The sequence below is a fragment of the Legionella steigerwaltii genome, from assembly GCF_001468065.1.
Taxonomy (GTDB): domain Bacteria; phylum Pseudomonadota; class Gammaproteobacteria; order Legionellales; family Legionellaceae; genus Legionella; species Legionella steigerwaltii.
In genome coordinates this window covers 106,368-164,038 of record NZ_LNYZ01000038.1, presented here as the reverse complement: position 1 = coordinate 164,038, position 57,671 = coordinate 106,368, and the positions used below count along the sequence as shown (strand labels likewise).

The window sequence follows — 57,671 nt, the reverse complement described above, 5'->3', positions numbered from 1 at the left end:
AATTATTTAAAGAGCCGAGTTTCAGAGCCTAACGAACCCTTATTTATAAATAGGGCAGGGAATCGTATTAATACACGGAATATTTTTCGAATATGTCAGCGTGTTTTAAAACAAGTGCTTGCACTTTTACCCGAAAATGAGCGATTTGAATTTACACCCCATAAACTTCGACATACTTTTTTAAAGAAAGTGACCGACAAGCATGGAGTGCATTTTGCGCAAGAGTTGAGTGGGAACGTTTCTATTAAAGAAATTTTTCGATACGCCAAGCCCAGCCAAGAAGAAATGCAGTCAACAATTGAAGATCTTTTTGCATAAAGTGAATGCCCTACTAAAAATTCACTTTACATAATTATGAAATATGACGAATTTTATCGCCATATTTCAGCTAAGTTAACATCTTCACTATCTGGTTGATGCTGTCTTTCCAATTTGTCTACTTGGACTACGAGTGGCAGATTAAAAGATGTACCTGTTATTATACAGCAGCCTTTTGCTAAGTTTGGGATCATACCTTTTGATAATGTATCTAACGTGCTTATAGTATTATCTAGTAAAAATAAATCTTTATCATTTACGAGGCGATGTATAAAAAAATTATGAATCTGAGACATTATTGTTGCGGAAATATCGGCGGGTCGTTGGCTTGATAATGTCAAAAAAACACCAAATTTACGTCCTTCTTTAATTATTTCTTCAAATAATTCCAAACGATAATCTTTCCAGCTTTCTTGTTCACGTGTTGACTGCAGAGATAAGACATTATGGGCTTCATCAATGATTAAATGTAAAGTCTTTTCCGGTGGGCTGTTAACAGTTTTTTTATGAGATTCATAATAGTATTTAGCTAAAAGTAGAGGAATAATTTTTTTAATATCTTGATTGCATTTTCTTAATGATATGATTTTCAAAAAGTGAGTATTATGCTTTTTCGAAGAAACAGATAAAGTTTTTTCCAAGTCTTTTACTGTAGATTCTATTCTTTTTAATAATGGTTGTATGTGCTCAAATTGAAAATGACTTGAAGTTAAATCATTAGTTAACTGTAAATGAACACGAATAATTAGCTCTTTAAAAAAATCAATATTTTCAATCGTTATTTTATCAACATTGGCCTTCATTATTAGTTTATAAGACTCTTCACTACCATTGAAGTGTTGGTTACTATCAGTAATAAAATGTTCCTGAGTAGAGTGCCACGATATTTTATTTAGAAACTCTTCCATATCCTTATTATTAATATTTACCATTGCAGTGAGAAGTAAATCTTTAACTTCCTTTTTTTGGGATGATGCGGAAAATGATTTTTTAAAGGTGTATTTTATATAGGCGAGAAGATTACTATTAGTGTCTTCGTCATAATATTTTTTCCAAGAATTAACTAATCTATCTAGGAAAGGCTTTTGCGTATTTGAGGTTGCTTTAAATAATAAGCCTAATACTTCTGAATCCAATAAATTCTCTGGACTAATGGGAAATTTATTTTTTTCCCTTCCAGTTCCTCGAGTATTTAAATGGTAAACGGTTTTGTCTTTTTCTTGGACCAGCTGATCATTCGTATATTCACCATTGAAATCGATTAATATGAATTGGCTTTTATTTTTAATTTCATTTAATTTTGAATTAAATAAAGTTGTATATAACTTTGCTAAAGTATTCGACTTACCACTTCCGGTATTTCCAAATATACCAATATGTGTGTTGAACAGTTTTTCCCATTGAAGATAGACAGGTATATTTTCTTTTAACATTTTGCCAATAACAAGATCATGATTTGCCATGTCATTATGATAGATTTTAGATATTTCTTCTTCAGAAATAAGAAACACCGGATCTTTAATCATGGGTAAAAATTTAATTCCTTCGGTAAAAATATCTTTTTTAAAGTAACCAATAGGTTTAACTTCTACCTTTCTTATATATGTGATTTTGTTGCTCTCTGCCTCAAATCTAGATTCGTCAAGAAATTCCCCTTCAACAATACAGGCAATATTTATAAACCCCCTTTGAATAATTAAATGTTCTCGAATAGATACACCTTTAAACTTATTCCCTTTATAAAATATAGTATCTTTACTTGATTCATCGAAAATTTTTAAAATTATTTTTATACCGTGCACCGCTATAACCTCACCTACTAAAATGGTCATTATTGTCTCTCTGGGTTATTGGGTTCCAAAGTGAAAACATTGGTATTAAATATTTCAAAATTTAAATTTTCCTTGCAGGAAATAAATTGTATGTTCTTATATCCAAGAAACTTTTTTTCCAGATTCTTTTTTTCTTGATCATTAAAACAGCAAACGAATAACTGCAGTAGATGATTTGATAAAGAACGTTTAATCAAATTAAGTATATGTTCATCAGCAAAAGAAAAACCAAATGAGATAAGTATGGTATGATCCTTTTCAAGTTCATAACTTAAAGCCCTGAGCATTTGATAATAATGTTCCTCAAATACCGTTTCATGAAACTTCCACTTTTCAGGATTAACAATAGGTATTTTTTTGTATTCCTGCCAGAACTGTTGTTCCAAATCATAACTTAAATCATCTAAGCGCATAGAGTTTAAAGATGAAAATTCTGATTTATCAGAAGAAATTATGTCTGTGAATTGATCTAATAGAGGACTCATTTGAGTAACAATTTGGCCTATTTCTGAAAATTTACCTGATGATTGATAATCGACAATTATGCGATCATCTTCTTTCTGCCAATAAGCCGAACCATGTAGATGAATTAGATTTATTTGAGGTACATCGATATAATTTTTCTCAAAAATTCCTGTCTGGCATAAAAATGTATTAAAGTTTTTGGCTTGTAAATATTTTTTTCTAAACCCTCTTGTTCCATCATTTAAGATAAAATCGCGTTGCCCTTGTTTTAATATTTCTTCCGATGAAAGAGCTATACATCCATCATAGTTTGTTGTAAAAATATTACATCTTCGTTTAGGCGATGTGCGTTTATATAAAATACTTAAAATCGTATGGATAAAATTACTATATTGCAGTATTACATTTTGTTTGGAAGTCTCTAAATTATGTATACAAAATTCTAAAACAGGTTTTATACATGATTTAAAATAATACATAAATAGTAAAGTTTTTAGTTTAGGTTGATTTTGGCTTTCAAATTTTTCCGCTAAAGTTTCGATAGTGAATCGGTTACCATTCTCGCCTTCTAACATTAATTCCAAGGTTGGGAATAAGCCATAAGAGGCTCCCGCACCAAGGAGTATATTTATATTTTTATCATAAATATATTCAATGTTTATTTGGCTTTCCATTGTATATCCTTTCACAATTAATTCAGTTGATTATAGCAGGAGATATGGCTAGTTTTAATTATTCAATTAACATTCAATATACTTATATAAACATGTCATGGTTAGTCTCTAATTAATAAGCATATACTTTCAGGAACAACCCCATTAGGGTTGACAAATAACCCCTTTGGGGTCATAATGTCATTATGAAAATAATAAAAAAATTACAAGTTGTGGTTGAAACGGCTGAATATTTAAAGCAAGCAGAATCTTGTATGGATAAGAAAAGCAGAGAGGACTTTGTAAGTCATATTGCTCAAAATCCTACGGAAGGAGATCTCATCCCCGGCACTGGTGGGGCAAGGAAGATTCGTTGGACAACTGATAGTAATCAGGGTAAGAGTGGTGGTGCTCGAGTTATATACTATTATCATAACCAAAAAATACCCATTTTTTTATTTACTGCCTACGGAAAGAGCAAGAAGGAAAATATTTCCGAAAGCGAGAAGAGCATATTAAAAACCATTATTAAATCTATTGTTAAGGTTTATGGGGAGGTTGAACATGAGTGATTTAGGTGAAAGTTTAATTCGCGGCGCCCAAGAAGCTCTTGAGTATGCCAAAGGTAATCAGGAAGGCGCAGTTACACATGAAGTGCTGGTTCCTACTCAAGTAGATGTTATGGCTATTAGAAAGAAAATGCATATGAGCCGACAAAAATTTTGTGAAGAATTCGGGTTCAGTGTTCGAACATTAGAAAAATGGGAGCGGGGTGAACGAACGCCGGAATCATCTGCAAGAGCTTATTTAACTGTTATTGCAAGCAACCCTACCGCTGTTATTAACGCGTTACATAAAACAAGTTGCGACAGAGGATAGGGCATAAGAAGCCGCCACCTATTGATCTATTATAAACCCGATCTTGACTTGGTAATGCATTTGCATTGCGATATATTATATGAGGTATTTAGGAGAGAAATTGTGGCCAACCTATTACACATTGAATCTACTTTAACAGATAGATATCAAATTATTATTCCTGATACTGTTCAGCCTGATGGGCATGTATTCCTTTCGAAAATGGAAGAAAATCAAGATGCCTACTATAGATAATTTTCTGGATTCTATAGCTGAAGATATAAGAAATAACCCCCAGCATTTAACTTCAATAAATAAAACATTATTCAATCGAATTGAATCATTTCTGAATGGTGTTGAATTTGATTTGAATGAAATGTTATTAGATGAGGAAGAAAAAGAATAACCAAAGATTGAGGATAAAACCTTTGGAAAGCCTCTATGAATAATCCACTCATCATTAGTGATTGGATTATACTGGCACATCCTCTTTTTATAAATCAAATTGCTTCTCTGGTAGAAGAAGTAAGGGAGTTAAAGTCAAAAGATCCATAAATTATCGTTCAAAATCAGCAACCAAAAAATTAGCCGCTATTTTCATTTGATCAGGACTTACGAAAAACTCATTAAAACAGAAGGATTTTTTAGTTCATTGATAAGATAATTTTTTAAGAGGTTTTTTTTTATTTGATAGACAGTTTGTGCCGTTTGGTAAGCAATTTTTTTCAAATTAACCCAGACATAAATAGCGCAGGCGATGTGATTTCGTTGTATGCGTTGCTTGCGGCACTGACATTTATCAATACCAGTAAGCTGCTTCACTTCGCGATGAAATTGTTCCACATACCATCGTATGGCACAAATTTTCTTCGTGTCATTAGCGCAAGTTTGTGACGTATCATTAGTAGCAATAAGATCTGTTCTATTAGAAGAAATAGCAACAGAAAACAACTTCATCTGTAAATGCTCAGGCATCCCTTTAAGCCTAATGAGCTTGCCGTGTCTTAATTCATCTTCGCTCCATTCAAAGCTACGCAATGGCTGGTAGGTTTCATCAGACCCCTTGAGTTTAGCTAATCGATTTTTTCTCATGGGGCAATAGAATATTTTGTTATGATCATTGATAAACAACATCAGCGTGCTGGTAGCATACCAGGTATCCATTAACACCGTTTTAAACGGTAATTTCTTGTGGTAAACAATATTATTAAGCATGTCTTTCACATGGTCTGCTTTACCTTTCCCGTCTTTTTCCGGGTCAAAAATTCTAAAATCGATAACCCAAAATTGCTCGGTCTGTGGGTTAACGTAGATGCAGTTAACCAGTCCTATTCCGCGAATAACGCCATGGGCATTACCACTGTACTGCCAACGTACTGATTCGATATGGCGGGAATGGCTTTTATCTAGAACCGTATCATCGAATACAATAAATCCTTCCTCACTTGCCACAAGCTCAGCCTTAACTTGTAACCAAACGTCACTGGCTGTTAATCGCTCTCTTTCTAGGTACAATTTTACCAAATCATGGCTTACATCAGATACATGCTCCGCATAATTGGTGAGCGTATAATTGACTTGGCTACTTAGCAAATATTGGCAATATTCTAATCGGCCAAATGACTTTCTTGGGCGGGCTATGGCTGCGCTCTGTCGGAAAAAATATACGCCATCTTAGATAAATAAAACTACATTGCAAATGATCTTTTCGACATCCTCTCCTTGAGAATTCTCTTGTTTTTCTTTGATCTATTGGCCTAATAGGTGGGGTTTTTCGTAAGTCCTGTTGATGCTTAAGTGGCACTGAAGTTTTAAAAAAATCAATAACGTAACCACTTGATTAATATATAAATTATCTGATTATCCTGATAATCAGACCTAAGGATATTTCCGTCCAACGTGTACAACGTCGAAATTATGTCTTATTTTTAGATAACGTTGGAACATATATATGAAAGTACAAAAAATTAAACTGAATTCTTATGATGTCACATGGATCGTTGATAATAATCATTTACCAATCAAAACAATTATGTGAGTTCTTGCTAATGTTAGACGTAATTACCGTATAATTAATATGGTGTCAGTTAAGGGGTAAAAATGAATGAAGAACAGCGAAACTGTGTATTAATGGATGAGCATTGGCTTATGTTTGATGCGTTACATAGTTATGAAGGCTACAAAGAACTGCGAATTGAAGCGGATAAATTAGGTGTTTCAATAAAAACAGCCATTATAGACAGGCTGGGAACAGAGAAAAACCAGACTGTATTACTTGTTGAGTAATAAATAATCTGCCCGATCCATAGCAATGATAATGAATCCGCTATATCTTAATGGGCTTGTGCTCCTGTCGGCTGTGGTTCCTTTTGAAAAGTCCAAATCAAGCCTAGTAGAATAATCCCCATCCAAGTTATTGATTTGATCCATGAGGCATAATAATAAAGCTGTATGAATTGTTGAGGCTGATTTAGATGGGGAATTACATTAGGGGCTGAAAATAAACTGATATTGTTACTTATAATAACTGGTGCTGTAAAAAGGAAAAACCCTTTTAAAATAAACTCATAATTCTTCATTTTAACAGAAGTAAAAATAATCAAAACAAGAGCAGGCGCTAGAAGCAAAGCAAACCTTGGCCAGTAAAAAATATGGGTTATTGGGGTAAATAAATCGCTATAAGAGGAAAATACCCCTGATTTTAAAGCGGTTTCAAAAGAAAGCGACAAATAAGACAAAACCAACAGTAAAAACGATAAGTAGTATATTGGTGTTTTTAGATTTATGCGCATTATAACAGTTCCCTTTTTTGATCATGGTGTGAGTGCTTTAGCTCATCGTTTATTCTTTAGGGTATAGTGTTCTTCCAGAAATGGTCGCTATTGCTTCTATAGGAATCGCATGTTCCTCATCATTAGAACAATTTAAGCTGATAATTTTAGCCATAGCAGTTGCTGTATCGTAATCAGGTCTAATATGTGTATCTGACGATGCGATACATGTTGTGTTTCCAATAAATAATTTAAAACGTCTTTGGCTTTGTTTTTCTGAAGCGTAAAACGGTTTTAGAGTAACTCCTGATAACACTGTCCCAGATAAAACTGTTTTTTCCTTATGAGCCGTATCAGATGGAAGCTTAAATTGTTTTGTTACTATAATATGCGCCGTTTTACCTGCTTCAACATAAATTCTATTGGGTTTTACTGATGAAATAGAATGGGTATTTTTTTCTTTGTTTTTTATTAAAAGGAGTTCAGGAGGCATTGGGCCGATAATTTTTAGTTCTGGTGAAGCCCAATAGATGGCTTTATTATTGTCCAAAAGTTTGTAAGGCAAAAACACCACATCATGTTCCCCCATATTCCAAAAAACACCACAAAATAGATGCTTATCACCTACTGTAGAGCGGTTTAATAAATTACCTTTGCTGTCTGTAAAGCGATCGCAATAATGGTTATTTTGGTTCTTTGGCACTTTTAATGGTGAATACGCTAATTGAATTTCACCATTGGCACCCATAAGAAACAATTGACGCGAAGCAGTCGCATAAAAATCATAACTTAATTTAGCGATGAATGGAGATAGGAACAATACCAAGATCCCTAGCTTTATACCCAAACGCTGCGATGATTTTTCATTGAAAATAGAAAATAGAATGCACCACGTAAGCACAAGGCCTAGCAAAATGATAAAGACGTTTGTAAATGTTAAGAACACTATCAATACCTCTCTTGTAAAAATTATCTATGCAAATGGTTACTATTTTATCATATTGATTTTTTATAGCATTTAATCTTATTAATTAACTCATTTTTATTGAGCGTATCTATTTTATGCATGATGCTCTCAGGACTATGCTCTTGATCGAGCAATTGTTTAGCCCATAGCATAAACACATCATCCTCGGTGAGAATCTTAAAAAGCATATCGTTTTTTTCATCGAGCAATACTTCAACAGCACAAGCTACTAGCCATTTTGATGGCGTTGTTTCTCCACCAGCCATGCCTTTAATAGCCATAGGAGAATAGCTTTTATCCTTATCAAATAAAGTCTTCGCTTTGTGGTGCAATTTTTCAGAACGATTAACAACGGCTTGTAATTCTGAAAAAATAGATTTTATTTGATTGCTAAAATCCTGCTTTTTATATTCGGCAAGATTTACCCGATTCAGTAACGTTAACGCTTGTTCTTTGCTGGAACCTGAAAGCTTCCCTACTACAACTTTAATTTGCTGTATCATACTACTAACCATGGGTTCAAAGATGTTTAACTCCACTTTTTGTTCGTCACAAATAATTTCAATCTGCTCCAAAACATCGATAAATTCATAAGGCAATCGAAAGCGCAAATCGAGCAACGTGCTTGTTGGTGAAGGATGCAAGTGCTGATGAATGGCCTTAAGATTCTGCATGAACTGTTTTAACTCAATCGTTTGATTAATTGAAAGATTATCCCAACCATCAAATAAATCCGGCTCATTCATATGAAAAGAACCATAAATGTTCTTCCCATCCGTTGATTTGACGTAAACCCTTGAGGGTCTACGCAAATTTTGTTTCACTTCGAATCGCAATAATTTTTTCATTAATAAGCCTCTAATAAAATAAGTGATGAACTGTTGCAGTATTGAAATGCACAATCTTTTGCATCATTTAGTCGCGTGTACGTTTTGTTTGTTGCCAAATCGATGTAATATTTTTTACCAGCTTGTTTGTAATCGTATTTAGAACGAAACGCAAACACGGATGTATTGATGAATCCTCCCAACAAATAAGTTCTCATTGTTGGGGTTATTGCTGTTGTATCCTGTTTTGTCGCATCAAAATAGTGACTTAATAAATGGTGTTCATTTAATTCATGAAGGTTTTTTAGTTTTTGTAATCGGTGGCCATGATAATGCATGAAATAAGGAACACCGGAAATATTTATTTTTCTGGCACGTGTAGTGTACTGGTTATAGTAATTTGTTCTTCGCAAATAATAATAAGGTTTAAAAGCACGCAATACAGGCACTGTTGTATTTTGTCCGTACAGGTAAACGAGCTTATTGAATTGAGCATCAAGAGTGGCTTTTTGAGTTCGTGCACCCAATAATTTATTTTTTATTGTCTCTAAAGAATAGATCATCGACTCAATACCCTGCTGATTCATCTCAGGAATATCCCCCAGAGAAAGTTCTACCTGATAATCTAAACGCTCCAACCGCCTTAGTGCATTGCACAGCTGGGGGTAATGAACAAGAGTATTTAATTCCAAATAAGTGCCGATGGCTTCTTTAATGGACAACCTATTCCAGTAAGAATAAGAAATATCCTGATTTCTGGTAGATGAAGATGTAAGCATTAACGCTCTCAATAAATCGTTTAAAGAAAAGGCCAGCTCAAGTGGTGCATTGGTTTGATTTAGATGAATCATAATTACCTCGTTTTCTTTTATTGTCCTAATGACACTACTTAGTTTATTTACAAGAACCAAATTTGTCAACAAATAAAATCCATAAAATAGATAAATTAAAAACATCTATTATATTGACTGTTTTGTTATGGTCTGCCATACTATAGATGTTCACTTAGGAACATAATAGATAAAATAAGGAATAAATCATGATTAAACACCCTCTTCAAATCGGTTCCATTCTCTATGCTTCTTGGGGTTACGAGCAAACTAACATTGACTTTTATCAGGTCATTGAGCTAATTGGAACTTCCACTGTGGTACTCAGAGAAATTGCTCAAGAAAAAGTCACTGACAGCAACGATGCTTTTTGCGGAAAAACAAAAGCCAAACCTAATTGTTTTATTGATGAACCATTTCGAAAAAGAGCAAACGCGCAAGGCATAGTACGCATGAACTCCTTCTCGCATGCAAGTCTTTGGGATGGCGCCCCTCTTTATTATTCTTCTTATCATTAGACTTCGAAAATGCTCCCTGCATAAGCAGGGAGTTACCACTAATTAACTGTTTAATAAAAAATTGGAGATTTTGATGAGCAATATATCAACAGCCGGAACAAATAGTTTAATACAAGAAATCAGCATCGTTTGGTCTATAGATGATGTGTTGGATGTGAGGCCACTACTCAGCAAAGAGCAAGCAAGTATCGTATTACAACACCTTAAAAAAAATCATGATGCCACAATAGGCATTAATTGGGATGTCATAGAAATCGTTTCAGACGATTTATTCTTAAAGCCGATTAGAGTGATTAAAACACTTCGTTATAAAGAACACGAAATAGAAATTAGTTATCAAGAATCCGATGAACGCTATATAGCGGATATTCGCATCGATGATTGTGATGGCCATACCGTCCAAGGATTTTGTGGTTTAAAAACTGAATCAGAGGCCGTTTCTGTAGCTCAAGCCTTTATTGATGGGTTGCACTATACCGAAGAAGAGGAATTCAATTAAGTAGGCTAGATTTTTTCTAGCCTACTCGCTATTAGGAGGGAACACAATGGATTATTTAAATTTATGGCACCAATTAGTGGATGTACCAATAAACGATGATGATGAAATTTAAGAAGATTTCCTTCATTTTGAAAAAGGAACGAATAAATTCGAACTCTGGAAATGGTTTGATAAAAAATTACCTAAAGGAATCGCACATGAGTTATTTAAGAAGTTATAACTATTTAATTGCTATAAATAGGCTTTTTGCCCTCACCCTATTCATGGGGGCTTCTTTATCCTTTCCTGCTCATTCAGGGCCTTCTAAATCATTTAGAGTAGCTCATACCCATGGGAAGACGAAACCGCAGCGAATATCGCCCACGGTAAAACATTCTAAATTTTTAACTGGGTTAGCTGCAGGCTCTATTTTATTTTCGCAGAAGGGACATCCGTTCTCTTACAATAAGCCGGATTTTGAGTCACCTGATGGCGAGCTGTATAGTGAATACGAGCGCAATAATCAATTATTGACTCAAGGTGGCTTGCCTCAGGATAAGCGATTAACACTAGAGCGCAGAAATCAACAGATAAAAAACAGATTAATTGCGTTAGCTGAAAAAAGATACATGAGCGCATTCACTCTTCAATTGGTTCCACTCAAAGAAAAGGTAATTGAATCAAAAATTGAAAAATCGTATAACCCTAACGAAAAACCGGATATTCAAGTAAAACGCAAACAGCTCCTTTATGAGCTCAGGTTTTCAGATGAAAGCCCAAAACCAATAAGTGATTTTGATGTGGTGAATATTAATGAAATGAAACCCAATAACACACATCCCTATCAATTTACCTATTCAGAAACGTGGGGAGATAACGCCATTAAAGTAAATTTGAGAGATAAAAAGGATAAAAAGCTCGTATTAGAATTATCCCACGCCTACTACGTTCCAAATGCAGCAAGAAAAGACATTTTTGAATCCATGCGAGAAAAATTTGTCAGTTATTTCTTATATGTATGGCCGTTTCTATTCCTGCCGTTACTGCTGAATTTTTTTTTTAAAACTAAATAATAAATTATAACTATAAGGAGTTATATAAATGATGATCGAACTATTAATTGGTATCGCTGTTATCTTGTTAATTTTTATTTTGACAGGTCTGTTTATTGTCAAACAGCAAGAAGTTGCACTTATTGAACGCTTAGGGAAATATCACTCTATTGCACATGCGGGGCTTAATTTTAAAATACCCTTTATTGACTGGATTGCCGGTAAGTTATCGTTACGAATTCAACAATTAGATGTCAAAGTCGAAACCAAGACAAAAGATAACGTGATTGTCCAAATTCAAGTTTCCGTGCAATATCGCATCAAAGATGGCGGAGTTTATGATGCTTACTATAAATTGGAAGATCCTACGCAACAAATTACAGCCTATGTCCTTGATCTAGTTCGTTCTGAAACGCCAACAATGATCTTGGATGATATTTTTGAAAAAAAAGACAGCATTGCTAATGCCGTTAAAAGCCACTTAACCGACACAATGCAAGACTTTGGATTTGAAATTATCAAAGCATTAGTAACGAACATAGAGTTAGAAGCCAAAGTAAAAAATGCAATGAATGAAATTAACGAACAACAACGATTGCAAGTTGCCGCTCAAGCCAAGGGAGAAGCAGAAAAAATATTGATGGTCAAAAAGGCAGAGGCAGAAGCAGAAAGCAAGCGATTACAAGGTGAAGGAACAGCCAATCAACGAAAAGCAATTATCAATGGGCTAAGCCATTCTGTAGAAGATTTCCAAAAGTCCGTACCGGGGGTATCGTCTGCAGAGATAATGAACTTGGTATTGATTACTCAATATTTTGATACATTAAAAGAAATAGGGTCACATAACAAATCCAGTACGATCTTATTGCCGCAGTTACCGAATGATATCGCATCGCAATTGCAGCAAAGTATTATAACTGGCAATGTAGCTAGCGCAGACATAAAAAATTAATAACGGAGTTATTGGGGTTGTGCTCTATAACCCCAATAACAAAAGGTATTAGGTGTTCCCATCAAGTGTTATCGAATTGGTTTATTGAGATTATCTATTCCAACAACCATAAACCATCTTGTTCCCAATACTCAGAAAATCCCATTTTTGAAAAGGGTATAGAAGGATGATTTTGCATAAGATGAAACAATTGTTTGCGCCAATGATTGCCTGGCGAGCTGTTTTTTAATAATGCATGAATAATATAAGCTTGAAGATAGAAAGGGCTTTCGTTATGTTCAAAAGATATTGTTATTTCTGAAACCTTGGGTTTATTGACGAAAAACCGATTCCATAAGCGAGAATGGTGAGCACATAAATTTCTGGTATAAGTCAGTGAGCGCATCCATGATTTGATGATCTCACTATATTGTCCAAGAGTATCACCAATTTCTTTTCTTACAGTACGATCTTTAATATTGGCATAGAGCTTGGACACTGTACCAAAAGAAATGCATTCCATGACCATCCAGTTTGGTGGGTGTTCTGGATGATTATATTTAGCATAATACGTTTTAATAAAGTCTTCGTGTGAACGTTTCAGATGTGATTTAACCTCCTCCAAAAACATTTGATGTTGCTCAGCCGAAGAAAATAAATCCATGCTTAGATACCAATGTGCGCCATATTTCAAACTCATGGCATTTGATATAGCGGTACGAAAAGAAACCTCTATTCGCTCTAGGGCATCGATAACTAATAAGCGCAGCTCCCTATCAAATGCATACAAATTTAAAAGATCCGAAAATCGCGTGTTGGGTTTAAATTGGTGAGAGCTTGTCGCAGAGCTAATGAGAAAAGGTTTAAAATAAATCATCAAACGATAGTAACCAATGGTCGTCAAATACTGACTAGCTTCTTGTTCATTATCCAGCAACAGCCCTTTTTGCCGTAAGTGATGTATTTGTTCTGGTATGGAAAGAGGTGGTTTATTAAAAACCATTTTTGAATGCATAAAATAAATAACCCGCCCTGGTCCGCATTGTTAAGAGGCGTGGCGGGTATGGTTAATTATATTATAACCCGATTGCACTCAAAATCAAATAAGATTGATTGTCATTAATGTAATTTTAACAGAATGTGCAACGTAACTGAATCACCGTACACGCCAATTACCCATAAGAATGTTATAATTAACCGATCGTTAAAAGTCCTCATTTAAAGATTTTTGATTTAGGAATTATGGAGTAAGCAATGGATGTGAGTGTAAAAGAGTTTTTGATAACGCTATATATAGTAGGTGGATTAATTACCCTAAGTTATTCTATCCACAGCTTTCTCAATTTTCAACGCTTAAAATTATATTACAATAATAATTTGCTGCTAAAAAGGCCTGATATTAAACGCTATTTGATTCTTAAACCCCTCCTTTGACCATATTTTTTTGTTATCGAAAAAAGCCCCTTAGAGCGATTTTCCGAACTATTTTTTAAACATTATGGTGACGAGAGGCATACTTATTTTAGAAGCCAGGGGCTTAAAAATTTTTTAAATGACCTATTCAAAGGAAAAAATCATTATAAAAACGATCAAATACACACACCTTGCTGGCCAATTGACAAAAACTCTCAAGATTGGATTGAGCATGAGCGATTTTTTAAAGGCAATAATTTTCTATGCGCATATTATCTATATAAAAATACAGGATGAATACCTTGTGCGAGTCACTTGGGAACAAGAAAGCCCCCTCACCCTGTTGCATCTATAAGCAGGTTTGAGCTAGATCAAGGTCAAAGGCTTAGCGCGTCTGAATTTATAACAAGAACGCAACAAATCAATTCCGATGAAGCTAATAAATTACATCGTGGAATGAAATAGCATCGTCATATAATAACAAAAAGCGTCAATTTAAAAGATGTATTTTGTTGACAAAATTACTGGTTTTTGCCATAATGTATTTGTTCACTTAGGAACATAATAGAAAACATTAAGGATCAAAAATGACAACAATCATTACTTCAAAACTAGTTAGCGATCAGCAACGCCTTTCTTTTTTGCCTAAACATTTTGGCACCATGATGATAAGGGCAGAACAAGCAATCTACAACACATTAAAAGTGATATGCTCTTCTTACGAAGGCGGCTATTGGCATTTTTACGAATTGAGCAATCGTGGTTTTTATTTAGCTCCCGACATGGACGAGCCACTTCCCATATATGTGGAAGGCAACGGCTATGATGGTGAAGTGAGTGCAGATGCTGCTGGAATTATTACAACCCTATGTGTTCTTAATCAACTGTGTTGGAAAACTAAATCGGATAAAACAATCCATCAATATTATTTGTTGCGGGATTACATCGAATACCACAAAGAAGCTACTGACATTTATGCCGCGATTGATTAAGCAGATAAAACAGGCCGTAAACTTAAATTACGGCCTTTACATAAGGGGCGGTTCTATGAATATTATAGAAAAAATTACTCAGGCCATTTTTGAAGATGACGAAGATCCGAACAAACAATCTGAATACTTAATTGAAACCTATTTAAACAGCACCAATCAAATAGAAATTGATGCTATTTTTGTATGTTTATGCTAAAAACCCTAATCGGTAATTGTTCAGCATAATTTGCAGTATTCGCGTTAAGCTTCACCACAAAAACTAAGCTTGGGCTGTTTGTACTTACATTACGTGATATTTAAAGTCCGTACACATTGATTGACACTCTCACCAGCTTGATTGGATTCAAGAGCATGCCTTTTCTGATCTAATAGCTCCAAGCTGGCTTTTCATGTTAACTATCTATTCCAATAATCAAATGAATTAAATTGGTTACTCGTATGTATATTGCTAAAGCTGGTATGATGATTAATATGATGATGCATGGAGTGATTGTAATTAAAACCAAATGGATTCCCTCCCGCATCATAGGAACCAATCATAGGCAGGCCAGTGACAGGATTTACTCTAAAAGTATCTTGTGAATGGTTATTAAATAATTGCTGCTGATTAATGGAAGAATGGTCGCCCTGATTTACACTATGACCTTTAATCATGTAAGGTAAAATATGCCGTTTAAAATATTCATTTTCCATGTAATTAAAATGTTCATTTTTTGATGCAATGGCTTTTTGATATTCAAGATAACCTGGTGGTGGTTCTAATACAAAATCTTTAATTCGGATGAGTAATTGTATTAATTTTTTTATACGATCAATTATCGCATCCTTTTGAAAAAATAGTTTCATTTTTTTATCCTATTTAGATAACTAATTTATTCCTTCACAAACGCGCAAAGGCTCGCGCTCTTTATTTATTCCATAATCCATCATTCTAACTATACTAATAGTAGTACTTCACAAGGATTGTGCCTAGTTGTATTTTCTGATTCTACACACACCACGCAATGTGATTGCTTAAAAAACGTGCACATAACCATATGATTTATATTGAAATAATTCAATACCATTAAAAAACGAGTAATTTAAAGTAAAACACTCATGTATACAATTGTATACATGAAACCCTTGTAAATCAATGGATATCAACTTAAAAATACAGTTGTATACATAAATGATACTATTGTATACTTGTTTTGATTCAATAAATGAGCCTCTCTATGAAAGAAAATGATGTCATTACCTTACGTATTTCAGAATATGAGCGCGAGTACTTAAATAAAATTGCACATCAATTTGAGTTACAAAAACGAGGCTCATCAGACGCATCACCTGCAAAAGCATTAAAATTTCTTTTAGAATTTTGTTTACATAATGAGATTTCACCGCAGAGAAAAAATGAAAATCCATTACAAGATATAAGAAAAATGATTGAACAAATTCATGCATCCATACCCCATTTGATGTATCACAATCATTATCAAAGTTTAGTTATTTCATCCAATATTAATGACGACTCTTTGAAAGAAATAAAACAAAAAACCATCGAATATTTAAACGATAATTTCTCAGGATTTCAGAATAATACTTATAAAGAAGTTCGGTTTAAAATGAACGGAATTGGACTTAAAACAGTCCCTATAGAAGAAGGTGAATCGTTATGGAAATAACTATTGATATTGGCGCAGATACCCTTCATTCGTTGAATAAAATAGCAAAAATGAATAACAACGAATTAAATGTGACTGCAGCAGAAATGCTGTCATTTGGCGCACGTATTTATCTACAATCTTTAGAAAAAAAGACAGATGAATCAACCCAATTATTACTCGAAAATAGTGTTCGCTCCATACAAATTATTACTGAAATTTTATACAGTGTATATAACAAAGATTTGTCTAAAATCGGTGCTTATGATGCAGAAACTGCATTAGCCATGATTGAACGGATGATTCCAAATTTGTTAAAAGGTATTTCTTAAATCTCTCGCTCCATTTCTCGATTAGACTGTGATTTATTAAAAGTACGAGTATTTTCTACAAACTCTTTGTTGTACACACGGTCTTTAATTCCATTAATTAATCCTTGATTGAGTGTTATAAACTCATTATCACTTTGTGCATTAAGTTTGCGTTCTTGCTTTATCAAAGACTGAATTTGTGTATCCCGATTTATTTTTTTTAGCTCCGATTCCTTGTTTTCTAAAGCGCATTGTTTTTTAAATTCCTCGAAACTCAGACATCGGTTTAATTGTTTTTTTAGCTCATCCTTTCCTTCCTTAACAAGAACATCATTTAAATCGGTATTTTCTTTCTTAGGAATCATAATGGATACATGGATACCAGAATCATGTAATCTCTGAGCTGCTTTTATAATCGTATTGGTTTGTTCATTTTTTGCGTATTTATAAGTGTCTTTTCCATCATTATCCAAGCAAATAACCACCTGTTTGGGTGTATTTTTTGGATCAATATTTGAAAAATTTGCTTTACCCAATACAGCATATACACGCGCATGTTCATTGGCTTGAAGTATACTTAATCCTGTCTCAACCCCTTCAGTAAAATAGGCCATATCGCCTTTACCATGGTGATTTAAGTTGACAAAATAATTACTGATTGAACCAAACGTTTGTTTCACAGGCTCACACGACTTATCTTTATGTGCAGAATGAAGATCTAATTTTGTTATCTGAGCATGATGTATATTACCCTGTTCATCTTTACTAAAAGCCAATAACGCGGGAACATGCTTTTGCCCATCATGGGTCTTGGTGTATACCGAATTACAAAACCTTAGATCAGCATGCTCATAATGAGCCAATCCGCGATGGATGATTAAATATTTTTCAGCGATTGTGCCTTTAATAGGTTGTGATTGTTGAAATAGCTTTTGGGCTAATTGACGTTTCCCTTCTTTTACTGACATCTCTTTTTTCTCATTCAATTTTTGTGGTGCTTTACGCTCATATTCAGGGATGTAATGGATGTATTGCGCCGCATGCTCCAAAGTTTCTTTAAAGCCGGATAAACCCTTTTCACGTTCAATGAGATGAAATAAGTTACCGGACTCCCCTGTCTCAAAATGGTGCCAAAGACCTGAATCAAGATCAATTTTCAAACTGCCTTTGGCTCCATATCGATATTCAGACTGCGTTGATAATCGATGATTAGGCTCGCCAAAAAGGCTTTTAACTAAAGAATCAGATACGTTCAATAATCCTTTATACAGTTCATCCGCATTAATAGACGGCTTTTGAGCAGACTCATATTTTTTTGCGGGTCGAGAATCGTTTCTCTGCTCCTTAGCTTCGTCCAGAATGTGTTCTTGAGCACGATCCATTAACTGAGTACTGATTCTTTGCTGTTTCTGTTGCTTCAATCGATAATCCTCTTCGGTCAATACAGCAGAGGTTTTATCCGCATCGCGTTGTTTCAGGGGATCTTCAAGTCTTTTAACCAATCCATCAAAATTATCGGTATAAAAAGTTGCTTGATGGCTGGCACGAGTTGCATCAATTTCATGAGATCGATGGGTGGTTACAACAAGACGGTCCTCCAATTCCAAGGCAATCATGAACTTGGATGTAGCACCCTGACTTGAATAAGCCGTATTCGTATAGGAATAATCCCAATGAAGATCTGATTGTTTTTTTAAATTAAGCGTGACCTGATTTTTACTGTTGCTTAAGCCTACTGTTTCACCAAAAACCTGTGTGACCGTATATTCTTCATTGGCAATAATGCCGCGAACGTCATCATTTCGTTTTAACCGAATCCGATCCCCTGAGGCTAAAGGCCGTTCGTGCAATTTATAAAAGGAAGGCATTGTTTTGGGTAAAATAGAAGCACTGATTGTAAACGCAACCTGCGACTCATCAACACAGAACAATTTATTTGCTTCACTATCAATGGCTTTGACGGTGAAATACTCGTCCTTTTTAGCCACTGAATAGTTTTTACCAAACCGAATGACATCGCCTGGTTCAAAAGAATGTGCTTGTATCTGGTCGGCCTGATCCAGGCTGATTGGAAATAAGCGCTTACACAATATATCTTGACTGTGTAGTTGATGTTGCTTGCGCAAACCATCGCGTAGTAACACTTCAATGGGTGTTCTATCCTCATGCGCATGAGCAACTATTAGCGTATTTTTTTGACACTCATGGGTTCGGCTGAGAAAATCATCAGCGATAGCACGATAAATGGATTTATAGTCCTTCTTTCCTTCCTCATCAGTACAATTAATTTCAACCAGTGATGAATGATTCAATCCCTGTATCGATGTTTTTCGCTGCACATACTCTTCAGGATCGATGTTTTTTATGAGTTCAAAAGCCTTGCTAATTTCTCTACGTGATGCAAACTCCGCTGCTTTTTTTAATTCAGGGTTCGGATTTTGACGCACAATCTCCGTCATAAACGCTGTTTTTTGCGATTGGCTTTTGATAGTGAGCTCGTGAGGAATTCCTGAAGCTAGAGATTGCAACTGCGTAATATCCCCTGTAAACACCATTCGAGATTGAGCGTCAATGCACTTTTGCTGTAAGGCATGGTACTTCTCATTATCAATCATGGAACTCTCATCCACAATGACTAAGTGACTGGCACCCAACCCACCGTCATTGCGTAAAAAACTATCCACGGTTTGTGCCTGGATACCATTTGCATTGAGCTCTTCTACGGCTTTATGCGTCGGTGCAAGTCCAAGGACTTGAAATTGATTGTTTTCAGCAATGTCCTTCACATGCCGCATCATTGTGGTCTTACCAACACCTGCAAGCCCTTGAATGGATACAAACCGGTCGGAAGTGCTCACCACCAACGTGATGGCATCTTTTTGCCCTTGTGTTAAGGTTTCAGGTAAAGACAAAAGCCTTTGCGATGACAACTCAATGGGCTGTACCGTATTCTGCTCTTGGTAATTAGCGCGAAGAATCGCCTCTTCAATATGTAACGCCTCTTTGGTCGTCCAATAGGTATCCATATACACCAGCGACTCGGCCATTCGCGATTTAAGTAATGGGGCAATGTCTTCAAAATCGGCCTCTCCTAATGCATGCATCAACGCATGAGTCATTAAATCACTGTGTTTAAAGGCTGCATTGCGTTCTGTGCATTTCGCAAGCGCATACGTGAGCGCTGTAGCCGCAATGCCCTCTTTGTCTTCCGATTTAAGCTCAAGATGATGAATTAACGAGTTGATTTCTCGCGCCAAAGCCTTATTGGCATAGGCTATATCACGGTAGACTAAATCGGGCTTTTTTTGTTGCACATCATAAGCAGTCCATTTCAATTGCACACTCTCTAAAAAGCGCTGTGCTTTTTGTTCATCATCCGTAAATAAAAGCACCTGTTGTGCGTTTTCACCAATTTCTCCGATGAGATTACGATTGAGCTGGTACGGTCTTGCCGCTATAAACACTTGTGTGGTGTCTGGTTTTATCTCATGCGGTTTTTTACAATAATCATAATCAAAATGATGTTCGGACAACGCTTTATTAGTCAAAAATAAGGTGTTGGACTCATGGCGAACATAAATTCCCTCTTCAGTAATTTTTGACACAACAAACGAACTCTTAGGCGCATATTTAACGCGCTGATGAACTAGGGATTGTTCATTAATTAACCGCTCACCAACAGCGACTTCCAGTATTTTTTCTCGTGATACACGAAAGTCTTCTTTGGTGTTATAAGAAAACAGACTTGTCTTGCCTTGGGCATTTTCTAAATGCAGCCCATTGGTATCAACTTCACACACCTTATAGTGCTTCGGTATTCGCCCTTCATTATAAAACGTAATTTTATCACCCACTTTATAAGAGTGAGCGTATCCTTTTTCCGTTTGTGTCAAGGAAACTGTCGTCAAAACAGAGACCTTTTTCATAAATCTTGATAACTGACCCTGTTGCACCAGCCCTTCTCGTATCTGGCACGTTATGGCCTCTTTTTGTTTGTTATTCAAGGCAACCAGCGCACTTTTTTGCTGTTGTTCTGGAGTCAATTGAAGCCAAGCGGTACTCATGGATTCATTAACTTGTTTTCCAATCGAGAGCTTGAGCTCCCCTTTGATAGGCGCTGTTAACGATTTATACGAATGAATGCCCTGCTCTTTTAAAATCTTAATAGGATTTCCTGCACTAAAGCCTAAGGTTCCTGCCGAGTTATTCAATAAAATGAGTTTGCTTCTGTGTGCTTGAGTAATATCGCTTAACGCAGATAAATCATCAAAAGAAAGTTTTTGTGCATCATGGACAATCACCAAATCTTGCTTTTTTCTCAAAAACGGTGACGATTTGATGTGTTTCCCATAATGATATTGAAACCCAGACACCGTATGTACAATATCGTCTTTAAACAAATTTTTAATCCTGGAAATAAATCCTGTATCCAAATGCTTGATATCTGCTCGAAGTTGCTGCGTTTTTAGGCTACCAGGGTGAAGTACATAAGAATTGAGAAAATGCGCTTCTGCAAGATGCACCATGTCTTGAATCAGCTCTTTCTCGCACCGAAAACCGGCTACATCAATGATTTGAATGCGTTCGTTATTTTTAAATACTGAAGATGTGAGCCCGTGATTTGGTACGGACAACGAAAAACTTACTTTTAACTCGTTGGTAGTTTTTGCAATAAACTCCTTCTCGCGGGCAAGAAGAGGCGCCGTTGTATAATATTCCAAGGGTTTCCCCTGGAGTGTCCTTGCCGCCAAAAGCGATTCAATTTCCCGCTCAATGTCCTCATGCCCCACAAGACCTGCTGAAAAAGTCATGGCCTGGCGTACCAAAGCCCCATGCTGGATTTGCGTAGAATATTCGGACAAATGAGCTAGCGCATCATTCACGGCTTTTTGCGCATCAGGGCTTAAAGGTGTAGTGTGAGTGCTTTTAACCGCTCCTCGTCCGTTATTTAATTTGGAATCCTGGATTATCGCCCTCAAATCAATACCAAGCTCTTTAATTTCGTCTACCCACTGCTGATGCAGCGTTTGACTGTTTATTTCAGTTTTGGGGTTGCGCGTTGATAAATTAGATTTTTCAGCAGCCTTCGCACTACTTGTGCCACGTTCCTTCATATCATCAAGAATCTGTACGCGCCTTTTGGACGTAGCAGTAATAGCCTCATCACTAATACCTACAACCTCAAAATTACCGTACCTGTCTTTAATGCGAATATCGTAGCCCAGCTCCTTAACTTTTTTCGCTAAAGAGGACATGTATACCAATCCCAAATAATGTTGATTAGAATAAATTAATTCACGAAAACCATGATCCAGATGTTCTTTATCATTTTTTGCTCGTGACGATAAAGAACGCCATAATCCATCCGAACGTTCGGTCATGTTGAGTATGGGTACATGCGTGTGCAAATCGGGATCTAATTCACGAGAGGTTGTATGGACAAACATGGCTGCTACTAAATTACGGGTTTTTTCAAAGGTGGTTTCGCCATTAAATGTAATGCGTGCTTCTGCTGCCAGCTGCTCAATCCGACCAAAGGTAATGTTCACGGCTTCTTGATGGGCTTGAAGCAAGCGCGCGTCCTGCCCCACCAGGGCTAAAATGGATACAGACTTAGGCGCTGATAAAGTCACATCGGTTCCAGGACGATGCAGACGTTCTCCTTTATCAATAATACCCAGCAATTGCCCACTGGGTAATTGTCCGTCTAGTAACTGCAAAAATTGCGAAGGCTCAATTTGACCGGACAGCTGTAACTTTTGTGCACCATTCCCTATCCATCGTGACAGACTATTAAGCGAATCTCGATCGCTTAAATAATAATTATCTTGATTGGTGTAATAATGCACCGCGTCTTTAGCTGCACTTATTTTATTTAAGGTCAACATAATACCTCCCTGGATGACTTAAAAAATTTCTTTTATAACAATGGACGCCTCACGCAACTCAATAGCATCGGTGTCGTTTTTGTTAGCTGCAGCTTGGTCTTTGGGTTCCGCATAAAGTGATTCAGGAGGTACTAAATCCTTATCCGATACCTCATGCGCCAATGTTTCAAATTGATGGATTTTTTTAACGTCGTCATTTCTTTGAGGGTTATTCTGCACCATTAACGCGCGGTGATTTACTTTTTCCAATGCATCAAAATTGATGGTTCGCTCAATAAGCGGTACGCAAATTTCTTTACGCTCAATGTATTTGTTTTTCAAGCGGGTAATGGGATGGTTTCCTACCAAACGAACATAGCATTCCATGTCATCAAGAGTCATAATATCGCCCTCTTCGACCGTATTTCGCTTGGTGCGTTGCGAACCCACCGTATTACCATCACGAACAGAATCAGGACCATAAGACTGACTTTCTTTCATTTCATTAATCACTTGTGGACCTAAGTCCTCGGAAACCCACTTAGCCACTTTCGATTTTGGACTCCTAAAATAAATGGATGTATTGAGTAGATCCGCAATGGCTCCGGCCTCATGGGTTCCATAGATAAAATCTAATTGCGCAATGGATTGAATGCCAATGGCAACACACCCTCCAAATTTACGAATGTCTGCCAGAGTGTCTGAAATGGTTTCTAAACGATGCAGGCTTGCTAATTCATCCATGACAAGCCATATACGCCCTTTATTATTAGCCACCAAGGATTGCACCCCTTGCATAGCTAGTCCTAACCACAGAGAAATTAAAGGCTTTATCTCTTTATGGTATTTGGAGCGTGAGGTAATAAATAACCACCCTTTATTGTATTTTTTAGAATCGGTTGTATTTTCAATCCATTCTTTAATCGAAAAGTCTTCTTTACCCGACTTCTCAAGTCCCTCAAGAAAGCGAAGCGCCTTGGTATAGGTTGCCAACACGGATTTAATGGAAATGGCCGTTTTTTCAATTTCCTTACTCACCAGATTTTCAGATTCAGTCCCTTTGAGAATGTTCCTGATTTCCTCCAATGAGGTGGTGAGTAATAACTGCAGAAGAAACACCGGATCTTTTTCTACATAATCCCTGATTTTCCACGCCATCGAGGTAAAAATGGTTCTTGCTGAGTCAACCCAAAACGGATCGCTACCTTGAACTGATTTAGGAATTAAATACGTGGCAAAGGAACCAAACTCCAACGGATTGGCGCATTCTCGCCACATTTTCCAATTGGCACATAATTCTGAAATGGGATTGAGTTCAACATCAATGCGCTCATCAAAGAAATAAGGTTTGATGGTACATTCTTTATCATAAATGATTGCCGGCTCGCCCAGCGCCCTAATTTGCTCCAACAGCATCATCATGGCTTGCGTTTTTCCAGCCCCCGTTGTGCCATGAAACAACATCCCTTGTTTTTCAGAATACTTAGGCATAGGTAGGCGATTCAAAAGTTTAATTTCTGAAGCACCACGTTGTGATTCATTGACCGATTTGATGGTTTCTTTAGGCGAAGACGCTAAGCGCGTACCAGAAACAAATTGATCTTTGGTGTATTTTTCACCTAACTTAATAAAGAAACGGGAAAACAACTGCGTAATCAACAAATACACCGCTCCACCAAAAAATAAAGAAACTTGCGCTTTTCTCCAAAGAGCGTCCTGTGCCTGCTGCACGGATGCTTGAATAAGGGGACTTTTTTGATAAAAAAGCGCTGTAATTTTACTCCCATTCAGATTGGTCCATAACACATACTCCCCATAATGGAATTTAACCAAGAACCTTGAAATGTGGTTAAGCACCACCAGCTTCAATTCAGACGATGCATAAAACGCCATAATCAGCGAAAAAAGCACGACAAAACCTAAGACAGCCCAGTGAAAAATACGTTGACTTACCTGAATCATCATTTTTGTTTTATAGTCAAAAATCTGACCGCCACTCATAAATTGCCACATATTTTGCAAGGAGCTTTGTTTCATGATTTTAAATCCATCGGTTTGACCACTCTTCTTGAAGAAGCCAATGCACTGGGCGCACACGTAAGCGCGAGTTTTTGCTTATTCATAACGCCCTTCCTTAAACCCGCGATCATTGTCTACATAATCTTTTTTTTGTTTTGCTTGGCGATTCGCTAAATCCGCTTCAGATGCCTTAATCTCCTGTTGGGTACTGCTCTCTTGGTGTTGATAGGCCTTCGATAAATCCTCTCGATTATCCATACGCAGATCGTGCGCTTGCTGGATGGTGTTGTCTTGCACCTGGCTTAAATGTCTCTCTTGCGATTTATTTAAAACGCCTCCAGCACCATCCTGATGAGCTTGGTTGATGAGTGCTTTTTGATGAGCAGTCATCGAAGCACGTTGCGCTTCAAATTGACTTCTCACTTGATCAGATGATGAGTGGATCATACGGCTTACTTGCGCTGTTACTGCCGATTGCCCTTGGGAAGATCTCATAAACTGATCAGCCAACTGTTGTTGCGTGTCTAAGCTCGAAGCGTCTGTCCCCATCAATGCTTTTTCAGCTTGCACCCCATGATGCTGCACCGCCCAATCGTGAAACGCTTGATCCAATACTCTATCCATCCCGTCGGAGTGCTCTTTCACACGATTAGCCATGTGCTGATAATGTTCTCCCTTACTGTATTCTGCTGAGGCCATATCGGATAAAGCATGTCCTTGAGATAGGTTGGCTGCGATTTGTTCCGATTTCGACAAGTTAAACGAATCATTGGCATCCATGTGGTGCGTCTTAGCTGTAGACTCCATGTGGTTCAATGCGCTAGAGAATGATTGACCTTCACTGGAGTTAAAAAAGGCTTGAACCGAGTTAGAAGCAGACAAACCTGTTTTCAAACTCGTGCTCGCCTCCCCAGAAATACCCGTTACTGCGTGGGCGAACGATCCAAATACCCCTTTGCGTGTATCAATCCTGGCCGAAACCGCCGCATCCCACGACACTTGTCCTGATTTGTCATGATGCTGATTGTATTGGTTAACCGCGTCTTGCATTTGACGAACATCTTGATTCAACGCATTACTGAGCGTTCTATTAATACCCGTTCCTTCCCGTACCTCACTGGCATCGCTTTCATTAAATTGAGAGAGTCCACTCAAGGCTTGTTGATAATGAGAGTCTGCACTGGTTCGATGCGATTGGGCATTCTGGAACGATTGGCTTGCACTGTCTTGCAATGAGGCACTGATTCGGTCGGATGCGTGTAATCGCGTTGCCATCTGACTCATTGCAGACTGTGCATTAATCACGCGCGACCCATCCAATCCTTGCGAAAGCAAGGCACCATTATCCGTTTGAACAGTAGCCCGCCCTTCCATATGCTGATAATTGGTATCCCATTTATTCGCATGCGTGTTGTTGTAGTTCATGTTCCAACCACTGTAAGACGCCATGGAGATATTTCCTTGCGTGGCCGATTGAGCCTCTCCTGTAGATAACGATTGCGCCATTCCTCCTAGATGTTGAGACGCAGCACTTAATAAATTAGGTAAGCCTTTGGCAATAAAAAGGGAAATCACTGGAACACTAATAGCCAAGCCCCCTGCCGTATACGCAAAGCTACTTTGAATACTGGCGATGGAATCAATGGTTGAAAAAGTAACCCCACCATTTTTAGAACCAAATAAAGTCAGTGTGGTAGAGGAAGCTAAGGACACAAAAAAATGAATAATGATAAACATCGGAGGCCAAGACCATAAAAACACTTGGGTTTGCATGTAGATCATGTATACCCCATGCATGGCGGGAACCAGCGCTAACAACATCACTAAAGGAAAAATACACAGAGTCAACATCCAAAAGACGGTCATATAATAAGGAAGCCGATACCCTGCAAGCCAAAAACTGTTCGCTTCAGCCACATGCATTTTTTGCAAACTGGAACTGTTGGTGTAATTCATCAGCTCCGCATCCGCACCAGCAAAAGCAAAGGCATCAAGGGCTGATTCTCGGGTGGCATTGATTAAAATATTTTGTGTGAGTACTTGGGCTGCATCTTTGGACACGTTCATAAAATAGGAATGAGCTGCCGCCAAACCATCACTAAACTTCTCCTTGTCGCCCTTGGTCATAATATTGGATAAATGAACGAGTTGTTTTTCTATTCCCTCATTAAGTTCTGGTTTTAAACGTGCTGCAGCCTCAATACAGCTCAAATTAGACCCATCATGAAATAAGACACGATAAATGGGAGATGGATGCTCAAAATATAGCCGAATTAAATCAGAACTGTTCTTCATCTCATTGGGTGCAATTTGCTGACTCCCCAAAAGTTTGGCTGAAAAAATGCATTGCCTAATGTAGGTGGATAAATCACGAGAGAGCTCAGGCGACAAAGACAAATTAGAACTGGTGGACGCTAAGAAGGTACGTGAACCAAACAACATGCCAGTTCGGGTGTAATCTAAATCCTGCGGCATATGAAACACGTCACTAAATACTTGAGTAATCCCATACCCAATGCCACTAATAAGTGCCGCAGGAAGACCAACGCCTAAAGGAACATGATCTACGGTTAGTGCAGGTCCCGCTGAATCCGCTGTTTGCATGTCAATGATAGCTACCGGCGTTTTGATTCCTAAAATACAGAACAAAAAGACAAACGTGCACAAAACATAACGACTAATGGCTTGAATCCTTTTACCACTCACGTATTGAAACCCGACAATGCCTACCGCAAGAATACTCACTATGTCCTGAGCCGATTTGTAGGTTGACGTGCCAAGCAGCGTGACCATGGCATCCAGTACTGTTTTTAGATACTCTCCATTTTGAGGCGTATAAATGGTTAAAAGACTCATTGCGCGTCTCCATAATAGGCTGTTCTTAAAGTGGGTGTTAATGCACTTAATGCTTGTTTGACGTTGTTGCGAATTAATTCATTCGTCTGTAACGCTGCATTAAACCGCTCACGGCTCTCCGTACTAAAACGTGCTACAAACTGTTGTGCTAGTTGCAGGTTTTTGTATAACCGCTCTTCATTGTGAGCACCCAGTTCTTTTCCTGAGAGAGAGGCACGAATAATATCGAGGGAATTGGAAAGGTATTGTGCTAAAAGGTCCGTTGCCACACTTTGAGCCAACTCATAACTGCCTTGAATACCCGTGTTTTGTTGCGCATTGGCAGAAATAAGATTAAAAACGGCAGGTTGTGTTAATTCAATCAGTCCCTTTTGCTTATCGGATAACTCTTTGCCCATTTTAATGTTGTCATAAATTCCCTGCAGTAATTCCTGGACTTGAGCCACCAAAGCTTTTTTGGCACTGATTTCTTGTGTGCTTGTGGCATCAATGGATAAGCAATGCGACTGTGGCCCTGTATCAGTACAGTGGTAACTAGGTAACTTTCCTCCATACAACAAGGCCTTAATAAAATCTTGATTGGTTGCAAGTGAGGGGTAAGTCATTAACGCCCCTTTCGCGTTAAAGACAATGGTTCCTGAAATGGACATGTACACTTCGGCTAATTTAGGATCTTGTGCAATAAACTGATTAATTTGTAAGGAGTCCCAAACAATATTGGTGTTAATTAACACACGGTCTTTGTATTCAGGATTATTTTTAGCCTCAGCTAATATGGAATCGGCTTCACCACCTGTGGAACATTTCTGACGTGCCATGGCCCAATCCGTAAAGGTTCCTTTGTGGCGACCTAAATCTTCGCAAAGACGCTGTTGTGCCGCCCTATTTCGCGGCCACACCGCAGCACTTAAATTTTCACCCATTTCACAGGAATTAAAATTGGTGCCATTAATTTCATTCGCCAGTTTTTGCATAAACTGCATCGCATGTGCAATTTCAGGCAATTCTGTTTCTAAGGCCAGGTTTAATGCGTAGCCTGCTCCTCCTGATAAAATATTTTGCATGAACTTCACAATCTGATCCGACTTGATGAAGGAAAAACCGCCTGCGAAGAGATCGATACCGCCACAACCAGAACGCATCCCAGGCACATCCACATGCGCAAGGCGGATGGTACGTACTTGATTACGGGCATATACAGAACCAAGAGCCGCGAAACCCGCCGCTTGTGTTTGATAGGCATGCGATCCCGTCACATTGGCATCAAACCCCAAATTATTAAAAAAATGGGATAAATCAGATTCTGCATTCGCAAAGAGCTGACTGGTCCCTAACAACAAAAAAGCGGCAACGGTTTTTTTAAACATAGTCATCTCGCGAAGTTGTGAATCTACTCATCATGAAATTTTTCCTCCAAATGCGTCATCAGTTCATCCACGCGGTTTGCAAGTTGTGCAGGCTCTGCCTCACCAAACAACACGGCATACGCTTGATTGGTAGGACGATTCACGAGATACAGGGCTGGCACTACGGGCTTGTATTCACCAGACACATATAGGGTTTGAAACAGTTCGGGTGTTAAATTGGCTGAATCAAATCCATCCAAAGACTCTCCATCCAAACTGTAAGCCTCTACAGGGATATGAAAACTGGATGCAAAATCACGAAGTATGGGCGCAAATTGATGACAATGAGGGCATGTGGAGCGGTATATAAAAATAAAGTAATGTTGTTCCGAAAGCGCATTGATTCTTTTGTTCTTGGTACGCGCCATTTCCTGTTGCTCTTGTTTTTTATTTAAGAGCTGGGTTAATTCATTCAGTGCTACATTCGCAAACGCCTCTGTGCTGAGAAGGAATAGCACGATTAAAAAGAACCTTTTTTTCATTCATTCACTCCTTCATAACTAAACCGTTTAAACTGCGTCATCACATCAAAAATGCGCTCTCTCAACTCTTCTAAAGATAAAAACCCATAAGACACTGGCGACATCTTGTTACTCTTTAAATCCACAAAATAAAGAGCGGGCATGTACTTCGCCTCAAGTGCTACTTGTTTTTGAACCATTTCCAGAGGAATTGATTTAGGATTAGGAAGTCCATCAATGAGTTGGCCATCCGTACTGACTGAAATCATGGAAAAACCATATTCTTTAATAAAGGGAAGCAAATGCATGACCATTTTTTGTGAAATGGAGCTCGTGCCACGATAAAATAAGATAAAGCCGAAACGCGCACTGCTTTCATGAATGACTTTGTTGATTAATACTTTTTGTGCATCATTGCGTACTGCAATCGCTGAGTTATCGGTTGGAAAATTAAGCGTGCTATCCAATTCAGGATGGACTAATAAGACTTGTTGCCAATAGCGTACAAATTGCTGGTTATTTTTTGAATAATCCATCTGCGCCTTCATGTATTCATGTGTTGAATCAAATGAAGGAGAGAGCAACGCCTCGGCCAACTTATTCAGTGTGGCCTGACGTTTATCCATTAAGCGCTCATAAGGGGATTTCGCAACGGTTGCAGGTCGTGGCTGCACTATTTTTTTAATCGGTTTGGGCGCCTCTTCAACGCTATACCAATGAAATCCTTTTGCATGCTCCTGCACAATGTCTGCATGAAGCGATGCCACGAACAGTCCCCATACTATCAGCATCAACAGGCGGCTCATAATTCACCTGCCTTTTTTTGCATTCGCAGAGCTACTTCATCAATGGATTTTTTAGGATCTTGAGATTTGATCTTTAGATCGCCTGCAATCCCTGCCGCTTTATTGGGTGTCCCATGACCAAAAGGATAGATGGGCTCAACAAAATCAACCCGACCCAAATCCATCTTCTGCAGTTCCGCAACACTCATTCCTGAACAGGTTGGATGCTCTGCATCACCCAAACCATGACCATTAATTTGTATAAGGCGAGCCTCCTGGATAATTCGCGCCATTTTGCTTGGAAAGACGCAGTAAGAGCGTTTGTGTTCTAAACAAACCCCAGCCACTTTTTCACTACAAAACTCACCTAGATAATGCGCAACATAATTTAACTTAGCTTTTCCTAGCGCTTTGTCTTCCTCACGACAATGAACTAAGTCAATGTCTTTTCCCCATCCTTTATCATGACAGCAATCAATAATATCTAAGGGCCATATTTTGCATTGCACTGCCTGTCCGCCAAAAAGAGATGCATTGGACTGTTGACTTAATTCATGCCCCGCTTCCCCCACAACCGCTAAAGAAGAAACGCTTTGCCCAAAATCACTGTTTTGGGTTTGGGAATGCTCTGTACAGTCACCATCGGCACAAAATAAGTCTTTAATGCATTCGATAGGTGCTTCACACACATTTTCCTGACAGCTGTACGTTTGCTTATACAGGGCACAAGCCTGCTTATCAAAACGAGCACACTCAGAGCCTGTTTGAAAACACCCTTTGTTTTTCTGTACGATGCATTCATCAGCGGCGCTACTGGAACAGGAGTACGTCAGTTCGTTTGCCCAACAAGCGCGTGATACAGGAAGGCCATCAATTACTTTAGGTGATTGAGTATCCGTGCATTGTTCTTTTTTTACTCGACACAGCGAGCCCTTATTTTCAAAGCTCGTGCAATTACTGTCCCAATACTCTTGGCTAATATAGGGTTTGGAGTGTGCTGTGACCGTCAAAGCAACTTGAATGGGATAGATTCGGCCCCATCCTTTATTAATATAAAAGGTCAACAACCCATTATTAGCGCACGTTGGGGTGCCAATCACCTGAACCCAATAAGCATTCGCACCATTATTTCGTATCGAATGAATAGTGGCACTCATTCCATCACAAGGATGCTTCATCCGAATGGGATAAGGAACCGAGCCCGCCACGGCATTAGTGATTGCTCCAGTCACCAAATTCACACTAATCACTCCGGTCCATTTTTTAGCGACCGAAAACGAAAAATCAGCGCGTTGCACCACTTTTTCAGAATCCACCAGCACCTTAAGGTGCTTGGTGCACGTTTGATCGGGTAATAAACGAGAGCTAAAGCATTGTTCTTCATGCGTCTTCATCGTGCAGACAGGCTTTTGATTTGAGCATTGAACGCGATCATTGGAAAGACCGTGCGTAATCGCATAACTTTCATCCTGAATCAATTGGGATTGAGCCAATACGGAATTGGCAAGATTGAGTTCAAATTGGTTTGTTCCAAAATGATCAATGACTGTTTGGGCACCAGGATCATTTTTAATCGCCGCTTGAGCTTGACTGGATAAATCCGTTTGTTCCTTTTGAACCCCTTGATAATACCCTTCTTGTTCAGGGTGCTCTGTGTACTGTTCAAAAAGAGCATGGGGATCAAACCCGTGCATGGCATCTTTAGGTTGGGCGTTTAACGATTTGGCGTAATTATTAAAGGTTTTAAAATCCGTTCCTGTTTGATTCGCAAAACATCCCATAGAGAGTAATGTCATAAACACAACCCACTTAGACATGAGCGTTCTCCAAAAGCGCCTGCGCCACCTCGTTTGCACTGTCACCTTTCTGTGCAATGAGTTGTAAACTGTTTTTTATAGATGCATTGCCATACACCACATCATAAGTCTGTTCGGGACAAAGTAATTGCTGTCCACAGGAGCTCGGCCTTTTGCTCACAACAAGTGCAGGCACCGCAGTGATATGAAACTGTTCAAACCATAGAGGATCAATCGATACCCCATTAAACGCCCATTTGGACTCCTTGGCCTTAGCATGAAGCTTGGAAAACGCTGTTATGGTTTTTTTAAAATCCCCCTCAATCAGACCATTAATCACAACTGGAATTTTATAAGAAGCCGCCTCATTGCTCAGTGAAAACAACAAGGGCTCTGGCATGGAAAAAGAAACAAATAATACGGCTCCATCAACCGTTTGGCCTTTTTGAGCAACGGGCACTTCTTGACGTGAACGTTCAATAATCTGATCAATCAAGGTCTTATTTTGGGCACTTGATTGATTGGATGTCGCATTCCAATGAGCCAACGTGACCTGGCTTACTGAATCCTGCGCAGCCTTCCCCATTGTCGATGCCGCATTAATAAAATCATTCACATTGGCATGGCTTGCCGTGACTAAAAACAGGCTACTTAAAAAAATTCCAAATGCATTCATGATTCATCCCCATCATTTAAAGAAAACAACAGTTTCTTTTCTTCCAAATCAAAAACCCAAAATTGTCTCCATCACCTGGATAGGTGTGCCCTGCTTCCCACCCAATCACCGATTGCCCAAACGGATGGCATTGACGCGCTTCAGGCAAAGTATTCACCAACTGATAACGATAACGGTCTTTGGGCATAATGCTCGATGCATAGGTATGACATACAGCAGGCCAATCTTGGCCTATTGAATCGCGAATCGCAGGTGTCGGTGGTCGATGCAATTTAAAGTCAACGCGTTCTGCAAGTAAGGCTGCGGTACTTATAGGACTTGCTTGATGCGCAACAAACCCCGTTAATGGATACGTAGAGCCTTGGGCACCTTGACACCAAAAAAGACTGTTCACGGCAGTGCCTGCAAGTGCTTTGGTCGCATCAAAGGCACAAGAAGCTCTTGCAGGCGGGGAGGTAAATAAAACGGCTTCAGGATTTAGAACAAAGGCCAGTTCTGAATCATTCCAAGTGGGGTCTAACTCCGACGGATATAAGATGTCAAAATCTTCAGTTTCCATACACCCTAAGGACGTTAACACTTGCAACCAATAGACCAGAGGGTATTTGTACCAATGAACGTAATAAAACGCACCGCGTCCATCCGTCTCCGGCATTTGTGAGCCCCCGAACCCTTTTTTAGTGACATTCAGTTGCACTCCTAAATTGACCATGCACCATGGTTTAGGAGTTACATCAACCAAGGCCGCTGGTTCCCAATAACCAATAGTGACGCCTAAGCGTTCTCCAATGGGTGTAGGGCATAAACACAAAGGATTACCTGGATTTTTTGTATCAGGATAACTGCTTTTAACCACCTCACTACTGCCAATGGTGAGTGGAAACAAACAATTCCAGCAGACATCGGTAATTGGATTGACGAAGTGCCCTTTACACTGCGAGGCATAGATGCCGCTAAGCGGGCTCAGTAAAAAAAGCAGTGCTATTAGGGAAATGAATCGACGCATCATAGTAATCCACCAATAATTTGCAGACGATTGCGTCTTCTCATTGCAAAGCTTAAGAAAAAAACAACACCCAAAATAATTAATGAATGATTCAATGCTCTTAGCGATTCGGCATGCTGGATTAAGAGTGCTGGGAGCAAAATCCAGGTCATATGGACTAAAATTTCTATATAAAAAGTAACCTTATTCCAATCAAAGATTCGGTATTGATGGTTTGCTGTTCCCTCACAAAATGAAAGGCAGGAAGACAGGGATAAATAAATTCCAATCACAACACCCGCTACAGCTAAGTAAGCAGGCCATGAGTTTACGTTTAATTCATGAAGTAACTCATGAGGATGTTGAGAAAAAATGAAGGTGAGAATTAATCCAATAAACAGATGATAAATCCCATACACGCTAAGCGAACCAATGCCTTTGGTTATTTTAATCACTGTTTTTTTATTCATAGTACCTACTCCTATTTGTGTAGCTCGTGTTGCCCAATTTCTTGAATACGCCAAACCAATCCCTTCTGGCTGACTATTGAAGGCACATGCTTTAAGTGAAAATAACGACTCAAGCGCCCTTCCAAATCAAAATAAATCGAACCCAAAGCTTCAGAGGCTTCCTTAACATCCCCTCCGGTTAAAATAAATTTCACCTGATCAAAATGCTTATAATGCGCTTTGGCCCAGGCAAGTTGCTTCGGATCATCAGCATCGAAGAAAAACAGCGTTTTAGAAAAGGACACGCGTTCAAAAGGATTAAGGTGTGCCCCTTTCTTCGCAATCATCGCCCCATCATGGGTATAAAGCGTATGATTCACGACGATACTTGGATCTAATTCATGCGTTTTAGGAGTGTTCGTCGTAGGTAAATGAAGAGGTTTTGGTCTTCTCACGTGCTCCTCTACTCGCGCCACCATGTGTTGCTGATGCTGTTTCAGGGCGCCTGTTTGCTCTAAGCGATGCAGCTTCGCCATGATGACCTGGCGGATGTCCTGCTCAATAACAGGAAAAAGCTGGCCGTAATTGCCTAAGTTTTTGGCATATGCCGGAGCTCCGTTCATTAAGAGTGCTGCAATCAAACCCGCTACTTTCTTCATAATGCACCCAACTGTTCCAAGGTTGCTGCAATCACCTCATCCGTCACATCGAAGGGTCCACTGGAGATCACTGTTGCGGTGATTAAGGTCACATGATGAGAAGCCCCATACTGAGACAAGGTCTGAGGCAACAACGACGAATACTGCTTTAACACCCTCTTTTGTTCTTGTTCTGATAAGTTACTTTGGCTCAATAAAACTGCCGGCTGATTCAGTAAGCGCTGCATATCCACTACAGCAATCGGTGTGGTCTTGTGCATGCTCCATAACACCATGCCAGACAAAACCAAACCCGCTAGAATTAAGAGTTGGGCTTTATAATTACGCAGCATCGGCAAGACCTCCCTCTACCAACACACTTTTGGATAAACCATAATGTTTGTTGGCTACCAACATGGCTGCATGAATATACGAGCGCCCTTGTGCGATATAATCCATTACTGCCTGATAATCGCGACCATCGGAAGACAATAGGACCCGTGTAAACGGATCAACAAAAAGTCGATTAAACGAAGAAATACCGTCTGCACGAATCAGAACTTGTGAAAATCCAGCCTCCTTCGCTTTAGGAAATGAAGAAAGTAATTTAAATTCAAAATCAGAAAACGTGTTATGTTCTTGTTGGTGTTTGGCCAGCGAATCTGCATCTTGAAGAAAAATGAGTTTGATTGCAGAATTTTCCCAAGCAGCACGTGCTTCAGGAAAGGCGTAATAATCATCGATACCTTGCGTAATCGTCACAAAAGAAGCATTATGCCGCCGTCCTGTACGAAAACCTCGGTTAATGAAATTAACTGCAATTTGATCACCAGAGAATAAGGACCAGGCTTCATCAATGATGCACATTTTTTGACGGCTGCGATCAGAATTAAACATACGGCCTTGAAACTGAGACAAAATAGACAGTAATACAGGCGCACGAATGTGTTCATCGTCCTCAATTTCTTTTAAATCCACGACAATAATGCGTGCATCAGGCGCTAATTTAGATGGCGCATTAAAGACCGTCCCATGCTCTGAATGAGTACAATAAGGATCAAGATTTTTCGCCAGAATTTTTCCTGTAGGGTATTTTTCTCGGTCGTTCTGATGCAATTCCAGAAGCTTAGACTGCACATGATCAATTAAAGTGGTTTGTTGATGCTCAAAAAACGCCTGCAGTATTGCCTCTCGTAACGTTCCTCGGGAATCATCACTGGCCCCATCCTTAGAGCACGCTAATAATTGAAATAAAGAAAGAATATGCTGTATTTCTTTGCCAATGTTGGTGACATGGGTAAAGGGGTTCATTGCCAAATTGGAGTATTCCAGATAAACACCACCTAAGGCATGGCATAACTTCTTATAACTTCCCCCTACATCGACAATAAAGAGATCCCCTCCGTTAAACAGCACGTTGAGCATTAGCATTTGAATGAAAAAACTTTTACCTCCACCGGACGTGCCGGTCACAGAAATGTTGTAATTCGTGCCCAACTTACCCGAGAACGGATCGATACAGGAAAATTGGTTGCGTAGTGTCGGCAATAAAATGCCCCGCCCAGTCCCCGCCCAATCCGAAAGAATGGGCATGTATTGAGTCGCATTCCATGAGGAAATAGGCCACATCATCGTGGGTAGCTGAAATCCCTTTTGGAGATGATTCGTAAATAAAAAAGGGAGGGTTGCCAAAAAATAGGGGGATTGCATCCTACGGCTTAAAGCAAGCTTAATACCATTGTAGGCAAAGCATGTACGCGCCGCTTCTATATCGCGGGCATATTCGGAGCGTCTGGAAAATAGCACGACGTTATACAGCATCTTACAAGAGCGGGTCTTTCCGGAAGCCAAATCATCACGAAAATGACGCCATTCACGCGCTTTTTTTTCGGTACCTGCAACATGCAGCGCATAATCGCCCTTCGCTTTTTTATCCAAATCACTGGTCTTGCGATTCGCACGCCCCTGCGCTTTGTTTTGCTCGTCAACCAGGTAGGTAACAGAAATAATGTGATTACAGGGAATGCTTTGCTCTGGGTGAAAAATATTGGCGCTGTTATTAATATTGTCCCAAAGATGGTATTCACCTGGCAAGCCATCAATGGTCATCACGGAAGCCACGGTTTCAAAAGCCACTCCTTGATTATTAACCCCACTAAAAAGCAGGCCTTCTTTGGCTACCTCTATATCAAAATCACGGCCAACCACCTGATGTTTAATTAATTGTGTCGGATCATAAGAAGAGGATTTTGGGTAAATATTATCGGGTTCATGAGCCAGATAAAAATGAAGTAAGCGTAATAACTCTTCAGCATTACAGGTTCTAAAACCAATTTTGGCTGATATGAGCGAGGCTTCAAAAGCAATACGAAATTGAGCAAAGTGGGCTTTAACGTCTTCCTCGTTTTTTCCATTGATTTTATCAACTACGACATAACATTCGGTTTGTGTAATCCTAGGATTGACATTGGTATTGGTTTTAAATCCATGAACTGCGGCCTCACCATAAAACGAACGAAGGCTTTTACCCATCACACTTAACTGCTCAAAATCGTGAGTCATGAACTGATTTGAAAAAGCATCCAGCTCAGGTCCCACTTGATTGTGTTTGACTAAGATGAGCTGTAAGCTAAATTCATCAGAAACCTTCGTTCTTAAAATCGAATCCAACTGCTCTGCAATTTTTTCATTCGCGCCGGTTAACGGTGTGATGCGATACAATAAGCCTGAGTTCCAGCGATTAATAAATAAGTGCGATTCCTCATCATAATAATGATAAGGAAGTTCCTTACAAAAAAGAGGGTATTGGTGATCGCCAACATTTAAGGCATTTTGGGAAGACGACTCCTCCTCCCCTTCAACCAAATAGTCATCGATTGAATCCCTAAAACCCTGGACGTATTTTTTTAGTGTTGCGAACATAGGTAATCCTAAAAAAGTTCCGTTTCATTTATTTTGAGTAGGTGCTGCAGCCTACACATTGCTCTTGTTGCACGTATTGCCCATCCGGTGTAAATCGCCGTGCATCCACCATACGATTCACCTGCTCCATGCTTTGGCACCCACCACGCTCGACAAAAGGACAGCGAACATCTTGATGATCAAAAATGGATCGTGAACACCCCGTAAGCGTCACTGCCGAACAACAACAGAGCAAAACAAGCCATGCTTTAACCATGTACGTCTCCTGTAGGATTAACGGTTGAAAAGAGGGGTTGATTGGGCATCCCATTCTGATTTAAAAATTGCTGTGCCGTTTGCGTATCGGATTGAAACGGGGATTGCGGCGTTGAAGGCTCTCCACTCCTACTCTCCCCTGCTTCACCACCTGCTCGGCTAATGGTTGTTGTAATCGCAGCTTCATTTTGAGCCGATTGATTATCAATGGATTTACCCGATTCAAAGGATTGGTGCGCCCTATCAATCCAAAAACCTTTAGTAAACATGATGGACACACGTCTTCCTGCACGCGCCACCACCAGAGGGTGATAAATATCGGCGATTTTCATAATGTAATCGGAGATTTTATTGGCCGGATTACTTACCGCTCCTCCTGCTGCTGATTGCATGAGGGTGGAGGCCTGACCATAAGTCGTAATGGTGCCCGCACCTGGATTAATGGTCTGAGCCGTATTGAGGTTTTTAAGCCCATCCCCAAAGCCTGCTAAAATCCCTGCAGCCGCACTGTATTCTAAAAGAGGTTTGGTTTTTAAAATGGACGTACCGCGTAAGTCTTGCATCGCATCCAAGTCATACACTGCCCCATACACCTTTTGCTCAAAACTTAAATTAGGTTTCGCACACGAGAGGGTTTCAAGGTGCATCACTACCGCATCATCAGACAAATCACCATACGTAGAGACAATAGCCAGACAGCCATTAAGGCGTGAATGACGGTTGTTGGGCATAATTCCATTAGAATCCAAGCGAATCAGTGCCGTTCCCATATTTTTAGCACCATTAATCCCAGCATCCCCTTTTGCCCCGCTGAGTAAAAATCCTTCAGCATGGGTTCCTGCCCATACGTAATTATCTGGTGTACGCTCTTCTTTTTGCTGACGGCGGTAATTAAAATGAACCGTTTCAAGGCCTGCTTTGCCATAATAAGCTTTTTCATCCAAAATCCGTTGTTTATGACGGGCCTCTATTTCTTCACGCGTAGGCGGTCTTGCGACCACCGCCGCTAAACTGGTTTGTGAATTTTTAAGAAGCGCCACCTGTAGTTTTCCGTTGATTTCTTTATTTTCAAGCGCAAGCTGCTCTAATTGTTTTTGCATGGCGCTTAATAAAGCTTGGTTTTCGGAAACCAGATCGTCTGATTTATTAGGTGTGCTCTTTTTATTTTTTTCTACCAAGGCTTTGAGTGCATCAATTTGGCGTTGTTGTTTTTCAAGTACGGCCTCATCACTTAATTTACTAAAGGCGCTGTCTAATACCCCATCAAACACAGGCTTTTTATTTGCAGGAAGCCTAGATTGTGGCTTTGACGAATAAAAATAGAATCCATAACACAGTCCACCAAGCAGTAGAAAAACCAAGCCATTACGAAGCTGCTCCATTTTGGCACTTTGATTAAGATTGGCTTTTTTACTTTTATTCATTAACTTTTTAAACGGTTTCATCATGACACGCTTCCTTATTACCCGATGTTGGATTGTTCACGGTAAATGCCATAAAAATAGGCGGTTTGACTGGGTTGCAACATTTTTTCGGACAACTCCATCGTTATCAGTTTGGAGTGTTCGAATAATGTTGGCGTTAATTCCATGGGTTTACTGGATTGATTTTCGATGCGATATACATAGCCCGAAGACTCTTTGCCTCGGTATTGTTTCACCAGGGTTACTTTTAACTGTTTATTTAGACGGAAAGTTGCGGGTTTAATCCCCACTTCTTGAAAACCAGAAGGTGTGGTTCCCTCCATAAGCGCTGTCATTAAATCACTTTGTTGGTATTGGCTCTGCTCTTGCACCTTAGCATAATCAAACCCTTTTAATTTTTTAGATACCAATTTAATGGTCTTACCTAAATCCTCAGTGGGAGATACAGTGGCTGAGAAATGATGATTCAGATTTGTTGTGAAATAGACGGTTAACGGAATATGCGCTAAGGGCTTTAAAACCACAGCACCATCTAAATCATTCTCAGATTCTTTGCTTTGCTCTACAATAAAGGAGTGCTCAGGGAAGCTGACTTTAACTATTCGTTCACCTTCTACATCAATGCGATTAAAGTTAAGCGAAGACAAAGACAGCGTAAATCGCTCTCCTTCTTCAAATTTAAGCGTGGCTGCCGTATTGCCTGCATGCAGTGAGGTAGCAAACACGCTACTTAACACGAGGATTTGAAGTGCGTTCATTGACGGATCTCCTTAATAGTCTTAGGCCACATCATCCCGTTAAAGTGCGCAAACTGGACTAAATACACTTTCTTTTGTGGTTTCACTTCAAGACCATGACTGGTTCGATTTAACGTTCCATCTACCTTGGCTTGCAGAGTGGATTCATCAATGTGAATGTTCTTTTCATAAAACACGGAACTAATATTTTTTTCTTTCACCACTAAAGACTCTGAGTCCAGAATGGTTTTGAATGCCTCTTGATGAGACGCAGGAATTAAATGGACTAATGAAGCAAATCGAGCTGCTACCGTGTCTGGATTGTAGGTTAATCGTAATTGAAGGACCTTTTTAGTCATGTCTTTAATATAAGAAGGTGAAAAGGAGGAGTTACTCAAGAAGTAACCATCCTCAGTACAGATGGGCAACCAATGAGTTTCTTTGTTATTAACAACATGAACACAAAGCCCACCCAAAATGAACACCGCAATGGTGGATGTGACTGCCCAAGCCAATGTCAGATGAAGCAATACTTTATTTTTTGAAAGCACATTGTCACGAAATACACGATTCATAAACTCACCCCACGTAGATTCGATGCGCGGAATTAGGGAATGACCTAAAAATAAGCGTCGTCATGGCATGCGGTAAGGACCAATAAATAATGCCTAATAAAACCCGTAAAGGCAGCCCACCAAACTGAACATGCATGATTAAACTTAAAACGGCCCCAATCACAAAAAGCTGCGGTGCATAACCAATTAGTAATCCAATACCCGTGAGCAAATACACGGGTAATCCAGTGGTCAAAGGAATCCCTGCTATGCGTGGTTCCTCTGACAACATAAATGTGGAATAGTTATGCGACATAACTTAAACCCCAATGCGTGAAGATCATGAGTAAAGGCAATCCCACAAACACCCAAGGACTTTTGGTTTTCATCCAGGTAACGCCCGCCACCAGCGTTTCTCCTGCATACAAATACCCAGGCAAATCCGAATTCTTACCGAAGGTTGCACTGACGTCGCTTTTGACCCCACTCAAATAATTTTGACCTTCTGCATGACCTATATTGGTAAGGCATAAAACAATAAGCCAACTTAATACCAGCAAGGGCAGAGACCACCTCATAAATTCATAGAGCTTGATACTGCTCTTTCTGATTACTGCACTTACATTCATAATGCTCTCCTTTAGTTTGATGAACGCTGATTGAGTGAATCTAATTCGTGAATTAAATGATTGATTTTTTGTGTAAAAGGTCGTGTCATTGATGAGAAATAAGGACAATCGTTATAATTAGATGCAACGCGTGCTAATGTTCTATTCGCAAAATCGAGATTATCCCGTGCAAGTTCCATGCGTTCGCCTCGAATTAAGGAGGCAGACTGCTCCACCATGCTTCCTGAATAACCTACATCGATTGTGCAATACTCTTTGAGGTTGGCTTTTGCCAATTGGCTCAAACTAGCTCCCAAAAATTGGCACTCTGAAGCCAACTCCTCTTTATCCAGAGAGGCCGAAAACACGGCTCCCGATAAAAGCAAGGTGCTTAGGAATACTGATGATTTTTTAAGCTTCATTTGTTTCATTTTTAATAAATCTCCTTTTTTTGGGTAAAGAAATCCCCTGAGACTAAATTAATGCTCATTTTTTATTCTTTCCTACTTAATGAATAATATTTTTTTGTAGCTTTAAAAGGATTGCTTATCCATCCATAGCAACTCCTTTATTGGGCGTATTCTTGCGTAATAATTGATTGTTTTTTTGCATTTCCATTAGAAGGCGTGACAGAATTTGGTTTGTAGAATTAATCTCATTGAATAGCATTACAAACTCCGCTGTTTTTGCTATATCAGGAAGCTCTGTGTTCATTGAAAGCAAAAGAGCATAAAGACCGCCACCTTTAAGAATCTTGTTAAAAGTGTCGACTCCTCTCTGAGCAGTCATTTTATTATAAGTTAAGGAGAAGAGATGAGTCTTCCGATTGTTTTCCAGCGTTGATTCAGTCTCAGCAAAAGCAGCCCCATTCATGACTATTAGCACTGTGGATAGCATGAGTGTTTTTATTATATTCATTAGTGATCCCTTTTATATCCTGGTTATAAACCAAACCAACAACTTTAATTCGATGCTTTTTCGATTCTGTGTATAAGTATTAGCATGCTGTGTTCCTTTTATTAGTTAATGAATTGAATGCTCTTTTTTTTGTGAATCAATCTCGAATCGAAGCGCTTCACATGCCAATCGTGCCTCCATCGCAATGTGCCATAAATCGCATTCATGAATTTCCTGGTAGGCCAGAGCCAAAGACTCAGAGCAGGCGTTTAAAAGACAGTACAGCTCTTCCTTTGTAAACAGTTTTAAACATGGAATTTGTTTCATCATGCAACCCCCAATAACTGGCGTATTTTTGCAAGATGTGTTGTTGCAATGTCTTTTGATTGGGGCTTTGCGAGCAACACCTGCTCTTTAATTTCCGGGATCTGGTGACCTTGTCTCATTAAATGACATACCTGTTCATATGCCTCCTTAAATACCGAAAAAGAATGACCTTCATTATCAATTTCCAAAAATTTAACCCCTAATCGTTTAGCAGTAAATTTAACAATTGCGTGACTCCAGTTTGGGTTCGCTGAATAGGCGCTGTTTAAAACCTCTCTATGCGCCTGAGCAGCAGAAGGCAGGCGCAAATCACTGTAGAAACCAAGGCACAAAGCACGAAACTGAAGGCAGTTGGGTGGAAATTCACAAAACTTATCACTTTTACTCATGGTCATTAATCGCTCCACACCACTGTCTAATGCTTTTGGAGTTAAATCTTTAAGTGCAGCGAACCAAACACCCGTATCCTTTTCCCCATGCTTACTAATAAAAAGCTGTCCGTAGATTGCAGTCAGTCTCATCCAGAGCCTGGACAAGTGTTCCTTCGATAAATGCACCGGAGTTGAGTTCATCGCCGGAGTTGCCCCAGAGTGATTCGATTGAAATGCCATGCTGCTCGCTGACTCTCTGGAGTGGTGTTTGGTGAAGAGTGCTTTGATTGGTACCACGCTCATTGTAATGACTCCTTAATTGTCCTTGTGCCTTTTGTTGTTTGTTTTGAGTATATTGGGCATCCCTTTCCAGCCAGTTAATGAATACTGGATTAAAATCCGCCCATTGAGTGTTTTGCTTCTTGTTGTGTTTGATGAAAGCCTGAATTTCGTGAAAATCGGTGACTTTAGTTAGCCCCATGGAAAATGCTATTTCGATGGTTTTTGCGTTTGGGTAAAAGTTGTCATCAATTTGTTTTTTTCTGCGACAAAAATCATTATTCGCAATGTCAGTTTGTTTGTTTGAGTTAGTTATATTAAATATATTAATATTCTTTGCAGAGTTCTTTAGTGTGTTAGCTTCTCTGTTAACTTCTACGTTAGATTTTGCCTCTAAATCTCCTTCTCTATCAGAATCTATAAGGGATTTAGGTGAATTAAGATCTGTGTTAAATTCTTTCCTTCTAATCAATTGATCATAGATCTTAGGAACCTCTGGGAATATAAATTTTAAATTTTGCCCTTCAGTTATAACTTGAAAGTATTCACCACACTCATGTTCTATAGACTTTATGAAATTTCTGATGGTTTGCTTAGATGGAACACCACTGTTGATTCGACCTGGAGCGGTTTTAATCTCTAAGGATCTTGATAGATCACGATAACTAATGTCAGATACAATTCCTGTAAAAGGATTTGCAAGATTTAATAGCTCATAAATAATTAATCTAGGACCATAGGGCAATAATTGAAACTTTTTTTCTATTTGTTTCCTAGCATTAATGTATAACTCAACATCAAACTTCATCAACAAATCCTTTTATTTATCTAATTTATTTAGATAAGACTATCACTCAATGGTAAAAATTACAATAATTTTTTTACCAATAAGGTAAATTTATAATGATTTGTTACACCTTATATGCTATGACGCATTGTATTTTGATGTTTTTTATACTATTTTTTTGGTAAATTCTTACGAAGATTTATTAACCATTTTGGTATATCATAGAATAAACATGCACCTGACTGAATTATTTAAATATGAGCAATCCTGTAATAGACAATGTTTCATCCCCCGAGTCTCGGGGCAAGAGAATAAGATTCATACGCGAGCATCTCCTGTCTTTTACACGAGAAGATTTTTGTCGCGATTCTAATTTTACTGCTCAATCATTAAAGGGATGGGAATTGGCCTGGGGAGGAGGTTTATCCCAGCAGGGAGCTGTAAAAATCGTTAAACGAGCTAAAGAGTTAAATATTTATTGCACAGAATCATGGTTAATGCATGGCATTGGTAAAAATGCCACAATAATCACAAAAGATCTAGATATCCAAGAGGCTGACGAAAGCCACATAGCTAAAGAATTACTCCTATTCAGAGAACTACAACACTCTATTGACACCGTTATAAAAGATGATGGCATGATCCCTTTCTTATACCCTGGGAATTATGTTGGCGGTATAATAGTCAACAATATTGAGAGTGCCATTGGCAAAGATTGTATTATTATTGCGGACAATGATGAAGTATTTGTCAGGATCTTAAGACATGGACAAGAACCAGCTCGCTATGACTTAGTTTGTTTAAATGAAAAAACTACATTAGTGAAAAAAGAAATAAAAAATACCGCCATTAAATTTGCTGCCCCAATTGTATGGATCCGCAGAATATTTCGAGAAAATAATTACTAATGAAAGCTTACAAAAAAGATATTTTGCCACATCAAGAATTTTATATAGTCAGATTTACTAAAAGCTCCAATCTACCTTATGCTCTTTTCATTCATGGTGGCCCAGGTCTCAATTGTGGAACCATAGAGTATCTTATTGATCATCATAATTTATTTAATTCTCTGCAGTGCAATATTATTCTATATGATCAACGAAATTGCGGTAAATCTAATAAAATTAAAAAGCTAGTATTACAGCAAGATAATATAAATGATTTGCAAAAAATAATTCTATACCTTGATGACCATTTTAATCTTAACATCAATGCTTTGATTGGACATAGCTATGGTGCAAAACTTCTTTTTGATTACTACAAAAGTTATGAGTCTACCATCCCTGGTGTTTTTGTTTCTACCGCTCAATCAATACTAACACCTCGTTTGAATAATTTAATGCTAGACCTATCCTATCTGAAAAAAAGTAATTTAGAGCTATATAACAAAATATTAAATGAAATTAATAATCTTGACCTTAATAAAATCTGGGAACTATCAGAACAATTAACTCCAGTTTTCCAAGAAAATATAGAGAGACCTTATTTATATTGGGCCAATTTAGAATATTATGATTTGGTCCAAAATGTCCAAAAAAACATCAACTTACCATTAGATATGAACACATTTATCAGTGTAAGAAAAGATCTTTATTCAAAAGAAGCGAATTTTTCTGTTAATATTAATGAGCTTAAAATCCGTAAATTATGGATAAATGGTTTTCACGATTTTGTCATGAACGGACACCAAATAGCATTGGCGAACAATCATGAAATTATAACTTTCAATAAATCTTCTCACTACCCACATCTAGAAGAGAATGATCGTTTTAGTGAGCTTTTAAATGAATTTATTAAATAGCTCTAAGGCAATCATCTTATTGTTTTCTATATTAATATCCACTGTTGTTCACGCACAATCTAAAATTAAAATATGTTTAACCGGTAGGATTGTTGAAAATTTAAAATCATATGGTCAGTCTTTTTTAAATGCAGCATATCTTGCCAAAGAAGAAAATGATCCCTCTAACAAAGTTGTGATTAAGAGCTATTTTTATAATAACAGACCATTAGAGCCAATGCATATTTATAATCAAATGGTAAATGACTCTTGCTCTGCAATTATTGGGTTTGAATATCTATCAGACTTGTTATTAGCTGTAAAAGAACAGAAAAATGACACCATACCTATTTTTACTTCCTACGCTAGCACCACCAACTCTGATCAACTACCTAAGAATATTTTCATCTTTATGCCAAGCTATAATTACCAAGCTGACAAAATGATGAGCTACTTACATGAGCGCTATAAAAATATAAACAACGTGTTGCTTATAACGGAAATTAACCGTGATGAGATGCTAAAGTATAAGGAAGTGTATTCCAGCATTCTAAAAAATGAACACGTACAATATTCTACATTCGATTTTCTAGAAAATGACAGCGATATAGAGGGAAAATTGAGATTTTTTTTGAATGAACGAAAATATCAATATGTTTTTTTATTGTCAGGTGCAATAGCATCAGCAAAAATTGCCAATATTATGAATAACCATAGCACTGTTTTTATTGGCACAGAAAACTTTGGTTCTTCAGTTAGTCAAACATTTTTTATGCGACTAAATGATAAAGTAATTCACTCTCATTTTATCCGCAATTTGGATTTTATACAGCCCTATGATGCTTTAACTAAATTTGAAAATATTTATATTCAAAAATTCCATGAAAAACCCACTGTATTGGCAGCATACACTTATGATTCGATGAAGATTATTTTGAAAGCATTGAATAGAACCGGTATCGTCAATACAAACAGCATATTAAGTACTGATTATATTGGCATTACCGGGGCTTATTTACATAATGGTCAATTTCATCGATCGACCAATTACGTTATTTTATCAGTTAATAGCAATGGATATGCTTATGAAAAATAAAAGCTCTTCAATCAAAGCAATTTTTATCAAGAAAATGGCCTATTCTGCTCTAATCCAATTTATTATTTTTGGATTTATACTCATGCTTGCAAAAGATTATTTTCATAATCAGATGAGTGTTTTTTCCAGAAATTTAATTATTAATGACTCATTTACCACTGATGAAATTGGTAGGTATCTGCTGCTTAATAATAAGGATGCTCTCGATTTAGTACTATACAATTTAGGTAATGAACGCAAACTAGACTCAATAACATTTGTTCCTTTAAAAAATAAAATAGAAGATGTAGGTACTTGCGAAGAAAACAGCAAAAGCAATTACCTTCTATGCAAAAAAGATAATGGGCAAATTTCTGGTATAACATTAATTAAAAATGATGAAAAGATATTGGGCTCGGTGGTTGCAAGTAAGCAATATAATTCTATCTATACTTTGCCAGTGTCCTATGGTCTTTTGTTAATTTTATTGATCGTACTTGGAATATTTCTTTTTAATTTCTTATTTCTATTCCTTTCTATGAGAAAAAAAATAGCAAACAATACCGAATACTTGCTTGATTTTATTTCATCACATCAAACTAATAATGCTGTTGATTTTGCAAAAGTTGAAATTAATGAATATAGACAAATTGCTAATAAATTTATTGATGAACATCGAGAAATAATCAATTTACAGAAAGAAAAAGCCTATTACGAGGTAAGAAAAAATATTGCTGAGCTTGTTGCTCACGATATCCGATCACCATTAGCGGCAATAAACACCGCAGTATCTGATGTAACATCGATTCCTGAAAATAAACGCATTATGATCAGAAATGCAGCTAAAAGAATCAATGATATTGCTAATAACCTACTCTTACAATCAAAAAATAATTTGCTTGACTGTAAAAGTAGCGAAATATATATGAATAATTCTCCAGAATTAATATTTGTAGTTTTAGATAATATCGTTGCAGAAAAAAGATATGAATATTACGCAACCAAAATCCAAATCAACTTACTTGGGTCTGACCACTCATATAATTGTTTTTCTAAGATACACCCTGATTCTTTTAAGCGCGTTCTATCCAATCTCATTAATAATGGTATTGAGGCAGTTAATTCTAATGGCTCTATTATTATCTCTCTAACATGCAATACTACGCATGTCGAAATTATTATTGAAGATAATGGCTGCGGCATTCCTCCCGATATCTTGCCAAAGGTTACAGAGCAAGGATTTAGCTTTAATAAGAAAACTGGTGCTGGTTTTGGTTTATCTTATGCTAAACAATATTTAGAGCAGATCAATGGTTCAATGTATATTCACTCTGAAGAAAAAGTTGGGACAAAAATTCATATCACTCTAATTCGGTCTAACCCCCCTAGTTGGTTCTGTGACTCAATGAATATTAGGTATGGTACTAATATTGTCGTATTAGATGACGATATATCCATCCATGACGCATGGAATGAACGGTTTTCAAATATTTCACACGTTAAAATGTTTCATTTTTATAACGCGATCGACTTAGGTCAGTATAAAGTTGATCCAGAAACTCCAATATTATATTTAGTGGATTATGAGTTGCTCGCTGATGTTAAAAATGGTTTAGATGTGATTGAAGAGCTTAATTTAAATGGTAAAGCTATTTTAGTTACAAGTTGCTTTGAAGATATTGCTATACGAAATCGATGTGAAAATATTGGCGTTAAAATCATACCAAAATCTTATGTACCTTATATTAAAATTATTGAGACTCCAGAGAAAGAACTTATAAATACGGTGGTTTTTATTGATGATGATGAAATGATGCGAATGACTTGGATCTTTGCGGCTGAAGAGGCTGGACAAAGTATTTCAACCTATTCGTCATTTGATGAGTTCGTAAATGAAATAAATAATTATTGTAAGAATACTCTTATTTATATTGATTCAGATCTAGGAAACAATGTTAGAGGCGAGGATTGCGCAAAACTCCTTTTTGATAAGGGGTTTATTGACGTTCATCTTGCCACTGGCCATTCGCGAGATCGATTTCGCCAAGTGCCATGGATTAAAACAATTGTTGGTAAAGAACCACCTTTTCAATTTGCACACGGGAATTTAACATGAACTCTACGGATAAAGATAAATTAAAACACGATTTTTTAAACTCAATTGTTATCATCAACAACATGACAAAATCTGCTTCGAGTTTCATGAATACAATTTCACAGTCAATGGATACCGTTGATATTAACCAAAAGCAGATGGAAAAATTTTTATATTCCATGAGCGCTATACGTGAGCAGACTTCAAAGATTGAAAATTATTTTCTATCTCTTTTTAATGAATAATTGTGACAAATTATCTCTCTGCTAGATATGAGGAATATGAAACCACCCTTCCCCAATCTATAGAATCAGTTAAATGATCTTTGGTAATACTATAGTAGTAATTGTTATCTAGCTTTTGCGCATCAAATAAATAGTTAATCCACTCAGCTATTGGTTTTTTATATTCTTTTTCTGATAACAAGAACAATATTTTCTCTTTTTTTACAACAGCAGCCACAGTTTGTTCAGGTAGCTCATATCCCTGCATTAAATCTAATTGCTCAGATAGCTCTTTTGCATGTCTAATGATAAGCCATGTAGGTTTGGCGTCTTTATCAAGAAATAAAAAACTACCTGAGTTATCAACTAGATAATACTCAACAGCCTGTGCTTGTATTAGAACACTAGCAAATAATTGTTGATATAATTCATTATCAAATAAATCATTAATGGAGTTTTCATACGCATTAACTATATTTTTTGTTAACTCTCTGAAATAGCGCTTAGTTAGGTCATCCACAGCTAATGTAATTTCTGGATATAGATTTTCACTTGTCTTGAGTATAAATTTATCAATTAAACCGTTATTGAAAGCTTTTATCGCAGTATCTTTATCTGCTTCAGCCGTTAGCATAATTTTAAATATTTTTTTCTCTTTAATTTTTTTGCAAAATTCAATTCCGTTAATAGCGGGCATTTGATAGTCCACAACTAACAATGGTGCATGCTCAAACCTTGCTTTACTATAAATCAGATTTAACATTTTACTAACATCAAAGCCAATAAATCGATCATTAGTAGTATCTAAATTAACATCATTCATTAATTTGAAAATTGATTGGGTGACATCTTGACTATCGTTATCAATAAGATGAAAAGCCATATCTGAGCTTGTAAGTGTTAGTATATTAAGCTTTTCGCCAAATTCTAAATCTAACGCATCCAAAAATGCTCGGTTATCATCTAAAAAAATGACTTTTATCGGATGATAAAAACAGGTAGGTCTTGCATCAATAATAGTCATATAATAATTCCTCTACATTACAGCCACAATTGCATCACCCATGATAAGTCGCCAATATTCCAGACCTTTAATTATAATGTATTGGCTGTTACGAAAAAATACTTAACATGGATGTCGCTTTGTATAATAAATGATTCTTCAAATTTTTTCCTCCCCAATTTCGTATTTAATCACTTAAGTTATAGTGGTTTATCTTTTTGCGATTAAGTTAGAATCCTTCCTTGTTAATTTTCTTCCTCATAAATCTACACCATCCATAACCGTGATTTACAGAATATATTATATTTTTATTATTAATAATCAATGAGTTAGCTAAATTATCCCCCGGGGACAATTTATTAAATCGATAATCCATGGCAGTGGTCCCGTGAAATTTAAAGTGCCATTTAAAAACAGATCTGGATTAAATTTAATAAAATTTAAACGACCTAAAACAAAAAAACATCACCCTAAAGATAATTAACCCCATCATAAAATCAGGATGGAACCCTATTAATTAACTTTTCAAATAATTGATTCTCTATCCACCTAGTACAGTTATTGTTTTAACATTTAAAAAGCTTGTTTAAATTAGGAATAAATTTATTAGAGACATGAATCTATTCCATCAAAATAATGAGTTAATAAAATACCGTAAAAGAAATAGGGCTATTGTTAAATAGGTTACTGAAAAATATTAAACGATACAGCCATTTATCTTGATAATAAAACGCATAGTTATAAAAAAAGGGATTTGTGCACTAAGTAGAAGAACCAATCTCAGCCCCGCCACTACCGATCAATACCCGCCAAACAATATATTCTTCACTATGGGTAAAGACAGATACAACAGATTACCTCTATACGTAGGCCAATATTACTAACAAATATTGCTTAATAACCAATACTCTTAACATGAATTAATCATATACACTGACGTAAGTGCGCAAACAGTATAATTCTTTAATTGTAAATAAAGTTATTCATTTTAAAATTAAAAATGATATCTAAAGCATAAAAAAATAACATTATCTTATATCCATTCCTGAATTTAGCATATTATCAAAATCCATCAATAAATTATTCGTCAAAATTCAAAAAGTATAGTTTCATGTAACTTTGACAATATTGCTCAGCTATCAAGATAATCACATCCTATTTCAGAGTAGGGCAGTGAATACAAATAACAAATAAACCCAAAGAAACTTCAGAATATTTTTTGACAAAATTCGCAATACGAGTTGCCAATCAAAATTTTAAAGCTCCTAGGGTAAAAATCTAGCCGCCAAAAATCCAGTATCCCCCAGCAGTTTCCGGTATTGGTATTAGGAAGTATGGATAAAAGTTAAAAGCGCATCCCATAAAGCTACACCATAACCATATAACTACACCATAACACCCCATAAAACTACACATAAAATTTTAAGACCAATTAATCCCCATATTACTACACAGAAAAACTCATAAACCTACACAATCATTCCCAAATAAATACACAATAATCATTTCTTAAATACTTTAAAATCAATAAGTTATTGTGATTTCATTTAATGAACCTATGAATAGAAGAAAAAAGATATATATTTTCTTTTTTAAAAATTTAAATAATAGTACAAATTACCGCTTGCAAATTCATTTCAATAAAGTTAGTCTAAAACAAATAGTACAGAGCACCTTATTGTAAAAGGGGGATGGATGAAAGTAATTACAACAGCCGGGAACAAAGGAGGGATTGGCAAATCAACTATTGCTCTCACTCTTGCACAATATCTAGCTAAATGTAAAAACATGAAAGGGGCATTTATTGATTTAGACCCGCAAGGCAACTCTTCATCTAGCTTAATTCCAACTACAAGAGATCCAGCTCACCCAACTGGCTACATGCCAAAAGCACATCCAGAGTGGGATCCGAATAACTTACCAGAAGATGATCCGCATTGGGATGGTGTTAGTAGTATTGCAGATATATTCATAGGTAAATCTATTTATCCATATCCAACATGGGTTGACAATTTACATTGTTTTCCTTCTTTTGCTTCATTACTGGAAGATGCACAACGTGTTCTAAAAGTTGATGTAAAAGAAAAAGTTATAAATCGTCTTAAAGAATTTACCGAAATGCTGTCAACCCACAGTGATTACCAATTTGTTATTATTGATACGAATCCACAGTTTGGCCCACTAACAATGGCAGGGTTGCGAGCAGCAACTCATGGACTATTGCCAACTGAACTAGAACAATATGGTATTAATGGAACCATAGGTATGATCCAAGCAATTTCACAAGAGCAACTTAGAAGAGTAAAAGATGACACAATCAAAATAGCGGGAATTTTACCTAACCAAGTTCGTAAAACAGCAGTACATACTAAGTTCCTTAATGACTTGCGTTCGATAGAGAAATCAGAAGAATGGTTGTTACCTCCGATCGCCCAAAGAACTATTTATTCAGAATTAGTAGTAGAAGATGCAAAACCTAATTGTGTATTTAACCTACCGCAAACACATCTAGCTAGAATTGAGAGTGAAAAATGGTGTTCTTATGTATATGACAGGGTATTTCATAATGTATACAACAAAATAGAAGAAAAGGAGGCTTCTTATGGTTAGTAAATTCAAACTAAATCCAGTCAAAACCGGAGAGACAAAGGAAGCCATATCAAGAACACTGGCGATTGCCAATGATTATGCCGGGGAACTGTCAATAGAAGTATTATCCTTAGATAAAATAGAACTTGATCCAGAAAACAATCGTGAACTAGCACTCACTCTTCATGATGCTATGAATGGAATAGATCCTTCTGATCCTGACTATGCAAAAAAGAAAAATGATTGGAAGTCACTTGAATCATTAGCAAAAACTATACTAGATGATCAGTTAATTAACCCCATATTTGTATACAGGTTTGGGAACAAATGTCGTTTAATCGCTGGTGAACGTAGAACCTTGGCCTCAGCGATTGCTGGTAAAAAGGAAATTATAGCAAGAATTGCAAGTCAACGACCTGTTGGTACAAAGTTAAGAGTTCTACAGTGGATTGAGAATAATGAGCGTGTTGACTTATCTCTGGCTGAAAGAGTTGCGAGTATTGAGGCTATTGTTAAAGAGTATTTAAACGAAAATAAAGAAAAAAGTGATAGCGAGAAAATAACATCAAAAGTATTAAGTGATTTAACGGGAATGTCTATAACACAATCTCGAAGATATATCCTGATTTTGCAAGCTAGTCCAGAGATAAAGCAGGCGATTGCTGAAGGAAAAATAGAGAATGTAAAATTAATTGAATTAATTATTTCAGTTGAAAACGCAGAACATCAACAAGTTCTCTTAAAGGCAGCCATAGAAAATCTATCCTTTGATGCAATTGTTAAGCTAAAAAAAGAACTTGAATTTTCGTTAGTTACAAAAAAAGAAATAAGAGGACGTAAACAATTAAATGTTAGTTTAGGTAAGGTAAAACCCAATATTGCCAAAATTATCTTTGATGCCTTAGTTTCAAGCAACATTCTACACGAGAGCATCGTCGAGCAAATGAATATGTTAAGCAATAATGTCCAATGGAATAATGGTAAATCAGTTGAGGAGTGCTTTAAAAAAATAATTCCTCTAATTGCTCAGGAAGTGTGATTAAAATGAATAAACTGAAACTCAATAATAATGAAGACGATAAGAAAATTATTACATTTACTATTAATAAAGAAATTAAAGAGTCACTCAGAGAAATTCTGTTAAATTCTGAAAAATATAATTTAAAAAAGAAAACTGATTGGGTAAACGAAGCCATCATAATGTTAAAGGAAAATCCTGATTACAAAGAAATGGTACTCAATGCAGAAGGGAATAGTGAAAATTTTGTATTTGATAAAATTTATATGACATTTAAGCAACGATGTTTTTTTTCTGATATGAGAAATGAAGTTGTAAAGGAATATCCTGATATAAGAGGCCCTCAAACTGCCATAATACGCGCTGCTATTTTGAGTAGAATGATGAGGAAAAAATAAGAAAAAAGGCCAAACGGAATGGGTAATGTTCGCTGAAAAAACAATACGTAAACATGTAACAATTATTCATGCATACTCTTTAATGAGTGTATTGCAACGGAAAATTGTCAATGTGCTTTTGTATGAAGCAATAAAAGGAGATGGCCGCATAAATAACCATCAAAATTCGGTCGCTGTCGAATGCAATATGCCTTTTTCTATGCTGTTAAAAGCAGTTAAGTTCAATAGTAATAATACCCAATATCTAAAAGAGTCCATTGATGGGTTGGCATCATTAAAAATAGAATGGAATTTATTGAAAGATAAGGTACCTACAGATATCTCTTTTTTAAATTTACGAGTTTTACATGGAGCACCTACGTTCTATCAGGATAATACCATCAATTTTTCTTTTCATAAAATCATGCTTGATTTACTAGTTAATCCATCTATATACGGTACTATTGACATTGATCTGCAATCTGAATTTGAATCGAAATATGGTCATGCTCTTTATGAAAATAGTACACGGTTTATTAACTTACAAAAAAATAAAATTATTTCGTTAGATACATTTAGAAAAATTTTAGGAGTTCCTGAAGATAAATATCCAAGTATGCGGGAACTTACAAGAAATGTCATTTCGCCTTCATTAGAAGAGGTTAATGATCGAGCTAATTTTGCTGTTAGTTTGGATCCAATAAGAGTTGGTAGAAAAATTACTGGATTTGAGGTGTTAGTCCAGAATAAAAAAAATACAATAAAATCAGAAGTCAGCTGTATTGATTATGAAAATGAGAAGATGCATAAAGAAATAAAAGTAACTTTTGGTATATTAAATGAGTCTATATTAGAAAATATTATAAATAACTACTCAGAAGAATATATTCAAGAGAAGATTAACTATACCAAGAAATATGCAAAAAAAGAGCGCACAGGTTTTTATCCAATTCCATATTTTATTAGTGCTTTAAAATATGATTATAAATTCAAGGAAGAATCTAAGCCAGACGGTTCTCAAGAAAAAGAATCTAATGAACAAATTGAGTGGGAAAAGAAATTATTCGCTTTACAGGCAGAGCTTAATCATTGGGAAAAACTATCAGGTTATACTAAAGCTGGAGATAATCAAGAGCATGTTAAAAACATGCAGAAATTTGTTCTGGAAACCCGAGAAAAATTAAAGCAACATTATTTAGAGAAGCCAATTAAAATGGAGGCGGTTTAATATGAAATTTCCTGCCTTTGAACCAATTAATCTAAAAAATGACATACAATCCTTGGAAGCAATTGATCTGTGTTTATCAAAAATTTATCCAGATCAAAATCAGGCTAGAAAGTTTTTTAGCGATGCTTCACTAGAAGAACTGGCCTCGTCAATTCGACAGCATGGGATTATACAGCCTATTCTTGTCAAAGAAAGAGATCATAATAGGAATGAATATCAAATTATTGCGGGTGAACGGCGTTGGCGTGCAGCTAAAATAGTAGGATTAGAAAAAATCCCTGCAATCATCAGAAAATATAATAAAGCAAACGGGATGGCAGTTTCTTTAATTGAAAACATTCAAAGAGAAGATTTAAACCCATTGGAAGAAGCACAAGCTATACAGCGGTTAATAGAAGAGTGTTACATGACGCATGGTGAAGTTGCTGAAACTTTAGGTAGATCGCGAACAACAGTTACTAATCTTCTTAGATTGCTTACTCTCACGGATGAAGTAAAAGAAATGTTAAAAATGGGATTACTAGAAATGGGGCATGCCAGAGCTTTATTAAGTTTGTCGAGCATACAACAAGCAGAAACAGCAAAAATAATTATCAATAAGTCTTTATCCGTTAGGGAAACTGAAAAATTGGTTCGGCGCTTAAATATGCCAGAAGATAAACAAGAGTTTTTTCTAGATCCCCAATTTGAACAAAAAACGAAAGATTGGATGGCACAATTATCGAAAAAACTTTCATCCAAAGTTAACATGCATTTTAATGATGGAGGAAAAGGTAGGGTGGTGATAAGTTTTGACTCTTTAGAGGAAGCAGATTGGTTAATGGCCCATCTTAAGGTGGAAGGGTAGGGCTATTTTTTTATTCACAAAATTAGTGGATAACTATGTGGAAAAATTAGAAGATGTTTGCCCTCGAGTCTGTAGTTATAATTTTACTGGTATACTGGAAAAAAATGACCTCCAAATTTTACCTTCAAGAGACGATTGGACTACGGCGAATGGTAAAGTGTGGCAAGAGCTCAGCTTCTTTCTAATCACTATTAAAGCGCTCTTAAATCTGTCTGATTATTTAATGATCACTTTTCTTTTTAGAAATTAAAAAAATAAGTCAAGTTGGAATGCTTTTGTATGAGATAAGTTGTTTTGAACAGTCGTGGAACAATTATTTTGACTCAACTCGGATCTTGGTTTTCTCTTGCTTTTGGCATGGGTTTTATTAGCATATTTTTGTGATACTAAAAGAAACAGCAGATTGTGAAGGGAAAAAATATTTTCACTATACAAAATTTTAAGTCGATAATTATGCTGATAACGGATTTTTATCATGATTAAGAATTGAGCAAAAGCATTTGTGTACGTTGAAAAAGCCAATATTCTTCTTTGTCCCAACTTGGATTTTATTCGTCCGTTAATAGCGGTGATTGTCCAATCATCTAGTAAATCTTTCTCTAAACGAAGTACATAATAGCGTTTGTCTTTTTCAAAGCGTGCCTCATGGTAGACTTCATTGTAGGTAAAATCCAAATAGTGTAACCAAGGTAAAGTAATAAACCATGGTGTCATTTAGAATGTAGCCAAGTTAGCAATACGTTTCAGGCGATCAGGGTTGTCTTCAACATAAATTGCGGTGGTGACAATGTTGGCATGACCTGCAAGGCGAGAGACTGCTTTAATATCAGCGCCTTGCTCAATTAAGCGGGTAATGAAAGTACGTCTACCAGAATGAGAACTTGCTCCAATAATTCCTGCCTTATCATAGAGTGACTTGAACCATTTTTGCAAACTATTGGGTGTAAAGCGACTTTTACGTTGGGTCTGAAATAAGGGTTTGTCTCGTGCAACAGGTTTTAGGGTATCGAGATGAGCTTGGAGTGCTTTGCGGATTTTTTCATTGGCAAGATAAGCGTAACGTTGTTTTTCACCTTTGGTCATTGAGCGCTTCAAACAAATCTCTTCAAGTAATTGATAGTTGTAATCGGCTACATCTGCAATAGTGAGAGAGGCGATTTCTTTCACTCGCAATCCAAGTCCAAAAGAACAATACACAAGGGCACTATTTCTTATAGCGAATTGCCCATCTTTGGCAACAATAAGCAGTCGCTTAAACTCTGCTTCACTTAAGACTCTGGCCTTTCCTTCTTTTGGCATAAAAGACTCAATATTTTCCTGTTATAATGGTATTCTAAATAAATCAGGCTGTCTTGGCAAAAGCAAAAATAAAATTGTGGTTTATAGTAGAGCTTTAGTATGAATACACTCATCGATGCAGCAATAAAATATCTTTCCAATCATTATTGCAGTGAAAAAGAGCTCATAAGGCAAC

General features: G+C 37.3%; 62 protein-coding genes (1 of these 62 only partly in view). 26 read left to right on the top strand and 36 right to left on the bottom strand.

The window, feature by feature from the left end; translation table 11 throughout:
* Positions 1-318, top strand: partial view of a tyrosine-type recombinase/integrase gene (locus Lstg_RS15750; RefSeq protein WP_238585459.1) — the final stretch only. The gene continues 714 nt to the left of window position 1, outside the view; 318 of the gene's 1,032 nt are visible here — the last part of the coding sequence; its start codon lies off the left edge, out of view; its stop codon occupies positions 316-318.
* Positions 319-371: 53 nt separating this feature from the next.
* On the opposite strand, the gene Lstg_RS15745 is transcribed toward Lstg_RS15750, so the two are convergent.
* Both Lstg_RS15745 and Lstg_RS15740 read right to left on the bottom strand, forming a co-directional pair.
* Complete coding sequence (locus Lstg_RS15745) at positions 372-2,150, bottom strand: ATP-binding protein (protein ID WP_058478572.1); 1,779 nt, start codon at positions 2,148-2,150, stop codon at positions 372-374.
* Entirely contained in the window at positions 2,150-3,289 is a 1,140-nt protein-coding gene (locus Lstg_RS15740) for an SIR2 family protein (protein WP_058478571.1), read from the bottom strand. Before Lstg_RS15740 ends, Lstg_RS15745 begins: the two co-directional genes overlap by 1 nt.
* 185 nt (positions 3,290-3,474) lie before the next feature.
* Here Lstg_RS15740 and Lstg_RS15735 point away from each other — a divergent pair, with 185 nt between their 5' ends.
* From Lstg_RS15735 to Lstg_RS18115, 5 genes are all read left to right on the top strand, one after another.
* Complete coding sequence (locus Lstg_RS15735; RefSeq protein ID WP_058478570.1) at positions 3,475-3,840, top strand: type II toxin-antitoxin system RelE/ParE family toxin; 366 nt, start codon at positions 3,475-3,477, stop codon at positions 3,838-3,840.
* Positions 3,833-4,147 (top strand): helix-turn-helix domain-containing protein, encoded by a 315-nt coding sequence (locus tag Lstg_RS15730; RefSeq protein ID WP_058478569.1) that lies wholly within the window; start codon positions 3,833-3,835, stop codon positions 4,145-4,147. The genes Lstg_RS15735 and Lstg_RS15730 overlap by 8 nt, the downstream gene beginning before the upstream one ends.
* A gap of 102 nt (positions 4,148-4,249) precedes the next feature.
* A complete protein-coding gene (locus Lstg_RS18120) occupies positions 4,250-4,381 on the top strand; it encodes an AbrB/MazE/SpoVT family DNA-binding domain-containing protein (protein ID WP_261341902.1) in 132 nt (43 codons plus the stop codon).
* The gene (locus Lstg_RS18035) at positions 4,365-4,532 is read left to right on the top strand and encodes a type II toxin-antitoxin system PrlF family antitoxin (protein ID WP_230849074.1); all 168 of its coding nucleotides are present in this window, start codon (positions 4,365-4,367) and stop codon (positions 4,530-4,532) included. Before Lstg_RS18120 ends, Lstg_RS18035 begins: the two co-directional genes overlap by 17 nt.
* 35 nt (positions 4,533-4,567) lie before the next feature.
* Positions 4,568-4,681, top strand: coding sequence for a type II toxin-antitoxin system YhaV family toxin (locus tag Lstg_RS18115; protein ID WP_147286496.1), 114 nt, complete (start codon positions 4,568-4,570; stop codon positions 4,679-4,681).
* Positions 4,682-4,738: 57 nt separating this feature from the next.
* Here Lstg_RS18115 and Lstg_RS15725 read toward each other — a convergent pair whose 3' ends face one another.
* Positions 4,739-5,767 carry an IS701 family transposase gene (locus Lstg_RS15725; RefSeq protein WP_058478568.1) on the bottom strand — a complete coding sequence of 343 codons (1,029 nt, stop codon included), beginning with the start codon at positions 5,765-5,767 and terminating at the stop codon, positions 4,739-4,741.
* Between the two features lie 459 nt (positions 5,768-6,226).
* On the opposite strand from Lstg_RS15725, the gene Lstg_RS15720 reads away from it, so the two are divergent.
* Complete coding sequence (locus Lstg_RS15720; RefSeq protein WP_058478567.1) at positions 6,227-6,412, top strand: hypothetical protein; 186 nt, start codon at positions 6,227-6,229, stop codon at positions 6,410-6,412.
* A gap of 47 nt (positions 6,413-6,459) precedes the next feature.
* Here Lstg_RS15720 and Lstg_RS15715 read toward each other — a convergent pair whose 3' ends face one another.
* The 4 genes from Lstg_RS15715 to Lstg_RS15700 are packed head-to-tail and all read right to left on the bottom strand — an operon-like array spanning position 6,460 to position 9,542.
* Positions 6,460-6,918 carry a hypothetical protein gene (locus Lstg_RS15715; protein WP_058478566.1) on the bottom strand — a complete coding sequence of 153 codons (459 nt, stop codon included), beginning with the start codon at positions 6,916-6,918 and terminating at the stop codon, positions 6,460-6,462.
* A 49-nt stretch (positions 6,919-6,967) separates the two neighbouring features.
* The gene (locus Lstg_RS15710; RefSeq protein WP_058478565.1) at positions 6,968-7,843 is read right to left on the bottom strand and encodes a hypothetical protein; all 876 of its coding nucleotides are present in this window, start codon (positions 7,841-7,843) and stop codon (positions 6,968-6,970) included.
* A 50-nt stretch (positions 7,844-7,893) separates the two neighbouring features.
* Positions 7,894-8,712 (bottom strand): hypothetical protein, encoded by an 819-nt coding sequence (locus Lstg_RS15705; RefSeq protein ID WP_058478564.1) that lies wholly within the window; start codon positions 8,710-8,712, stop codon positions 7,894-7,896.
* On the bottom strand, positions 8,712-9,542 hold the full coding sequence (locus Lstg_RS15700; protein ID WP_058478563.1) for a hypothetical protein: 831 nt from the start codon (positions 9,540-9,542) through the stop codon (positions 8,712-8,714). Before Lstg_RS15700 ends, Lstg_RS15705 begins: the two co-directional genes overlap by 1 nt.
* A gap of 188 nt (positions 9,543-9,730) precedes the next feature.
* Here Lstg_RS15700 and Lstg_RS15695 point away from each other — a divergent pair, with 188 nt between their 5' ends.
* The 4 genes from Lstg_RS15695 (at position 9,731) to Lstg_RS15680 (ending at position 12,521) form a co-directional block, all read left to right on the top strand.
* Positions 9,731-10,039: a hypothetical protein gene (locus Lstg_RS15695; RefSeq protein ID WP_058478562.1), complete on the top strand. Its 309-nt coding sequence runs from the start codon at positions 9,731-9,733 to the stop codon at positions 10,037-10,039.
* Positions 10,040-10,112: 73 nt separating this feature from the next.
* On the top strand, positions 10,113-10,538 hold the full coding sequence (locus Lstg_RS15690; RefSeq protein ID WP_058478561.1) for a hypothetical protein: 426 nt from the start codon (positions 10,113-10,115) through the stop codon (positions 10,536-10,538).
* 197 nt (positions 10,539-10,735) lie between these two features.
* Entirely contained in the window at positions 10,736-11,590 is an 855-nt protein-coding gene (locus tag Lstg_RS15685; protein ID WP_230849093.1) for a hypothetical protein, read from the top strand.
* A gap of 28 nt (positions 11,591-11,618) precedes the next feature.
* Positions 11,619-12,521, top strand: a complete 903-nt coding sequence (locus tag Lstg_RS15680) for an SPFH domain-containing protein (protein ID WP_172462864.1) — start codon at positions 11,619-11,621, stop codon at positions 12,519-12,521.
* Positions 12,522-12,615: 94 nt separating this feature from the next.
* Here Lstg_RS15680 and Lstg_RS15675 read toward each other — a convergent pair whose 3' ends face one another.
* The gene (locus Lstg_RS15675; RefSeq protein WP_058478560.1) at positions 12,616-13,515 is read right to left on the bottom strand and encodes an Abi family protein; all 900 of its coding nucleotides are present in this window, start codon (positions 13,513-13,515) and stop codon (positions 12,616-12,618) included.
* Between the two features lie 985 nt (positions 13,516-14,500).
* Between Lstg_RS15675 and Lstg_RS15660 the strand changes: the two genes are divergently transcribed.
* Positions 14,501-14,905, top strand: coding sequence for an antirestriction protein (locus Lstg_RS15660; protein WP_058478557.1), 405 nt, complete (start codon positions 14,501-14,503; stop codon positions 14,903-14,905).
* Positions 14,906-14,960: 55 nt separating this feature from the next.
* The gene (locus Lstg_RS17760) at positions 14,961-15,101 is read left to right on the top strand and encodes a hypothetical protein (protein ID WP_156413874.1); all 141 of its coding nucleotides are present in this window, start codon (positions 14,961-14,963) and stop codon (positions 15,099-15,101) included.
* 200 nt (positions 15,102-15,301) lie between these two features.
* Here Lstg_RS17760 and Lstg_RS15655 read toward each other — a convergent pair whose 3' ends face one another.
* Positions 15,302-15,751: a hypothetical protein gene (locus tag Lstg_RS15655; RefSeq protein ID WP_058478556.1), complete on the bottom strand. Its 450-nt coding sequence runs from the start codon at positions 15,749-15,751 to the stop codon at positions 15,302-15,304.
* A 371-nt stretch (positions 15,752-16,122) separates the two neighbouring features.
* On the opposite strand from Lstg_RS15655, the gene Lstg_RS15650 reads away from it, so the two are divergent.
* Complete coding sequence (locus Lstg_RS15650; RefSeq protein WP_058478555.1) at positions 16,123-16,572, top strand: hypothetical protein; 450 nt, start codon at positions 16,123-16,125, stop codon at positions 16,570-16,572.
* The gene (locus tag Lstg_RS15645) at positions 16,563-16,883 is read left to right on the top strand and encodes a hypothetical protein (RefSeq protein ID WP_058478554.1); all 321 of its coding nucleotides are present in this window, start codon (positions 16,563-16,565) and stop codon (positions 16,881-16,883) included. Before Lstg_RS15650 ends, Lstg_RS15645 begins: the two co-directional genes overlap by 10 nt.
* On the opposite strand, the gene traI is transcribed toward Lstg_RS15645, so the two are convergent.
* From traI to Lstg_RS15525, 24 genes are all read right to left on the bottom strand, one after another.
* Positions 16,880-22,750 (bottom strand): conjugative transfer relaxase/helicase TraI, encoded by a 5,871-nt coding sequence (traI, locus tag Lstg_RS15640; RefSeq protein ID WP_058478553.1) that lies wholly within the window; start codon positions 22,748-22,750, stop codon positions 16,880-16,882. The two genes, Lstg_RS15645 and traI, sit on opposite strands and share 4 nt — an antisense overlap.
* An 18-nt stretch (positions 22,751-22,768) precedes the next feature.
* Positions 22,769-24,766: a type IV conjugative transfer system coupling protein TraD gene (gene traD / locus Lstg_RS15635; protein WP_058478552.1), complete on the bottom strand. Its 1,998-nt coding sequence runs from the start codon at positions 24,764-24,766 to the stop codon at positions 22,769-22,771.
* Positions 24,767-24,844: 78 nt separating this feature from the next.
* Entirely contained in the window at positions 24,845-27,604 is a 2,760-nt protein-coding gene (locus tag Lstg_RS15630) for a conjugal transfer protein TraG N-terminal domain-containing protein (RefSeq protein WP_058478551.1), read from the bottom strand.
* On the bottom strand, positions 27,601-28,971 hold the full coding sequence (locus Lstg_RS15625; RefSeq protein WP_238585458.1) for a conjugal transfer protein TraH: 1,371 nt from the start codon (positions 28,969-28,971) through the stop codon (positions 27,601-27,603). Before Lstg_RS15625 ends, Lstg_RS15630 begins: the two co-directional genes overlap by 4 nt.
* Before the next feature lie 23 nt (positions 28,972-28,994).
* Complete coding sequence (trbB, locus tag Lstg_RS15620) at positions 28,995-29,492, bottom strand: type-F conjugative transfer system pilin assembly thiol-disulfide isomerase TrbB (RefSeq protein WP_058478549.1); 498 nt, start codon at positions 29,490-29,492, stop codon at positions 28,995-28,997.
* Positions 29,489-30,262, bottom strand: a complete 774-nt coding sequence (gene traF / locus Lstg_RS15615; RefSeq protein ID WP_274519324.1) for a type-F conjugative transfer system pilin assembly protein TraF — start codon at positions 30,260-30,262, stop codon at positions 29,489-29,491. The genes trbB and traF overlap by 4 nt, the downstream gene beginning before the upstream one ends.
* An 11-nt stretch (positions 30,263-30,273) precedes the next feature.
* A complete protein-coding gene (gene traN / locus Lstg_RS15610) occupies positions 30,274-32,073 on the bottom strand; it encodes a type-F conjugative transfer system mating-pair stabilization protein TraN (RefSeq protein WP_058478547.1) in 1,800 nt (599 codons plus the stop codon).
* The gene (gene trbC, locus Lstg_RS15605; protein WP_058478546.1) at positions 32,066-32,728 is read right to left on the bottom strand and encodes a type-F conjugative transfer system pilin assembly protein TrbC; all 663 of its coding nucleotides are present in this window, start codon (positions 32,726-32,728) and stop codon (positions 32,066-32,068) included. The genes traN and trbC overlap by 8 nt, the downstream gene beginning before the upstream one ends.
* Positions 32,729-32,744: 16 nt before the next feature.
* On the bottom strand, positions 32,745-33,734 hold the full coding sequence (gene traU, locus Lstg_RS15600; protein ID WP_058478646.1) for a conjugal transfer pilus assembly protein TraU: 990 nt from the start codon (positions 33,732-33,734) through the stop codon (positions 32,745-32,747).
* A complete protein-coding gene (locus tag Lstg_RS15595) occupies positions 33,734-34,183 on the bottom strand; it encodes a hypothetical protein (protein WP_058478545.1) in 450 nt (149 codons plus the stop codon). The genes traU and Lstg_RS15595 overlap by 1 nt, the downstream gene beginning before the upstream one ends.
* An 11-nt stretch (positions 34,184-34,194) precedes the next feature.
* Positions 34,195-34,821 (bottom strand): type-F conjugative transfer system protein TraW, encoded by a 627-nt coding sequence (gene traW, locus Lstg_RS15590; RefSeq protein ID WP_058478544.1) that lies wholly within the window; start codon positions 34,819-34,821, stop codon positions 34,195-34,197.
* Positions 34,818-35,153, bottom strand: a complete 336-nt coding sequence (gene trbI, locus Lstg_RS15585; protein WP_058478543.1) for a type-F conjugative transfer system protein TrbI — start codon at positions 35,151-35,153, stop codon at positions 34,818-34,820. Before trbI ends, traW begins: the two co-directional genes overlap by 4 nt.
* Complete coding sequence (traC, locus tag Lstg_RS15580) at positions 35,143-37,722, bottom strand: type IV secretion system protein TraC (RefSeq protein WP_058478542.1); 2,580 nt, start codon at positions 37,720-37,722, stop codon at positions 35,143-35,145. The genes trbI and traC overlap by 11 nt, the downstream gene beginning before the upstream one ends.
* A 28-nt stretch (positions 37,723-37,750) precedes the next feature.
* A complete protein-coding gene (locus Lstg_RS15575; protein WP_058478541.1) occupies positions 37,751-37,978 on the bottom strand; it encodes a hypothetical protein in 228 nt (75 codons plus the stop codon).
* Complete coding sequence (locus Lstg_RS15570) at positions 37,971-39,425, bottom strand: TraB/TrbI/VirB10 family type IV secretion system protein (RefSeq protein WP_058478540.1); 1,455 nt, start codon at positions 39,423-39,425, stop codon at positions 37,971-37,973. Before Lstg_RS15570 ends, Lstg_RS15575 begins: the two co-directional genes overlap by 8 nt.
* 14 nt (positions 39,426-39,439) lie before the next feature.
* Positions 39,440-40,159: a type-F conjugative transfer system secretin TraK gene (gene traK, locus Lstg_RS15565; protein ID WP_058478539.1), complete on the bottom strand. Its 720-nt coding sequence runs from the start codon at positions 40,157-40,159 to the stop codon at positions 39,440-39,442.
* A complete protein-coding gene (locus Lstg_RS15560) occupies positions 40,156-40,713 on the bottom strand; it encodes a TraE/TraK family type IV conjugative transfer system protein (protein WP_058478538.1) in 558 nt (185 codons plus the stop codon). Before Lstg_RS15560 ends, traK begins: the two co-directional genes overlap by 4 nt.
* Positions 40,714-40,717: 4 nt before the next feature.
* Positions 40,718-41,008: a type IV conjugative transfer system protein TraL gene (gene traL / locus Lstg_RS15555; RefSeq protein ID WP_058460907.1), complete on the bottom strand. Its 291-nt coding sequence runs from the start codon at positions 41,006-41,008 to the stop codon at positions 40,718-40,720.
* Positions 40,998-41,321 carry a type IV conjugative transfer system pilin TraA gene (locus tag Lstg_RS15550; RefSeq protein WP_010655325.1) on the bottom strand — a complete coding sequence of 108 codons (324 nt, stop codon included), beginning with the start codon at positions 41,319-41,321 and terminating at the stop codon, positions 40,998-41,000. Before Lstg_RS15550 ends, traL begins: the two co-directional genes overlap by 11 nt.
* A gap of 11 nt (positions 41,322-41,332) precedes the next feature.
* Complete coding sequence (locus Lstg_RS15545) at positions 41,333-41,731, bottom strand: hypothetical protein (protein ID WP_058478537.1); 399 nt, start codon at positions 41,729-41,731, stop codon at positions 41,333-41,335.
* A 115-nt stretch (positions 41,732-41,846) separates the two neighbouring features.
* Positions 41,847-42,218: a hypothetical protein gene (locus tag Lstg_RS15540; RefSeq protein WP_058478536.1), complete on the bottom strand. Its 372-nt coding sequence runs from the start codon at positions 42,216-42,218 to the stop codon at positions 41,847-41,849.
* Between the two features lie 105 nt (positions 42,219-42,323).
* Positions 42,324-42,527 (bottom strand): hypothetical protein, encoded by a 204-nt coding sequence (locus tag Lstg_RS15535; protein WP_231296978.1) that lies wholly within the window; start codon positions 42,525-42,527, stop codon positions 42,324-42,326.
* Entirely contained in the window at positions 42,524-43,045 is a 522-nt protein-coding gene (locus Lstg_RS15530) for a hypothetical protein (RefSeq protein WP_058478535.1), read from the bottom strand. The genes Lstg_RS15535 and Lstg_RS15530 overlap by 4 nt, the downstream gene beginning before the upstream one ends.
* Positions 43,008-43,982: a hypothetical protein gene (locus Lstg_RS15525; RefSeq protein ID WP_058478534.1), complete on the bottom strand. Its 975-nt coding sequence runs from the start codon at positions 43,980-43,982 to the stop codon at positions 43,008-43,010. Before Lstg_RS15525 ends, Lstg_RS15530 begins: the two co-directional genes overlap by 38 nt.
* 236 nt (positions 43,983-44,218) lie before the next feature.
* Here Lstg_RS15525 and Lstg_RS15520 point away from each other — a divergent pair, with 236 nt between their 5' ends.
* The 5 genes from Lstg_RS15520 to Lstg_RS15500 are packed head-to-tail and all read left to right on the top strand — an operon-like array spanning position 44,219 to position 49,156.
* Positions 44,219-44,869, top strand: a complete 651-nt coding sequence (locus tag Lstg_RS15520) for a helix-turn-helix domain-containing protein (protein WP_010655319.1) — start codon at positions 44,219-44,221, stop codon at positions 44,867-44,869.
* Positions 44,869-45,762: an alpha/beta fold hydrolase gene (locus tag Lstg_RS15515; protein WP_058478533.1), complete on the top strand. Its 894-nt coding sequence runs from the start codon at positions 44,869-44,871 to the stop codon at positions 45,760-45,762. The genes Lstg_RS15520 and Lstg_RS15515 overlap by 1 nt, the downstream gene beginning before the upstream one ends.
* The gene (locus Lstg_RS15510) at positions 45,746-46,837 is read left to right on the top strand and encodes an ABC transporter substrate-binding protein (protein WP_058478532.1); all 1,092 of its coding nucleotides are present in this window, start codon (positions 45,746-45,748) and stop codon (positions 46,835-46,837) included. The genes Lstg_RS15515 and Lstg_RS15510 overlap by 17 nt, the downstream gene beginning before the upstream one ends.
* Entirely contained in the window at positions 46,827-48,932 is a 2,106-nt protein-coding gene (locus tag Lstg_RS15505) for a sensor histidine kinase (protein WP_058478531.1), read from the top strand. The genes Lstg_RS15510 and Lstg_RS15505 overlap by 11 nt, the downstream gene beginning before the upstream one ends.
* Entirely contained in the window at positions 48,929-49,156 is a 228-nt protein-coding gene (locus tag Lstg_RS15500; protein ID WP_010655315.1) for a hypothetical protein, read from the top strand. The genes Lstg_RS15505 and Lstg_RS15500 overlap by 4 nt, the downstream gene beginning before the upstream one ends.
* A 10-nt stretch (positions 49,157-49,166) precedes the next feature.
* On the opposite strand, the gene Lstg_RS15495 is transcribed toward Lstg_RS15500, so the two are convergent.
* Positions 49,167-50,159, bottom strand: a complete 993-nt coding sequence (locus Lstg_RS15495) for a response regulator (RefSeq protein ID WP_058478530.1) — start codon at positions 50,157-50,159, stop codon at positions 49,167-49,169.
* Between the two features lie 1,674 nt (positions 50,160-51,833).
* Between Lstg_RS15495 and Lstg_RS15490 the strand changes: the two genes are divergently transcribed.
* Genes Lstg_RS15490 through Lstg_RS15465 form a run of 6 tightly spaced genes read left to right on the top strand, consistent with a single transcriptional unit; the run spans position 51,834 to position 56,447 of the window.
* Complete coding sequence (locus Lstg_RS15490) at positions 51,834-52,748, top strand: ParA family protein (protein WP_010655313.1); 915 nt, start codon at positions 51,834-51,836, stop codon at positions 52,746-52,748.
* Complete coding sequence (locus Lstg_RS15485) at positions 52,741-53,766, top strand: ParB/RepB/Spo0J family partition protein (protein WP_058478529.1); 1,026 nt, start codon at positions 52,741-52,743, stop codon at positions 53,764-53,766. Before Lstg_RS15490 ends, Lstg_RS15485 begins: the two co-directional genes overlap by 8 nt.
* Positions 53,767-53,771: 5 nt before the next feature.
* Positions 53,772-54,143 (top strand): hypothetical protein, encoded by a 372-nt coding sequence (locus Lstg_RS15480; protein ID WP_010655311.1) that lies wholly within the window; start codon positions 53,772-53,774, stop codon positions 54,141-54,143.
* 25 nt (positions 54,144-54,168) lie between these two features.
* Entirely contained in the window at positions 54,169-55,350 is a 1,182-nt protein-coding gene (locus Lstg_RS15475; RefSeq protein WP_058478528.1) for a replication initiation protein, read from the top strand.
* Positions 55,351-55,402: 52 nt separating this feature from the next.
* Positions 55,403-56,197 (top strand): ParB/RepB/Spo0J family partition protein, encoded by a 795-nt coding sequence (locus Lstg_RS15470; RefSeq protein ID WP_238585456.1) that lies wholly within the window; start codon positions 55,403-55,405, stop codon positions 56,195-56,197.
* A gap of 37 nt (positions 56,198-56,234) precedes the next feature.
* Positions 56,235-56,447, top strand: a complete 213-nt coding sequence (locus tag Lstg_RS15465; RefSeq protein WP_082650880.1) for a hypothetical protein — start codon at positions 56,235-56,237, stop codon at positions 56,445-56,447.
* Here the strand turns inward: Lstg_RS15465 and Lstg_RS15460 are convergent.
* Positions 56,444-56,911, bottom strand: a complete 468-nt coding sequence (locus tag Lstg_RS15460; protein ID WP_058478525.1) for a hypothetical protein — start codon at positions 56,909-56,911, stop codon at positions 56,444-56,446. The genes Lstg_RS15465 and Lstg_RS15460 overlap by 4 nt on opposite strands.
* Positions 56,912-57,496: a tyrosine-type recombinase/integrase gene (locus tag Lstg_RS15455; RefSeq protein ID WP_058478524.1), complete on the bottom strand. Its 585-nt coding sequence runs from the start codon at positions 57,494-57,496 to the stop codon at positions 56,912-56,914. It abuts the gene before it with no gap.
* Positions 57,497-57,671 lie beyond the last annotated feature (175 nt).

Excerpts from the sequence above, each read along its gene's own strand:
- Lstg_RS15745 (WP_058478572.1), bottom strand. The coding sequence starts at position 2,150 with ATGACCATTTTAGTAGGTGAGGTTATAGCGGTGCACGGTATAAAAATA.
- Lstg_RS15740 (WP_058478571.1), bottom strand. The coding sequence starts at position 3,289 with ATGGAAAGCCAAATAAACATTGAATATATTTATGATAAAAATATAAAT.
- Lstg_RS15735 (WP_058478570.1), top strand. The coding sequence starts at position 3,475 with ATGAAAATAATAAAAAAATTACAAGTTGTGGTTGAAACGGCTGAATAT.
- Lstg_RS15730 (WP_058478569.1), top strand. The coding sequence starts at position 3,833 with ATGAGTGATTTAGGTGAAAGTTTAATTCGCGGCGCCCAAGAAGCTCTT.
- Lstg_RS18035 (WP_230849074.1), top strand. The coding sequence starts at position 4,365 with ATGCCTACTATAGATAATTTTCTGGATTCTATAGCTGAAGATATAAGA.
- Lstg_RS18115 (WP_147286496.1), top strand. The coding sequence starts at position 4,568 with ATGAATAATCCACTCATCATTAGTGATTGGATTATACTGGCACATCCT.
- Lstg_RS15720 (WP_058478567.1), top strand. The coding sequence starts at position 6,227 with ATGAATGAAGAACAGCGAAACTGTGTATTAATGGATGAGCATTGGCTT.
- Lstg_RS15715 (WP_058478566.1), bottom strand. The coding sequence starts at position 6,918 with ATGCGCATAAATCTAAAAACACCAATATACTACTTATCGTTTTTACTG.
- Lstg_RS15705 (WP_058478564.1), bottom strand. The coding sequence starts at position 8,712 with ATGAAAAAATTATTGCGATTCGAAGTGAAACAAAATTTGCGTAGACCC.
- Lstg_RS15700 (WP_058478563.1), bottom strand. The coding sequence starts at position 9,542 with ATGATTCATCTAAATCAAACCAATGCACCACTTGAGCTGGCCTTTTCT.
- Lstg_RS15695 (WP_058478562.1), top strand. The coding sequence starts at position 9,731 with ATGATTAAACACCCTCTTCAAATCGGTTCCATTCTCTATGCTTCTTGG.
- Lstg_RS15690 (WP_058478561.1), top strand. The coding sequence starts at position 10,113 with ATGAGCAATATATCAACAGCCGGAACAAATAGTTTAATACAAGAAATC.
- Lstg_RS15685 (WP_230849093.1), top strand. The coding sequence starts at position 10,736 with ATGAGTTATTTAAGAAGTTATAACTATTTAATTGCTATAAATAGGCTT.
- Lstg_RS15680 (WP_172462864.1), top strand. The coding sequence starts at position 11,619 with ATGATGATCGAACTATTAATTGGTATCGCTGTTATCTTGTTAATTTTT.
- Lstg_RS15675 (WP_058478560.1), bottom strand. The coding sequence starts at position 13,515 with ATGCATTCAAAAATGGTTTTTAATAAACCACCTCTTTCCATACCAGAA.
- Lstg_RS15660 (WP_058478557.1), top strand. The coding sequence starts at position 14,501 with ATGACAACAATCATTACTTCAAAACTAGTTAGCGATCAGCAACGCCTT.
- Lstg_RS17760 (WP_156413874.1), top strand. The coding sequence starts at position 14,961 with ATGAATATTATAGAAAAAATTACTCAGGCCATTTTTGAAGATGACGAA.
- Lstg_RS15655 (WP_058478556.1), bottom strand. The coding sequence starts at position 15,751 with ATGAAACTATTTTTTCAAAAGGATGCGATAATTGATCGTATAAAAAAA.
- Lstg_RS15650 (WP_058478555.1), top strand. The coding sequence starts at position 16,123 with ATGAAAGAAAATGATGTCATTACCTTACGTATTTCAGAATATGAGCGC.
- Lstg_RS15645 (WP_058478554.1), top strand. The coding sequence starts at position 16,563 with ATGGAAATAACTATTGATATTGGCGCAGATACCCTTCATTCGTTGAAT.
- traI (WP_058478553.1), bottom strand. The coding sequence starts at position 22,750 with ATGTTGACCTTAAATAAAATAAGTGCAGCTAAAGACGCGGTGCATTAT.
- traD (WP_058478552.1), bottom strand. The coding sequence starts at position 24,766 with ATGAAACAAAGCTCCTTGCAAAATATGTGGCAATTTATGAGTGGCGGT.
- Lstg_RS15630 (WP_058478551.1), bottom strand. The coding sequence starts at position 27,604 with ATGAGTCTTTTAACCATTTATACGCCTCAAAATGGAGAGTATCTAAAA.
- Lstg_RS15625 (WP_238585458.1), bottom strand. The coding sequence starts at position 28,971 with ATGTTTAAAAAAACCGTTGCCGCTTTTTTGTTGTTAGGGACCAGTCAG.
- trbB (WP_058478549.1), bottom strand. The coding sequence starts at position 29,492 with ATGAAAAAAAGGTTCTTTTTAATCGTGCTATTCCTTCTCAGCACAGAG.
- traF (WP_274519324.1), bottom strand. The coding sequence starts at position 30,262 with ATGCTGATAGTATGGGGACTGTTCGTGGCATCGCTTCATGCAGACATT.
- traN (WP_058478547.1), bottom strand. The coding sequence starts at position 32,073 with ATGTCTAAGTGGGTTGTGTTTATGACATTACTCTCTATGGGATGTTTT.
- trbC (WP_058478546.1), bottom strand. The coding sequence starts at position 32,728 with ATGAATGCATTTGGAATTTTTTTAAGTAGCCTGTTTTTAGTCACGGCA.
- traU (WP_058478646.1), bottom strand. The coding sequence starts at position 33,734 with ATGCGTCGATTCATTTCCCTAATAGCACTGCTTTTTTTACTGAGCCCG.
- Lstg_RS15595 (WP_058478545.1), bottom strand. The coding sequence starts at position 34,183 with ATGAATAAAAAAACAGTGATTAAAATAACCAAAGGCATTGGTTCGCTT.
- traW (WP_058478544.1), bottom strand. The coding sequence starts at position 34,821 with ATGAAGAAAGTAGCGGGTTTGATTGCAGCACTCTTAATGAACGGAGCT.
- trbI (WP_058478543.1), bottom strand. The coding sequence starts at position 35,153 with ATGCTGCGTAATTATAAAGCCCAACTCTTAATTCTAGCGGGTTTGGTT.
- traC (WP_058478542.1), bottom strand. The coding sequence starts at position 37,722 with ATGTTCGCAACACTAAAAAAATACGTCCAGGGTTTTAGGGATTCAATC.
- Lstg_RS15575 (WP_058478541.1), bottom strand. The coding sequence starts at position 37,978 with ATGGTTAAAGCATGGCTTGTTTTGCTCTGTTGTTGTTCGGCAGTGACG.
- Lstg_RS15570 (WP_058478540.1), bottom strand. The coding sequence starts at position 39,425 with ATGATGAAACCGTTTAAAAAGTTAATGAATAAAAGTAAAAAAGCCAAT.
- traK (WP_058478539.1), bottom strand. The coding sequence starts at position 40,159 with ATGAACGCACTTCAAATCCTCGTGTTAAGTAGCGTGTTTGCTACCTCA.
- Lstg_RS15560 (WP_058478538.1), bottom strand. The coding sequence starts at position 40,713 with ATGAATCGTGTATTTCGTGACAATGTGCTTTCAAAAAATAAAGTATTG.
- traL (WP_058460907.1), bottom strand. The coding sequence starts at position 41,008 with ATGTCGCATAACTATTCCACATTTATGTTGTCAGAGGAACCACGCATA.
- Lstg_RS15550 (WP_010655325.1), bottom strand. The coding sequence starts at position 41,321 with ATGAATGTAAGTGCAGTAATCAGAAAGAGCAGTATCAAGCTCTATGAA.
- Lstg_RS15545 (WP_058478537.1), bottom strand. The coding sequence starts at position 41,731 with ATGAAACAAATGAAGCTTAAAAAATCATCAGTATTCCTAAGCACCTTG.
- Lstg_RS15540 (WP_058478536.1), bottom strand. The coding sequence starts at position 42,218 with ATGAATATAATAAAAACACTCATGCTATCCACAGTGCTAATAGTCATG.
- Lstg_RS15535 (WP_231296978.1), bottom strand. The coding sequence starts at position 42,527 with ATGATGAAACAAATTCCATGTTTAAAACTGTTTACAAAGGAAGAGCTG.
- Lstg_RS15530 (WP_058478535.1), bottom strand. The coding sequence starts at position 43,045 with ATGAGACTGACTGCAATCTACGGACAGCTTTTTATTAGTAAGCATGGG.
- Lstg_RS15525 (WP_058478534.1), bottom strand. The coding sequence starts at position 43,982 with ATGAAGTTTGATGTTGAGTTATACATTAATGCTAGGAAACAAATAGAA.
- Lstg_RS15520 (WP_010655319.1), top strand. The coding sequence starts at position 44,219 with ATGAGCAATCCTGTAATAGACAATGTTTCATCCCCCGAGTCTCGGGGC.
- Lstg_RS15515 (WP_058478533.1), top strand. The coding sequence starts at position 44,869 with ATGAAAGCTTACAAAAAAGATATTTTGCCACATCAAGAATTTTATATA.
- Lstg_RS15510 (WP_058478532.1), top strand. The coding sequence starts at position 45,746 with ATGAATTTATTAAATAGCTCTAAGGCAATCATCTTATTGTTTTCTATA.
- Lstg_RS15505 (WP_058478531.1), top strand. The coding sequence starts at position 46,827 with ATGAAAAATAAAAGCTCTTCAATCAAAGCAATTTTTATCAAGAAAATG.
- Lstg_RS15500 (WP_010655315.1), top strand. The coding sequence starts at position 48,929 with ATGAACTCTACGGATAAAGATAAATTAAAACACGATTTTTTAAACTCA.
- Lstg_RS15495 (WP_058478530.1), bottom strand. The coding sequence starts at position 50,159 with ATGACTATTATTGATGCAAGACCTACCTGTTTTTATCATCCGATAAAA.
- Lstg_RS15490 (WP_010655313.1), top strand. The coding sequence starts at position 51,834 with ATGAAAGTAATTACAACAGCCGGGAACAAAGGAGGGATTGGCAAATCA.
- Lstg_RS15485 (WP_058478529.1), top strand. The coding sequence starts at position 52,741 with ATGGTTAGTAAATTCAAACTAAATCCAGTCAAAACCGGAGAGACAAAG.
- Lstg_RS15480 (WP_010655311.1), top strand. The coding sequence starts at position 53,772 with ATGAATAAACTGAAACTCAATAATAATGAAGACGATAAGAAAATTATT.
- Lstg_RS15475 (WP_058478528.1), top strand. The coding sequence starts at position 54,169 with ATGTTCGCTGAAAAAACAATACGTAAACATGTAACAATTATTCATGCA.
- Lstg_RS15460 (WP_058478525.1), bottom strand. The coding sequence starts at position 56,911 with ATGACACCATGGTTTATTACTTTACCTTGGTTACACTATTTGGATTTT.
- Lstg_RS15455 (WP_058478524.1), bottom strand. The coding sequence starts at position 57,496 with ATGCCAAAAGAAGGAAAGGCCAGAGTCTTAAGTGAAGCAGAGTTTAAG.